This is a genomic window from Humidesulfovibrio idahonensis (assembly GCF_054657715.1).
This window is the reverse complement of the sequence record NZ_BAAHYE010000003.1, coordinates 748227-805897: the sequence shown is the minus strand read 5'-3', so window position 1 is coordinate 805897 and position 57671 is coordinate 748227. Positions and strand designations below refer to the sequence as shown.

Sequence of the window (57671 nt, the reverse complement as noted above, 5' to 3'; positions counted from 1 at the left end):
GATGTGAGCCGCGTGCTGCGGCGCGACGCGGACGGCAAGACCACCGGCGGGGTCTCCTTCACCACCAAGAAGATCAACAACTTTCTGGAAGGCGAGCGGCTCAAGGCCAGCAGCTACGACCTGAGCATCCTTAAATCATCCCTGGACCACAACCAGCGGCTCTTGGGCGGGGTCTTCAACATCGGCGTCGAGTACAACCTGGGCTTGCCCGTGCTGGACGCGCCAAAGGACAAGACGAGCCAGCTCACCACGCCCAAGCACGAGTTTTACAAGCTCATCTTCTCCGGAGGCTATACGCGCCCCTTCGATGTGCTGGAGCATGAGTTCACCTTCAGCACGCGCGCGCAGGCGCAGTGGACGCCGGACACCCTGTACAACTCCGAGCGCCTGAACCTTGGCAGCCGCTATACGGTGCGGGGCTTCCAGCAGGACAGCCTCTCCGGCGATTCCGGCGGCTATGTGCGCAACGAGCTGTCCTCCTCCATCCTGCCCAAAGACAAGCGGCCGGAGTGGCTGACCAAGACCATCGGCGATCCGCAGGCCTACCTGGGCTACGACGCGGGCTTCATCCACCGGGACGAGACCGACGCCTACGAACGCGGCACCTTGCAGGGGTTGGCCCTGGGCCTGCGGGCTTCCGCCGAGCACTTCGGCACGGATCTCTGCCTGTCGCGCCCGTTGGATGCGCCCTCATTCATGAAGAAAAGAAATTGGCAAATCGACTGGATGTTCAGTTTTAAAATTTAATCGCACCCTTGCAAATGAGACGTTGAAATGAATGCGACCTTGAAGCACGCGCTGATCAATCTGCTTGTCGTCCTGCTGGTTCTTGAGCCTTTCTCCTTCGCCGCCGCCGGCGGCATCGTCGTGGCGCCCGGGGCGCCGGCCTCGAAGCAGCCGACAATGGATGCCGCGCCCAACGGCGTTCCGGTGGTCAACATCGTCAAGCCCTCGGCTTCCGGCATTTCGCACAACCTGTTCGATGCGTTCAACGTCTCGCCCAAGGGCGTCATCATCAACAACAGCAACCGCCCGGGCGTGTCGCAGCTCGGCGGCGCAATCACGGGCAATGCGAATTTCGGCGGCGGACCAGAGGCGCGCCTGATCCTGAATGAGGTCACGGGCAGCAGCCGGTCCAACATCGAGGGCTACACCGAAATCTTCGGCTATGCCGCCCAGTACATCCTGGCCAACCCCAACGGCGTCAGCGTCAACGGCGGCGGGTTCATCAACACGCCCAAGGCCACCCTGACCACGGGCGTGCCGCGCCTCGACGGCTCCGGGGCGCTGCTCGGCCTCGACGTGCGCCGCGGCGACGTGCTCATCGACGGCCAGGGCATCAACGCCGACAACCTCGACGCCTTTGAGATCGTCACCCGCAGCGCGAAGATCAACGCCGAGATCCACGCCAAGCAGCTGAACATCATCGGCGGGCAGGGCAGCTACAACCCGGCCACAGGGCAGACGACTCCCCTCGCGCCTGACGGCTCCGTCGCGCCGACCGTGTTCCTCGACTCCACGGCCCTTGGCGGCATGTACGCCCAGCGCATCCGGTTCGTGGGCACGGAGGCGGGCGTGGGCGTCAATCTGGCGGGGCCTGTCCGGGCCACGGACCAGTTGACGCTGACGGCGGACGGCAAGATCAAGATCGTGGGCGCGGTGTCCGCGGACAAAGACGCCAGCGTGGCGTCCAAAAGCGATGGCGTCGACATTGCCGGAAAGCTGGGGGCCGGCGGCGCCATGCGCGTCGAGGCGGCCCAGGACCTGAGCCTGACCGCACAGCCCGGAGGGGACGCGCCGCTGATCTACGGGGCGACCGTCAACGTCTCCGCCCAGAAGCTGACCAACACCGGCGGCAAGATGCTCGCGGAGTCCGCCCTGACCGCCGCAACCGCCGGGGATTTGAGCAACACCGGCACCATCTACGCCGGTTCGGACGCCTCGCTCATCGCCAAGGGCGCGCTGAGCAACTCCGGCCAGATTCAGGCCAAGGGTGCGCTCACGGCCGAAGGCCAGGGCGTGGGGAACACCGGCACCATCTACGCCGGTTCGGACGCCTCGCTCACCGCCACGGGCGCGTTGAACAACTCGGGTCAGATCCTGGCCAAGGGCGCGCTCACGGCCGAAGGCCTGGGCGTGGAGAACTCCGGCACGTTGCAGGCTGAAGGCGTGCTCACGGCGCGCTCCGGCGCCGGTTTCACCAACACCGGAACCGTCACCACCCAGAAGGGGCTCTCCGTGACGGCCACGGGGATGCTGGACAACAGCGGCACCCTGTACACGGAGGACTCGGCCGCCTTTCAGGCGGCAAGCCTTTATAACCGTGCAGGCGGCCAGATCGTGGCCAAGGGCGACGCGCTTTTCGGGGTGGACGCCGAGCTGAGCAACTCCGGGTCCATCAACGCAGGCAGGCAGGCCACCCTGCGGACCAAGGGCTCCCTCCGCAACGAGACGGCGGGCCAGGTGCTGGCCCAGACGAGCATCCTCCTTGAATCCCTCACGGACTTCTACAACCTGGGCGCGTTCAAGTCCGGCGGGACCGGCTCCTACAGCGTAACCGGGCAGTTCCACAATTCGGGCACGCTCTCCCACTCCGGCTCCGCCTCCCTCACCGTGCCCAGCCTCGTGAACGACGCCACCGGCCAGATCCTGTTCGGCGGCGATTCCCAGGTCAACGTCAGCGGCGACCTGACCAACGCCGGTCTGCTCTTCTCCGGCGGCAAGGCGACGTACCGCGTGGGCGGAACCCTGCTCAACAATCGGGGGCAGTTGCTGTCCCAGGGCGACATGGTGCTGGAGGGAGCGGCGGCAGGCCAGCGGATGCTCACGCTGCAGAACGACTCCGGCTCCATCGAGTCCCTGCAGGGGGGCGTCGGCATCAAGGCCGGCAGCGTGCTGAACAACAACCTGGACTTCAGCCTGGTGGAAGGGGCCATTGCCGGGGCGAGCCTGGAAGGCGGAATGCACTCCTATGGCAATGACGCTTGGGGCGTCGGCTCCATCTTTAATGCGGCCACAGGGCACGGCACCACGGCTCTTTTCAAGTGGGACGCCAAGCGGATCTATCCCGCATACGTCACCGCGCTTGGCCTCAGCTCCACGCGCAACGTCTTCTCCCTTGCGGAGCTGACAGCCGCCGTGAGCAAGGCCGAGCAGGAGATGTTGACCACGCCGGACGCCACCCGCAAGACCAACGTCGATTGGGTCAAGAACAACATCATCGCCGCGCAGGCCCCGTACGCCGTTTTGATTCCAGGAGGCCGTGGCGAGATTGCGGTGTACGAGGCCAAGACCACCACGGACCAGGTCGCCGGAGCGGACAAGGGCGCGAGCATTGCAGCCAGCACCAGCATTTCCGTCGATGCGGACCAGATCAAGAACAACATCAGCAAAATCTCCACCGCCTCAGGCGACATCACCTTCAACGCCGGGGCTTTTGAGAACGTCGGCAAAGAGGTTTACGAGCGCTCCACTGTCAACTGGGGGCGCGGTTTCACGAACAACTCCAAGCACAAGGGCGTGTACACCGAGGGCACTGGGCAGGAACTGGTGCTGACGCCCGTGAGCTACGCCTACGGAACCATCAATGCGGGCAGCAAGGTGGCCATCACCGCGGCGCATGTGAGCAACGGCATCACCGAGAACTCGGGCGCAGCAGGCACGGCCAGCGCCATGGGCATCGTGGCCCCGGTCAAACCAAGTTCCCTGGGGCAAAGCCTGCCCAGCATGACCGATCTCATCGGCACCCAACTGAAGAACGGCCTGTTCAGCGCCAACACCACCCCGGGCCACCACTATCTGATGGAGACGAACCCGGCGCTGACCAACATGAGCACGCTGTACGGCTCGGACTACTTCCTGAAGCGCAGCGGCATCGACCTGGACAAGACGCATAGGCAGCTGCTGGGCGATGCGTTCTATGAAACCAACCTGGTGCGCGAGCAGATTTTCGCCCTCACGGGCAAGCGGCTTCTCAGCTCCTCCGCCACCAGCGATGCCGAGCAGATGCAGGCCCTGATGGACAGCGCACTGAGCGCCAAGGAGTCCCTCGACCTCACCGTGGGCGTCGCCCTGTCCAACGATCAGATCGCCAAGCTCACCAAGGACATCGTCTGGCTGGAGAAAGCCACGGTGGATGGGCACGAGGTGCTTGTGCCCAAGGTGTACCTGGCCAGCAAGAGCCTGACGAACATCGCCCAGGGCGGCTCGGTCATCGTGGGCAAGGACGTCGCCATCACCACCACCGGCGACACCAAGAGCAGCGGCGTCCTGCTGGCCGAAAACACGCTGACCATCAACGCCGCGAACATCTTCAACACCTCCGGCACGATCAAAGGCCAGACCGTGGCCCTGGCCGCCACCGACTCCATCACCAACACCAGCGGCAGCATCAGCGGCGGCGACGTGAGCCTCAGCGCGGGCAAGAACATCACGGTGAACACCGCGACGACCACCTTCACCTCCAGCACCACCACCAGCGAAGTGGCGGAGGCGCGCGGCAAGGTGGCCGCCACGGGCGCGCTGACCATGACGGCGGGCGAAAACATCGCCGTCACCGGGGCCGATGTGGCCGCCGGGGGCGATGCGAAGCTCACCGCGGGCAAGACCGTGGCCATCGCGGCGCAGACGCTGAGCAACAAGTCCAGTTCGTCCGGCGCGCACAACTATCGCGGCAGCAGCGCCATCGAAGCCAACTCGGGTTCCACCGTGACCGCAGGCGGCGCCCTTGCCGTCAGCGCGGGAGAGGACGCGCTCGTCACCGGCAGCAAGCTGCAGGCTGGCGGCGATGTCGCCCTGGCGGCGGGCAGGAACCTCTCCATCGCCTCGGCCACGGACAAGCAGGAGTCCTCCAGCTTCATCTCGGGCAAGAGCGGCGGGCTGTTTGGCGGCAAAAGCTCGGAGTCCTACTCCGGCAGCTCCACCACCAACGTGGCCTCGCAGGTCGTGGCCGGCGGCAAGCTCACCGCCGAGGCGGGCAAGGCCGGCACCGGCGATCTTGTGGTGGCGGGCAGCAAGTTGAGTGCTTCAACAAGTGTCTCGCTTACGTCTGAGGGGAATATCCAGATTGCCGCAGCGCAGATGACAAGCTCGAGTCATTCTGAGTCCAAAAGTTCCGGTGCCATGGGGCTGCTGTCTGACTCCGCCCTAAAGGATAACCAAAAGGTTACCACTGTGCGCAGCGAAGTCGAAGCTGGAACAGACATTGCCGTTGAAGCAAAGCAGGACATCACGCTCACGGCTGCAAAAGTCACCTCGGGTGGTGAAACAAAGCTTACTTCGGTCGAAGGGCAAGTCTCAATTCTGACCAGCAAGGATAGCGAATACAACCGTAGCGTGTCCTCGAACGTCGGCCTGCTGACTTGGTCGTCCCAGGACAAGGGAAAAAATGCCGAGACCGTCGTCAATACACTAATTCAGACGGGCAAGGGCCTCACCATCACCAGCCGCAACGGTGTGACGGTTGAGTACAAGCAGACCGGCGACCTGCGACAGGACATCCAGCAGCTCTCCCAGGCCCAGGGCCTTGAGTGGATGGGGGAGCTGCTGAAGCGTGATGATGTCAACTGGAAGGCTGTTCAAGAGAAGTACGAAACCTGGAACAAAAAGAATGGCGGACTTTCTCCCGCCGCCACCATCGTGTTGGCCATTGCTGCATCGGCTGCGACGGCGGCGTGGGCCTCGGGATTTGCTGGGTCGCTTGTGGAATCAATCGGCAATGTCGGCCTGAGGCTTGCGTTGCAAAGCGCCATCGCGGCTGGGATAACCGCGACGGCATCAAATGTCGCCGTTGCCACTGCGAATACCGCTGCCGGTGGGGACTTTGGAAAAAACATGGAGGCATTGGCTTCAGAGCAGGGAGTGCGTTCTCTGCTGGCCAGCATGGTGCTTGCCAGCGCGATGAGCAACTTCAATACAGCACTTGATGGTAAGGAACTCTTGGAGAAGACCAAACGGGCTCTCGTGACATCTGTGGTGAAGACGCTCACCAGCAATGTTGTGGGCGGGAAAGATCTTGAAAAGTCATTCCTTACTGCCCTAGGCTCGTCCTTCGATAGCTATGTGATGGGAGAAGTCGGGTCCGAAAACAGCCTTGAGAGAACGGAGCGAGTTGTCCTTGCCGGGGCGTTGGGTGCCGCCGGCGCCAAGCTTACCGGTGGCGATCCGTACCAGGCCGCATTGAGCGCGATGACCGTGGAAGCCGCGGACTGGGTACAGGCAAAGGAGCTAACCCCCGCACAGAAGGCTCAGAAGGAAAAATATTCCGCATTTGGCGATTGCTCATACAAAGAGACATGCAAGTCGGTTGAGGTCGCGGGGGAGAAGTACGTTAAAATTGAACCGGGGACACCCACGGAAACGACACAAGACCAAACAACAACGGCTGCCCCAATGACACAGGAGGAGGCGAAGCAGGCCGATATCATCAAAAAAGCGTCGGCGCAGCTTGCAGAGGCAGGTGTTACCCAAGACATGCTGTTCAATGGAGACACAAACCTCAAAATTTCCATCTATTATAAAGAGGCAGCAACTGGAAAGGGAATGGGCGAGGTTGTGGTCGCCGTGAAAGGAACAGATCCGCTGAGTGGCAAGGACTGGCTCACAAACATCAAACAGGCCTTCGGATTTGGCGGTACGCAGTATGATGTCACAACAAATGAAAAAGCCCTAATTGGTTTACAAAATTTTGCAAACAGCAACAATTGCATGCTTACTGCTACTGGTCATTCTCTTGGGGGAGGCGTTGCCATGGCATTAGCCTCAACGGGTTATTTTGATGAGGCGATCGTCTTCAACCCCGCTTCGGTGAATGCGAATACGATCGAAAGGGCGAAGGGAAATGCCCAAAACGCTAACGACAAAACGACAGCGTATGTGAGCCGCGCAGACCTGTTGAATGCTTTTCAGACAATGTTTCTTAATCCGCTTACCGGCGACAAGGTCTATGGTACCGTCATTGTGACAGAGGGTGCCGGGTTCCATGGAATCGATCCATTTATGACCTCAAAAAACAAGAAGTAATCATGTGTGAGGAGAATATGCGAATGTGTCGTTTGGGAATGTTCTTCGTCGCTTTGCCCTTTCTGGTATCCGCATGCACATTCTATAGCTCAGACCCTGACATCGCCAGACTTGAGCGCGCGGCGGAGCAGGCACCCAAGGGCCCGACTCCGGCGATTTATATGAGCCCTGCGGAGATGTACCCGGACAACCCCCAGGCGCAGGCGTTGGTCAAGGCGGCCAGCAAAGGCGACCTGAAGGAGATTGACCGACTGATCGACGCAGGGGCGGACCCGAACGCCACCGGCACATATGGCAAGACTGTGCCCGGTTGGCTGCTCTACCACCCGAACAAGGCCGGGTTCCGGCGCTTGCTTGAGCGCGGGGCCGACCCGAACAAAATCTGGTATGATAAGAACAGAGCACAGTCGTCGCTGTTGCATTGGGCAGTTGAGCGATCAGACGCGATCGGGACAGATTACCTCAAAATGTGCCTGGAGATAGGGAAAGGGAACCCAAATCTTGAACCGCCGGATCATAGAGAAAGACCGATCATGATAGCTGTTCAAAAAAACAATACTCAAGCCTTTTTTATGCTCTATAACTATGGAGCAGAAATAGACTATAAGATAAGAGATCCATATAGCACAGACTCTCTTGCAGACTATACGGCATCATATGCTAATTTTCAGATTTTGATTTTCTTGTTACAAAGTGGAGTACATTACACGTCAGACATAACAAAACTTCAAGGAATACATCGCAGCATAGACGCACGTATGGGATTCAATTATGCGAGAGACAAAGATGAGCAACGATACATGTGGTTCTGGCGCTGTGTTGATTTCCTTGAAAAACGTGGGATGACATTTAAGTACGGGATCGCCGTACGCCCGGCTGTGCTGGATACCACCCCGCCGGAATCGCTGAATACCGCGGCGGGGCAAGCTGCCGCACTGCCGAAGAACATCAACATGCTGATGCAGCAGGTGGACCTGACCTATCCGCTGCCCGTCTGGGCGGACACGCCGGAGACCCGCGAGAACGTGCAGATTCGGCAGCAGCAAAAGGCCGGGACGATCATCCTTGACTACCTGCCGCAGAACCAGACCGAGAGCGACTGGAAATCCGTCTACACCGTCATGACGACCTACACGCCGGGCACGAGCCTCGACCAAGCCGCGCGCATGGCGCTGGAGACGATGCGCAAGGGCCTCGGCAAAAGCGCGACCATCGTCACCGAAGAGAGCACGCAAGACCACCAGATCCTGCACTTTGCCAGCGCGGACGCCTCTGGCCCGGAAGGCGTCGTGTACATCGGCCGGTTCCTGGACACCATCGTGACGGTCCGCGAGACATGGCGCTCCGTCGACGCCGTCACGGCCAGCTCCTACCGCGCCAAGGCCCTTGCCGGAATGCGCCAGGTCGTCATGAAGAAGGGGCTGACCGTCCTGCCGGCCAACTAATACAACGCAACACCATCAGGAGTTTAAGATGATTAACCTCACCACGCGCCTCAAGCGGGGCATCGTGATCATGACATTGGGTATTCTGGTCAGCATCGCAACCCCGGCCTTTGCGCAAGACCAGCAGAACGCCACACAACCCCCAAATCAGCCTGTCGGGGCGATGCCTAACTTGGTTTTGACCCTGAATCTCTACGATGGAATCATCAAGTGCCCGTTCCCCCTGTGGGTGAAGGAGCCAAAGCAAATCGGCGAGTCGAAGATGTATCGTCATCAAAAAGGGAATCTATTTTCTGTTGAAATGATCCCAAAGGCACAAGCGTTTTCCCATTGGACACGATTGTATGGCATCTATGGATTTTATCTGCCCGAACATGACATGAAGCGTTTCTTTGACGAATCAATGAACGCCTTGGCGTTGGGCTGCAAGGCGCAAGGGCAGGCGCATATTCTCAGTACCGGGGATAACGCGATCACGCTTGAGTATTACTGCCCGGAACTGCGGCCGGAAGTGGCGACAGATGGCAACACCGTCGAGCGCGGCTTCATGTTCATTTCGCACACGGGCAAGACCTACGCCAAGGTTTATCAGGCCTGGCGCGGCGGTTCCAATGCAACCGAATCAGAGGACTGGCCGACTCATCCGAATGTGGAGCAAGAGGCCGTCGAAAAGATGAAGTCGATTCGTTTTTTCAAGGCAGAAGGTAAATAGCTACCCTACGGCAGCCATGCCTTTGGGCGATGCATCTGAACGCCACCAGCTTATTCGGAGTTGATGTGCTCTGCACTCCCAGGGTGAAATCGTCGCTCCGTGGTTTTGCGCCAGGCGACGTGGCCTGTGGCCCGGATAGCGGTGTCTTGACGCCTGAACTCACTGAATTTTAATTTGGAAGTTGCCATCGTACACCTTCAGAGAAGTGTCCATTCCGGGGAAGAACGGCGAGTTCTGTCGTCAGATGTCTTTGGTCAAAAACTATCATTCTGCATCATGCTTGTCACTCGGCTATGCGCCTTTTGCTTAAATAGTAAGCGAAATCTTTTTGAAGCCATTGCCTTCTATGCGGCCTAGTCAACACCACAGACGTGTGGTGTTGACTAGGCCGCATCGCGCTGCTCAACAACGGTGCGCATCCGGTCGAAGTTCTCCAAGAGGTCGCCCGGGACGACATTCCCACCTTGCGCGCGCTTGGCCTTCATGCTGTCTGCATGGCTCTTCTGGTAGGCGTGCCACCACCGGCTCTGCTCTTCACGGTCATTGCTCGGGCAGACCATGCAGCCCGCAGCCCGCATCGTTTGTCGTGTTCCGCTGTACTGCCCATGCGGGTAGCAATGCGCGCAAGTGCATGCCCAGATCTCGATCTTTCCGTTCTTGGGGTTCTTGCGGTAGCCTGTGATGGTCCCGTCACCGTCGCAGTTCACACAGCCCTTTGCGTCGTCGTTCGCAGCGGCGGACTTGTCGATCGTGCGCCAGGAGGCCAGGATGGCGTTGGCGAGGTTCCCCGGGTGGCTGTCCATGCTTTCAATGCGCTCAGTGATGGCCTCGACAAACTTGCCAGGAACGGCCTGGACGCGCTGAAACACGCGCTCCTTCGTCTCTGTGCTGTACCGCTTCCCAAACGTTGCCTGAAAGGCGTCCAACATGATTTCACATTCGGTCCTGTTCACTGTGCTGCCCTCGCTCGTTCAAGTTTCTCTGCTAGCGTCAACCCGGCCATGGGATCCGTGGTTGAGCCAGGCGGTTTCACGTCGTCATCCCATCGGCCAGCATTCAGCCATGTCGCGGGGTGCGGGATGTAGAGCTGCCCGTCATGCGGGCTGCGGAATGTGTCGGCTTTGACTTGGGTCTTTACGGCTCCGATGATCTGAAGCGCCTTCAAGCCGGGGTGCTTCTTCTCGACGGACTTCCAGGCGCGGTAGGCAGCGGCCTTGCCCTTGCGGAGCGGGTATGCATTCCAGAACTCCTCGAAAGAAGCTGAGTAGGCACATTCCCCCCGGCGGGGGGTAAGGGGGGTATTCTTCTCTTCTGTGCTATTGTGCATTTGTCTTTGTATGTGGTCGCCAGTTGGTCGCTTGCTGGTCGTTTTGCTGGTCGCCAGCTGGACGGTAGACTGATAATCTTCCCACTTTTCAATGGTTAAGATGGAAAACTTGTTGGTCGATGTGATGACCAAATTTCCGAGTTTCGACAAAGTGCTGATGCACGTGCGCACGGTGCGCTCGGACAGGCCCGTTTCCTTCGCCGCGACCTTGCGGCCGAAGACGAATTCACCCGGCTTGAGGGGCACGCACTGGAAGCCGACAAGTTCCGCAAATTCAGTGTGGGTGGCTTTCATTATGCACCAACCCCAAAAGCGCCAAAGATCGGCGTTCTTCCAGACTGGCGAGTCCAGGGACTTACGCCAGAGTTTCACATATCCGCGATGCACAGTAGCTACCAACGACGCTTCAGGACGCTGCGTCGCAATGTACGCGACAACCTTCGGCGAAGCTTTGCAGATCCTCAAGATTGTATCGAACGGATTTCCCGAATTTCGCATAGAGTGGGAGCTTACCCTTGAAGCGGCGTTGCTGTAATGTTGAGATCGATAACCCAAGGAATTGAGCGGCTTCACGCTCGTTCAGATAATGCACGGAGATTTTCATTATTGCTCCTCACGATGGCTGACTGTTTAGCTGCAATTTGTACTGAGCTGCGCAATCTTATGCAATAAGGACGCGCAAGGAGTCAATAATGCTACTATTTCGACTTTTGCTAACTATGATATAAGAATTTGCTACAAACACTCAACACAGGACTTAGATTAGTACCGAAAAGTCAATTGCTATATGGATTTTCACAGCTTTTATTCTTAAAAATGAGAAAAATTTTTGAAAAATATGCTTATTAACTTCACTGTAACGGGAAACGTAAAATATGAAACGAATATTGCCAAGAATTTCTGGCAATGAATTACAACTCATTTAGCGTTGATATATAATCTGATTTCTATGTTGCTACGTGCTATATAAATAACAACGCACACAGTACAGTTTTCAATATGAAAGATGCTTTGATCTGCGCGAAACTATACATTAAATGGTGCAAATTTTATGAACTAACTTTACATATGGCAGCTTGCAGATACTACATAAAATAAATAAAGCCACCCGGAGCGAATCCGAGTGGCTTTAGCATTTGTCTAGGAATATATAGTAGAGCTATTTGGCTAAGCTAATCTTGAGCACCTTTGGCTTCTGCTCGCTCTGGGCGTCTTCCATGATCTGCCCGGCCACACTGGCACCCCGCTGCAACACCTCGTCACGCAGATGGGCGTACCGCGCCGTCATTGCCGCGCTCTTGTGCGTCAGAAGCCGTTGCAGGGTGTAGAGGTCAACTTGCCCTGAGCTTGCCAGCATGGAGGCGTAGGCGTGACGCAGCCCGTGCATGGGCCGGAAGTCGCGCGAGAGTCCGGCCGTATCGCATATCTTCCTTGCGGCTCTGCGCACCTCCACCCGTTGCTTGTCGTCGCGGCCAGGAAACACAAAGTCGCTTTCTCGTGGCAGTGAAAAGAGCATATCTCGCGCCTGGGGGCTCATGGGAATCTTTGCAGATTGCCCGCCCTTGGGGTCGCGTATGCCGATGAACCCACGTTCGAAGTCCAGATCTTCCCAGCGGAGTTTGAGGATTTCCCCGCGCCTCATGCCAGTGAAGAGCGCCATGCGCATAATGCGGGCCACTGCCTGATTTTCGGCGGTGTCCAGTGCTTCCAGGAGCCGCGTAAGTTGTTCAGGGCTCAAATCCTCAGTTTGTAGGTTGTCCACCTTGGGGAGCCGAATTTTGATCTTTGATTCGCAAAGCCCACGGTTGACGCCGAAGTTGATGATGCGCCGCAGAAGTTCCAACACGTTTGCCGTGGTCTTCGGGGTCAGTTGCTTGCCCAACCTCACGCGAAAGCGGTCTATGCTCAGGGGGTCGATTTCCAGCGGGGTCTTGTTGGCAAAGCTGGGGCCGATATGGAGCTTGAAGCGGTTTTCGTCAGTGACGAGGCCCTTGATGCTGGGCCGGGCCTCTTTGTAGAGCGTCCAGAGGCGAAAGATAGTGGGGCGGTTCTCTACGGCTTCCTTTTCCTGTTTTACGCGTTCGCGGCGTACCTGCGCCAACTCGCGGTTGCCTTCAATGAGTGATGCGCGGATGCGGGCGGCCTTGGCTGCGGTCATATTGTCGCGGAATTGCCTGCCCGCAGGCTCTTCGTAGACCTTACCGTCTCGCTTGAACACTGCGTAGAATACCTTCTCGGTGCCGGTGCCTCCCACGCGAGGCTGAACATAGTAATAAACGCCCGTGTAGTCGGTTTTGATCCTGGCAGCCATTTTCCCCCCTACATCTGGATGCAGATTCCTGTCCCAACCTCTATCCCAACCTGTTCCAACCAAATCATACAAATGAGTGCGGAGTCAAGATGTGCATAATATAAGTAATTCAGGTATGATAATAAAGTAATGATAAGTCGTAAAAGATGGTGTTAATCGCTACTCTTGGGCTCATAACCCGAAGGTTGTAGGTTCAAATCCTGCCCCCGCTACCAAAAAAGAAGACAGGGACTTGGAAGTGATTCCAGGTCCCTTTTTCGTTGTTTGGCGAGCGTGGCACAGGCATGCCGCTCGGCATGCGCTCGTTCCTGAACCTCTGATGCGTTCAGCCCATGTCGCAATGATTGCCGCCCGGCTTTGACCGGGCCGGGAGCATGCCCGGAGGAGAGACGGTTTCTGCTGGCCTCGCCGCTTCGCAGGGGGCGTGCAGCCCGCCGTCTGCATCGCCACGGAGATGCGTTTGCCAGGGCGTGCTTGTGCCTCTCGCGGCCGCCGTTCAAGAAGCGTCTCATGGGGCGGATGGCGAAGGCGATCGCGGACAAGCCTTGGCGAGCGGCGCGATAAAAGCGTCTGCCTTGTGCGCAGCGGCCCGGCGCGGCCCAGTCCGGCGCCGGCTACTCCTGCGGCGGCGTTGCCGGCGCCGGGGCGAGGTTGATTTGCCGCATGGCGTTGAGCACATATGCGTCGTCGGCCGCATCCACCTCGGCGCGCCCGGATTTCTGGATGACCTGCGTGAGCGTGACAGCGGTATTGTTGCGCATGCCGACGTAGAAATAGCCGCCGATCTTGCTCGAACGGGCGCTGAGGCGGTATATCTCGTGGTCTCCGGCCTTCTCCACCAGGGTGGCCACGTGTTTGGGCGCGGACTGCCATGTTTTGACGGCTTCGGCCGTGAATTCCGCCAGGGCTTTCCCCGGCGCACGCTGCACGCAGAGCTGCATGGCGTTGCGGTCAGTCATGTCGCCACCGGGGTAATAGAGATAAACGTTCTTCGCACCCATTTCATCGCTTCGGCAGGCGATGACCGCACCGCTGCCGGGCGTTCTGTCCCAGTAGGGGCGCGGCAGGGTCAGGGCCACGCCAAGGACGGAAACCCTGCGCGACACGGCAAAGGGCTCCTGCGCCGGGGCCAGCAGGTTGACGGGAGTGCTCTCCAGCGCCACCGGCTTGAGCACGGGCCCTCTGTTGCGTGAGGGGTATTCGAAGACCATGCCGCGCCGCTCCAAGAAATCGACGCAGCGCCAAAACCACATGCTGCCGGCGTCAAAGGGCTGCCTGGCGCAATTCCCATTGTCCAAGGTCCGCTGCACGGCCCCTTGCAGACCGCCGAAGTCCGGCACGGCGGCCGCGTACGAGAAGCTGACCCCGTGCGTCAGCATGAAGTACACGAGGCGGTAGTTTTCGTCGCGCACCCACGCCGCGGTCTCGATGGGCGTTTTCCCGTCGGCGGTCAGGAACTCCAGCTCCGCGCCGTGGTTGTAGAGCAGGCAAAAGGCCTCGCCGTTGTCTCTGCCCAGGGCCTTCATGATGGGACGCGCCTTTCTGTCGGGCAGCTCCAGGTTGGGATCGCCCTTGCCGATTTCGAGGACCATGCGCAAATAGTCCGGCCCGAGCTGCGGGGTTCTGTAGACCGCCCAGTGCACGAGGGACGACTGCTGCTCCGTGAACTCATGCATGAACAGCATCTGGGGGCCCGTCCATACAGTCATCCTGTTGGGGTCGGCCCCGCGCTCGAGCAAACGGCGGAAGCCGTCCTTGTTCGGGTGGAATAGCAGCCACTCACAGATGCTCAGGCCGTGCAGGCCCACGGCGTTCACATCCGCGCCCGCGTCCACCAGGCTGTCGATGGCCTGCACGTCGCCCTTTTCCGCGGCGGCGGCCAGGGCCTGGGCTTGGGCGTTGCCCGCAAAGGTCTTGTCGGCGCTCAGCTTCGCCAGCGGGGTTGGGTCCAGGGCCGCATGGAGCACGAAGCCGACGCCGGTGACCTGCGCCACGCCGGCCACGGCCAGGGCCGAGACCATCGCCGCGCCGCTCAAGTCCTGAGAGGAGCACCCGGCAAGCAGCGACGCGGTAAGCAGTGATCCGGCAAGCAGCGGGGCAATGCGTTTGCGCAGGGCATTCATTGCGCCGCCTCCTGCGCCTTGGCGCAGCCCGGACCGCACTGGGCTGCCGCGTCCGGACATGGCGCAATGTACTCGTACCCCTTTTGCATCTTCACCATGTGCATGCTCCGCAGCGCTTTCGCTTGGTATGCCGCAGCGGTTTCTGCGTCGGCGCATTTCCATACCTGGCGCACGGCAACCGCCGTGTCCCTGTACTTTCCTACATACAGATAGCCGTCCGCGCCGCTTTGGGCCACCACGCGCAGGATGCGGTGGTCGGGGGCGTCCTCGACCGTCGTGTAGGCGCAGGCCTGGCCAAAGGCGGTGGCGAAGCGCTTCACCGCGAAATCGACTGCCCCGGCCAAAGCCGTGCCCGGCGCATGCAGCAGGGCGACGTGCATCGCCGCGTCTTCCCCCTTGGGCCTTTCACCCTGCGGGAGGTAGGCGTACTCGATGAGATTCCCGCTGCGCTTCAGCCTCACGCCGGCGTCGCGGTCCGTTCTGCTCAGCTCCGTCCATACGGGCGCGGTGAAGGTCAGGTTTATGTCGAAGTGGGCCGCGCGCATGAGGTTGGGATCGGTCATGGCGACTTCGGCCGGAGTGGTTTCGAGCTCCTTGGGGCGTTGGATCAAGCGGCCAGAGGCGGTTGCGTACGAGAACTTCTCGCCGCGCTTTTCCAAAAAGTCGACACAGCGCCAAAACCACATGTATTGCGGATGTTCCGGCCTGCCCGCAATCCAGCCGCTTTTGAACTCGTACTGGATGTTGTCGCGAAGATTCCGCGCCGCATTTCCTGCGCCGGGAGCGCTTTCCGGGCCGGAGATGGTGTAGTCGACGCCGTGCTCAAGGCAGAACAGGACGGTCAGATAGTTCTGGCCCATGGTGTAGGAAGCCTTTTGAACGACGGAATATCCATAGCTGTCGCTTGGAGTGCGATAGTTGATCTTCGCCCCGGCCTTGTAGAGCAGCAGGAAGGCGGCTCTGTCGTTGAACGAAAGCGCGCATTCGATGGGCCGGACCTTGACGCCGCCGGACTCCAGGTTCGGGTCGCCCTTGCCGATGCGCAGCACCATCCGCAGGTAGTCCAGCCCGTGGAGGCCGGAATACGCCGCGGCCCAGTGCACCAGCGAGCGTCCGCTTTTCTCGTCCACGGCCCACAGTTTGTTGGGGTCCGCGCCGAGTTCCAAAAGCCGCCGCAGCCCGGCCTTGTTCGGATGCCCGGCAACCCAGGCGGAAACGGTGAGCCCATACGCGCCAACGGTGTTCACGTTGGCCCCTGCCGTCACAAGCCGGTCTATCTCGGCCACGTCGCCGCGCGCCGCCGCCAGGGCCAGGGCTTGCGTTTTGGCGTCCTTGGGGAAGGCATCCTCCAGCGTCATCTTGCTGAGCGAAGCGAGCGATGCGGACTGCTTGGCCGCCGCAGCTGCGCAGAGAACCATCGCGAGGACCAGAATTGCCGTGAGTGACAGTTTTTTTATCACATTTTCCTCAATAGGCGTATAGACAGCGATTCAAAATATTCGTATGTGGAAGCCGGTTGTATAAGAAATAACAATATTCATGAAAAGCTTTTTTTGCATGCTTCCAGGTGCGGCTGTGAGGGGCCTCGTGCCCGCCGTGTTTCAGGCAGCCTGCACGGTGGTGAAAGGGCAGGGCGCTTCCTCCTTTGTGTGTCTTGTACCCGCAGCCATGGAGTGGGCGCACTGCCGTTTCGGCGCTGCGGCCGTGTGGAGCAGAAATGTTATATGCCTTTCTTGGCATACTTCGTTGACCCTCTCCTGAATCACTGCGTATTCCGGAGCCCTGTTTGCTTGTGGGGCAATGTTTTGTGAAATTGCACAGTTCAGTTCTTGACCATGTATTGCCATTTCACAAAACTGCGTATATATCTCATGCATGAGGTGTAATCCTTCCCGCTCAATATGCACCAGTGGCGAGGAGTAAGCTCCACATGTGGAGAAATGGAAAACACCAGGTGGGAGAGCTATGACATCTGACCGGAAGACATGTGCGCAGGGCTTCGTGGTGACGCGCCAGCCGGTGTTCGACAGAAGGCTTGAGCCCTGGGGCACTTCCATGTGCTTCGCGCAGTCCGACCTGGACGAGTCGCTTTTTGGCGACGAGACTTCCGCAAGCATATTGCTTGAGGCCTATCTGCCCCAGCGCGGCTTCGCCAACGAGAAGACCATCGTCTTCTTCCCGGCCCAGGCGGTTTTGGAAGGCGCGCCCCGCCTTCTGTGGCCGCAGAACATGCTGGTCGAGGTGGACGAGGCCGCGGGCACGGTTCCCGGCCTGCCGGGCGCCATTGCCGAAATAAAGAAGGCCGGCTACGGCATCGCCGTCAGCGGCTACACCAACAACGCGGCCTGCGGCGCCCTGACCCGCCTGGCGGACGTCGTCGTCATCGACGCCACCGCCCCGGCCCTGGGCGAACTGGTGGCCGCTGCGCGCGGCACGGGCGTCAAGACCATGGTCAGCGGCCTTTCCAACTGGGAGATCATGCTCCACGCGCGCAACACCCAGGCCGACATGCTGCAGGGCTTCTTCTTCAACCAGATGAGTCTGCGGCCAAGCGCCAAAAGCATCACCGCCACACAACTTTCCCGCCTGCGCCTGCTGGAGTGCCTGGGCAAGCCGGACGCCGACTTCAAGGCCCTGGCCCGCCTGGTGGAGGCCGACGCGGCCCTGACCTACCGGCTGCTCCTGTTCCTCAATTCCGCCGGGTTCGGCCTGGGGCGCAAGGTGGAGTCCATCCAGCAGGCCATTGTGCTGGCCGGGTGGCAGCCCCTGCACAAGTGGCTGGAGATCCTTCTGCTGACGGACCTCGCCCCCTCGCCGCGGCACCAGGAGCTGTGCTACTACGCCGCGCAGCGTGCGGGCTTCCTCAAGCGCGTGGCCAAGGCCGCCGGGCGCGAGGCGCTCATGCCCGTGCTCTCGCTTTTGGGGCTGCTTTCGTACGTGGAGCCCATTTTGGAGATGCCTCCGGCCCAGGCCCTGGCCAACATCCCCGTGGCCGACGGCATCCGCCTGGCCCTGTGCGGGCGCAAGAGCCCCTATTCACCCTGGCTGGCCCTGGTGCACGCCATGGAACGCGCGGACTGGGACGAGGCCGAGCGCGTGGGCGGCAGCGCCGGGTTGTGCATGGCCGAGCTGTCGCGCTGCTACCGCGAATCCTTTGTCGAGGCGGACACCTTGTTCCGCGCCCTTTCCTCGCCAACGCCCGGCATGGTCTAGCTTCCCGCCGGCAGCACTTCCCCGCGCCGTCTACCGCGCGCCGTCTACTGCGCGCCGTCTACTGCGCGCCGTTTTGGCCGCGCCCGCGCGCCGCGGGCAGCATGGCATCGAACCAAGCGCCAGCGCCGCACCCGCCCGAAGCGCTTGCCCGGCGCTTGCAGTCTTTCGCCTGCGCGGCTAGCATCCGCTTTGCCGTGGGCGATACTCCGGCCCGCTTTCCGACCGTGCCGCCTGTTCCCCGTGCATCGCCCCGGCATCGCTTTCTGGCACCGTTTCGCGGCACCGCCCGCAAGCCACCGTCAGTCGCCACCGTCAGCCGAAAAGGAGCGCCCCCCATGTCCCCACTCATTTCCGTGACCAAAGACACCCGCATCGGCTGGATAGGCACCGGCGTCATGGGCCTGTCCATGTGCGGCCACCTCATGGACGCGGGCCACCCGGCCACCGTGTTCAACCGCACCCGCGCCAAGGCCGAGCCGCTGCTGGCCAAGGGCGCCGCCTGGGCCGAAAGCCCGCGCGCCGTGGCCGAGGCCTCGGATGTGGTCTTCACCATCGTGGGCTACCCGGACGACGTGCGCCGCGTGTACCTGGAGGCGGACGGCGTGCTGGCTGGCCTTGCGCCGGGCAAAATCGCCGTGGACATGACCACCACGAGCCCAAGCCTGGCCGTGGAGATTTTCGCCGCTGCGCAGGCGAAGGGCGCGCACACCCTGGACGCGCCCGTTTCCGGCGGCGACGTGGGCGCCAAGAACGCCGCCCTGTCCATCATGGTCGGGGGCGAGGCGAATATTTTCGAGGCCGTGCGGCCGCTGTTCGAGCGCATGGGCCGCATCATCGCGCACCAGGGCGCGGCCGGGGCCGGGCAGCACACCAAGATGTGCAATCAGATCGTCATCGCCGGGAGCATGATCGGCATGTGCGAGAGCCTGCTCTACGCCACGCGCGCCGGGCTGGACCCCCAGGCCATGCTCGGGTCCATCACCAAGGGCGCGGCGGGTTGCTGGAGCCTGGACAATCTGGCCCCGCGCATTCTGAAGGGCGACTTCGCGCCCGGCTTCATGATCGACCATTTCGTGAAGGACATGGGCATCGCCCTGGACGAGGCCGGGCGCATGGGCCTTGAGCTTCCGGGCCTGGCGCTGGTGCATTCCCTGTACGCGGGCGCGGCCAGGCACGGCCACGGCCGCGACGGCACCCAGGCCCTGTTCCTGGCCCTGAAGGAACTGGCCGCGGCGTAGACTGCGCGCCCTTGAGCGGCATGCGGGCCGCGCCCGGACGGCGGATTCGTCCTGTGGCGGTGGGCCCTGGCGACCAACCCTGGCGCACTGGGGGGGCAGCCCTCCCGGCGTCGCCGCTCCGGTCTATGAACCTGGCCGCAGCCTGCGCCAAGGCGTGGAGCCAAAGCGCAACGCCACGCGGCTGTCGTCGGCGCCCGCATAAAAAAACGCCCGTTTTCGGGCGTTTTTGCGTTGCGGCGGGGAGTGGGGAAGGGCGCTACTTGCCCTTTGTCTCGCAGCGGGCCACCAGGGGCTCGAAGGTGCCGGTCTCCGGCAGGTAGCTCAGCAGTTCGCCCTTCTGCATGTCGAAGTACCAGCCGTGCAGATACACGTGGCCTTGCATCACCCGTTCCCACAGCCAGGGGAAGGTCAGCAGGTTTTCGAGTGAGACCAGCACCGAAGCCTGCTCGCAGGCGCGCTGGCGCAGGGGCTCGTCCTTGTTCGGCAGCTTGGTGGCGACTTCGTTGAGCGCGGACTCGGCAATGGTCACCCACGGGGCGATGAACTCGCCCAAGGCGTCGCGGTCCGGGGCCATGAGGGCCTGGATGCCGCCGCAGCAGGAGTGCCCCAGCACGATGACGTGCTCCACCTGCAGCACCTTGACCGCGTATTCCAGCGCGGCGGAAACGCCGTGGCGGCCGGGAGCGGTTTCGTACGGGGGCACCAGGTTGGCCACGTTGCGCACCACGAAGATGTCGCCGGGCTCCACGCCCAGCAAAAGAGCCGGGTCCACGCGCGAGTCGGAGCAGGCGATGACCAGCACCTTGGGGTTCTGGGCCTGGCTCAGGTCGGAGAAGAGCTGGTTGTCCTCGCAAAAATACGTGCGCTGGAAGATCTTGAAGCCGGAAAGGAAGCGGGCGATGTCCTTCATGAACGGGAGACTCCATGCGGATGCTGACGGTGTGCTGCCAAGGCCCGCATGATAGGGCAGACCCGGCTGGACCACAAGGCCGTCCCAAAAGGGATGAAAATGACGCCGGTGCCGACAGGGCCAAGGGCGCGAAAAAGGCGGCCCCCCCGCGTGAGGGACCGCCTGTCGTGTTCCGTTCTGCCGCGGGGCTAGCCCATGCCGCCGCCGCGCAGCTCGACGATGAGGTTCTGCAGCACGTTGGCCTGGCGGGCCAGCTCCTCCACGGCCTTGGCCGCCTCGCCCATGGCTCCGGAGGTCTCGTTGGCGATGTCGCTCACCTGCTCGATGGAGTGGTTGATCTCCTCGCTGGCGGCGGACTGCTCCTCGCTGGCGGTGGCGATGCTGCGCACCTGGTCCGAGGCGGACTCGACGAGGCGGACGATCTCCGCCAGGGCCTGGCCGGACTCTCCGGCAAGCTCCGTGGTCTCGGTGATGAGCCGGACGGACTTGTCCACGCCCTCCACGTTGGACCTGGCGCTGTGCTGGATGACGGTGATGGCGTCGCCGACCTCCTTGGTGGCGGTCATGGTCTTTTCCGCCAGCTTGCGCACTTCGTCGGCCACCACGGCGAAGCCGCGTCCGGCGTCGCCCGCGCGGGCGGCCTCGATGGCGGCATTGAGCGCCAGCAGGTTGGTCTGGTCGGCGATGTCTGAAATGACCGTGAGGATGCGGCCGATGTCCTCGGCCTGCTTGCCCAGGGTGTTCATGTCGGCCTTGAGCCGGCCGGTCTGGTCCTCCACGCCGGTCATGCCGGTCATGACGCGGTTGACGATCTCCGAGCCGTGCTGGGCGCGCTTGCGGGCGGTCTCCGCCGTTTCCGCCGCCTGAGAGGCGTTCTTGGCCACCTCAAGCACCGTGGCGTTCATCTGCTCCATGGCCGTGGCCGTCTCGGTGACGCGCATGGCTTGCCGGTCCGCGCCCTTGCTGGATTCGCCTATCTGGGCGGAAAGCTCGGCCGAGGCGGAGGACACGACCCCCACGATGGACTGAAGCTTGCCCGCCGCGGCCAGCATGCCCTCGCTCTTGGCGCGCTCCGCGTTCTTGCGCGCCTCGTCCGCCTCGGCCGTGGCGCGCTCCGCGTGCTGGGCCTTTTCCTCGGCCTCGCGGGTCTTGGCGTTGATGTCCTTGATGTTCTGCTCCAGCACGCCGGCTGTGGCGTTCAGCGCATTGTAGATGCCGCCGATCTCGTCCTCGCGCAGGTGCTCTATGCGCTGGTGGTACACGCCGCCCGCGATGCCCTCGACAAAGCGCGAAACGGCCGCCAGCGGCTTGAGGATGGAATTGCTGGCCACAAGCCAGATCGCCAGGGCCATGATGATGAGGCTGACCACGCCCACGGCGCTGAGCAGGTACAGGGTGCCGACAACCGGGGCCTCGATCTCGGCCTTTTCGATGAAGCCCATGAGCTTCCACTTGGTCTTGGGCGAGGTGAAGACGATGCCCATGTACTTCTTGCCGTCGATGACCACGTCTTCGCTGCCGGAGTCCTTGGCGAAGAGCGTCGCCAGGTACTTGGGCTCCACCTCGCCCACCTTCTTGAAGTTCAGGGCCTCGTGCCGCGACTCGGCCAGGATGACGCCGTCGTCCTGCACCAGGGCCATGTAGCCGGTTTGGCCCAGCTTCACCGACTTGATGAGCTCGGTGAGCTTCTTGAGGGAGATGTCCAGGCCCACCACGCCGACCACCTTGCCCTCGCGGCTTATGACGCGGGCGGCGCTGGTCACGGCCTCGCCCGTGGTGGACATGTAGGCCTTGCCCAGCACCGGCTTGTCGGCCACGGGCTTGGTGTCGGTATACCAGGGGCGCTTGCGCGGGTCGTAGCCGCCCGGCATGGCGGAGTCCTCAAGGCAGCTTACGAAGCCGCCCTGCTCGTTGCCGGCGTAAACCTCCACATAGGCCGGATGGGTGCTTTGCACCGTGGCCAGAAAGTCCACCAGCCTGCGCCCGGCGGCATCGCCCTGGTGCACCTGGGCCTTGGTCTTTTCCGTGGTGGTCAGGTGATTGGTGCTCACCTCGTCCACATGCTGCGCAGCGCCGTTCTTGGCCATCATGTCGGCGTTCATCAGGCATTCGTCGAGAAACAGCGAGATGGCGTAGTCGATCTGCTTGATCTCGCCCGTGGCGCTGCGCTGATAGGACAGGCGCGACTGCTGGCTGAAGTCGTAGGCGACGATGGCCAGAATGCCCGCGAGGATGACGGCGATGACCGAGACCAGGCCGAGGATGAGGCGTGTCTTGATGGAGCGGGGCATGGGACCTCCTGGCTGGAGTTGCGGGCTTGTCCGCTGCGGTGCGGAGTCCAGGTTTTACGGCGGAAAGCTTGGAATTTCGCGGCGTCGAAACGCCACGCTGCAGCCTTAGCCCTGCTTCGTGAGGTAAATCAAGCTGATCGCGGTTATGTTGCGTTTTTGTGAAGATGAGGCGTGGCGGATGAGTGAATGTCTGCGATTATAAATCGTTAGGGCGCGGAAAAGAACCGCGCACGAAGATCGTTCTGCACCGGGGAGGGGCGGCAAGACATGTGAATCATTCAGAATGCCTTTGCGCCACGCGAAAGCGGAATGCGAAATAATTAAGTAGCGGCGGCAGGATGTGTTAACACGATTGTCAAACAAGCCTGCATGACGTCACCGGGCGGCCACGCGGACGGCCAGGGCCTACTGCACCTTTTCCGCCGCGGCGCGGCCAATGCGCCCCGGAACCTCCAGCACGCTGGCAGCGGCGTCCAGCACAAAGGCTCCGGCCTTGCGCAGGGGATTCTGGCTTATCTTCGGCGACATCAGCTTTTGCAGGCTGGCCGCCGCGCCCACAAAGCGGTCGTGGTTCAGGCTGTCCGTGCCGGACATGCTGGAGATGTCGATGATCTGAAACTTCTCGGCCTGGGCCATGGCCGCAATGCGCGGATCGCGGGCGTCCAGGTTGCCCATGCGCGCACGGTCGCCGCCCAGGCGGTTGGAAAGGGACAGGGCGCGGTCGTCCGGCGAGGCCAGCACGGTGAGGGGCGGATCCAGCGGACCAAGGGCCTCCACCTGGCTCTGGAACACGTCCAGGTCGATGTCCGGCGCGGCCAGAATCACCGAGCCCAGCCGGGACAAGGTCTTGTCCTTGCCTGTCAGGCGCAGCTGCCGCAGCGACTCCATGGTGAGCCAGCAGCCCATGCTGTGGGCGGCCACGTTGATGTCGCCCAGGCGGCGGTCGGCCGCGAGCTTTTCCAGCAGGGCGGCCAGTTGGTCGCGCGAGAAGGTTGCGCCGTCCTTGTCGGCCACGTAGCCGGAGAGCTCCCCGTCGGACGGCCAGGAGAACAGCAGGGCGCGGCTGATGGGATCGGGGTTGTCCACCACCAGCTGGGCCATGCGGAACAGGGCCTCTGGGAAGTTGGTGTTGTAGCCGTGCACGAAAATATCCACATTGTTGCGGCCGTTGGCGCTGTCCGCCCCGGCCTTGGCCGCGTCGTTGGCTCCGGTCAGCTTTGCCGCCAACGCCGGCGCCTGTTCCGTCGTCGGCGTCTGTTTTGCCGCCAGGGCCGCGGTTTTGCCCATCGGCTTGTCGCCGCTGCCGACCGCGCCAGGCGCGGGCATCCCGTCATCGGCAGAGTCGGCCGAGGAGCCGTCGTTTTTGGCCAGGGCGTCCAGCAGTTCCTGCTCCGAAAGGGCCGTGTACGAGGCGATGGCGAAGTCCGTGGCCGGGTCCGGCGTTTTGCCCGCCTTGGGCCACTCGATGTTCGCGGGCTTGTGCGTGGGCGGAATGGCGATGACGTAGCGCGCCAGCTGCATCACCCGCGAGCGTTTGGAGCAGTACGAGCCCTCGTGTCCGTCCTCCGGCGCGCGCGTGGTGGCCACAAAGACGGTTATCTGCCGGGGCGCGGCGGCCGCGGCGGGCACCGGCACAAGGGTCATGGCGCCGGGGCGCGGGGCGCAGCCGGAGAGGGCCAGCGCAAGGGCGAACACGGCGAGCAGAACGGGGATTTGAAGCGTGGTGGCGACCGCGTTGCGGTGCAGTGGCTGGCGCGTCATGTCTTGTGTCTCCATTGGCGGGGGGGCCGCACGGAGCCTTCATGTCCCCAAAGCGAAACGAAGGCAAGAGGGACGGCTTTGTTTCAATCGCTGCGCGGGCTGCGAGGATTTTCACCGGCGCGGCGGGCGGCGCGGGCGGGAGGAATCGCCAGATGGAATGCTTGCGGCCCGCGTTGCGGCGGCTGACTTTGCCCCACGGATCCACATGGTGAATCCACAAGGCGGGCTTACAGGGCGGATTCCTGCTGCGCGTGCTTGCCCCGGCGCTTCATCCACAGGCGCGCGCGCTCCATGTACAGGTAGACCACGGGCGTGGTGTACAGCGTCATGGCCTGGCTGAACAACAGCCCGCCGATGATGGTGATGCCCAGCGGCCGCCTGAGCTCCGAGCCGACGCCCTGGCCCAGGGCCAAGGGCAGCGCGCCCAAGAGCGCGGCCATGGTGGTCATCATGATGGGCCGGAAGCGCAGCAGGCAGGCCTTGCTGATGGCGTCCTCGGGCGAGAGCCCGCCGCGGCGTTCGGCGTCGATGGCGAAGTCGACCATCATGATGCCGTTCTTTTTGACGATGCCGATGAGCAGGATGATGCCGATGATGGCGATGACCGAAAGGTCCGTGCCGGTGGCCAGCAGGGCCAGCACCGCGCCCACGCCCGCGCTGGGCAGGGTGGAGAGGATGGTCACCGGATGCACCAGGCTCTCGTACAGCACGCCCAGCACGATATACACGCTGATGAGCGCGGCCAGAATGAGCAGGGGCTGGTTGGCCAGGGCGGCCTGGAAGGCCTGCGCCGTGCCCTGGAAGCTGCCCCGGATGCTGCCGGGCAGGCCCAGGTCGCGCGCGGCCTCGTCGATGACCTTCACCGCGTCGCCCAGGGCCGTGCCCGGCGCCAGGTTGAAGGAGAGCGTCACCGAGGGGAACTGGCTTTGATGGTTCACCGCGAGGGAGGTGGAGTTGGTGGTGTGCCGCGTGAACACGGAAAGGGGCACCTGCGAGCCGTCGGAAAGGGGCACGTAGATGTCCTTCAGGCCGTCCGGTCCCAGCAGGTGGCCGGGTTCGGCCTCCATGACCACATGGTACTGGTTGAGCGGCGCATAGGTGATGGAGACCTGCCGCTGGCCGAAGGCGTCGTACAGGATGTTGTCGATGAGCTGCGGGGTGACGCCCAGGCGCGAGGCCGTGGCCCGGTCGATGCTCAGGGTGGACATGAGGCCCCGGTCCAGCTGGTCGCTGTTCACGTCGACCAGTTGCGGCAGCGAGCGCAGCTTGGCCAACAACCGGGGCGACCAGTAGTTCAGGTCGTTCACGCTCTCGGCCTGCAGGGTGTACTGGTACAGCGCGCTCGAACCGCGCCCGCCCACGCGCAGGTCCTGCACCAGCTGCAGATACGTGGGCGCACCCGGCACGCCGGCAAGCTTCTTGCGCAGCCTGCCCATGACCTGCTCGGCGTTGATGCCGCGCTTCTCGAAGGGGGCCAGGGTGGCGAAGATGCGCGCGCTGTTCGGGCTGCCGCTGGAGCCGCCGCCCGTGCCGCCGATGAACCCGGTGACGTATTCCACGTCCGGGTCCTCCTTCATGATCTCCATGACGCGCTTGAGCTTTCTTTCCATGGTCTGGAACGAGACGTCCTGCGCGGCCTGGATGTTGCCGGAAAGCCGCCCGGTGTCCTGCTGGGGAAAGAAGCCCTTGGGGATGAGCACGTAGAGGTAGCCGTTCAGCAGCAGGGTGCCGATGGCGATGCACAGGGTGATGCGCTTGTGGCGCAGGGCCGTGCGCAGGGTTTCGGCGTAGAGCGCGGCGAGGTTGTTGAACACGCGCTCGCTGCCGCGGCTGAACCAGCCCTTGCGCTCCTGTCCGGGCGGGCGCAAAAGCGCCGCGCACATCATGGGCGTGGTGGTGAGCGAGAGCAGCATGGATACGAAAATGGCGGAGGAGAGCACCACCGCGAACTCGCGGAACAGGCGTCCCACCATGCCGCCCATGAGCAGAATGGGCAAAAACACCGCCACCAGCGAAATGCTCATGGAGACGACGGTGAAGGAGATCTCCTTGGCGCCGGCAAAGGCGGCCTCGCGCGGCTGCATGCCGCCCTCGATGTGCCGGGTTATGTTCTCCAGCACCACGATGGCGTCGTCGACCACGAAGCCCGTGGCGATGGTGAGCGCCATGAGCGAGAGGTTGTCCAGCGAATAGCCGCACAGAAACATGATGGCGAAGGTGCCCACCAGCGAAACCACCGTGGCCACGGCGGGAATGACCGTGGCGCGGAAGGTGCGCAGAAACACGAACACCACCAGGATGACCAGGGCGCAGGAGAGCAGCAGGCTCAGCTCGACATCCTTGAGCGAGCCCCTGATCGGCGGCGAGCGGTCCACCACGGGATTCAGGGTCATGCCGCCGGGCAGTCCGGCCTCAAGCCGGGGCAGCAGCCCGCGCACGCTGTTCACGGTCTCGATGATGTTTGCGCCGGGCTGGCGGAAGATGACCAGCAGCACGGCGGGCTTGCCGTTGACGAAGCCCGCGGCGCGCGTGTCCTCCACGCTTTCGGTGACGGTGGCCACATCGGCCAGGCGCACCGCCGCGCCGGAGCGGTAGGTGAGCACCAGCGGCTCGTACTCCGAGGCCTTGGGTTTCAACTGATCGTTGGTCATCACCTCCCAGGCGCGGTCTCCCTGGGACACCTGGCCCTTGGGCCGGTTGACGTTGGTCTTGGCGAGAACGCCGCGCACGTCCTCCAGGCTCAGGCCGTAGCGGCTCACGGCGGCGGGGTTGAGCTCCACGCGCACGGCGGGCAGCGAGCCACCGCCCACGAACACCTGCCCCACGCCCTCCACCTGGGCCAGCTTTTGCTGCAAAACTGTGGCGGCGGTGTCGTACAGCTGGGCGCGGGTGTGCTTTTCGGAGGTCAGGGCCAGGATGAGAATGGGCGCGTCGGCCGGGTTGATCTTGCGGTAGTTGGGGTTGGACGGCATGTTCGAGGGCAGAAAGCCCCGCGCGGCGTTGATGGCCGCCTGCACGTCGCGCGCGGCGCCGTTGATGTCGCGGTCCAGGTCGAACTGCAGGGTGATGCTGGTGCTGCCGCGTGAGCTGGTGCTCGTCATCTCGGTCACGCCGGCAATGCGGCCGAACTGCCGCTCCAGCGGCGCGGCCACGCTGGTGGCCATGGTTTCCGGGTCCGCGCCGGGCAGCGCGGCGGAAACGGAAATGGTCGGAAAGTCCACCTGCGGCAGCGGCGAAACCGGCAGCAGGCGAAAGGCTATGGCCCCGGCCAGGGCTATGGCCAGGGTCAGCAGCGTGGTGGCCACGGGCCGCCGGATGAAGGGCGCGGAGAGGCTCATGGCTTGTCCGTGGGCCCGCTTTGGGTAGCGTCGCGCTTCGTGCCGTCCGCTGCGTCCGCCGCCGTGTCTTTTGTCATGTTTTCCGGCGCGTCTTTCCTCGTTTCTTCCGGCTCGGGCGGGGCGATTTTGCCCGCGGCTCCATGGCCCAGCACGCGCCGGGCCAACCGGTCGAAGGCCAGGTAGATGACCGGCGTGGTGTAGAGCGTGAGCACCTGGCTGATGACCAGGCCGCCGATGATGGACACGCCGAGGGGACGCCTGAGCTCCGAGCCCACGCCGGTGCCCAGCGCCATGGGCAAAGCGCCCAGAAGCGCGGCCATGGTGGTCATCATGATGGGCCGGAAGCGCAGCAGGCTGGCCTGGTAGATGGCCTCGCGCGGGGGCAGGCCGTGCTCGCGCTCGGCCTCCAGGGCGAAGTCGACCATCATGATGCCGTTCTTTTTGACGATGCCGATGAGCAGGATGATGCCGATGACCGCGATGACCGTGAGCTCCATGCGGCAGGCCATGAGGGCCAGCACCGCGCCCACGCCCGCGCTGGGCAGGGTGGAGAGGATGGTCACCGGGTGGATGTAGCTTTCGTACATGACGCCGAGCACGATGTAGACCGTGATGAGCGCGGCCAGAATGAGCAGGGGCTGGTTGCCCAGCGAGGCCATGAAGGCCTGCGCCGTGCCCTGGAAGCTGCCCGCGGTGCTGTCCGGCAGGCCCACGTCGCGCGCGGTCTCGTGCACGGCGTCCACCGCGTGGCCCAGGGCCACGCCCGGGGCGAGGTTGAAGGAGGCCGTCACCGAGGGGAACTGCCCCTGGCGCGAGATGACGAGCTGGGTGCTGGTCTCGCGCACGGTCACCAGCGAGGAGAGGGGCACGCTGCCGCCGTCCGCGCTCTTGATGTAGATGGCGTTCAGGGCCTGCGGGCCTTCCTGCATGCCCAGGGGGGCCACCAGCACCACGCGGTACTGGTTCAGCTCCGTAAAGATGGTGGACACGAAGCGCTGGCCGAAGGCGTCGTACAGGGCGTCGTCTATGGCCTGGGGCGTTATGCCCAGGCGCGAGGCCGTGGCCCGGTCGATGTCCAGCTGGATGCGCAGGCCGTTGTTCAGCTGGTCGCTGCTCACGTCGATGAGCTCCGGCCGGGCGCGCAGGGCGTCGATGAAGCGCGGGGCCCACAGGGCCAGGGTGGCCGGGTTGGCGTCCTCAAGGGTGTACTGGTACTGGGTGCGGCTGCTGCGCGCGTCAACCGTCAGGTCCTGGGCGGGCTGCATGAACAGGGCGTTGCCGCCCAGGGCGGAAAGGCGCGGCGAAAGCCTGCGGATGACCTCCTGCGCGGTCTCGTCGCGGTCGGCCAGGGGCTTGAGGACGATCTGGATGCGCCCGGTGTTCAACGACACGTTCTGGCCGTCGATGCCGATGAAGGACGAGAGGCTCTCCACCGCCGGGTCCTTCAGAATCTCCTTCACGAGCTCCTGCTGGCGCTCGCTCATGGCCTGGAAGGACGAGGACTGCGGCGCCTCGGAAACGCCCAGGATGATGCCCGTGTCCTGCACGGGGAAAAAGCCCTTGGGCACGATGACATACAGCACCACGGTGAGCACGAGGGTGCCCACGGCCACGGCCAGCGTGGCGTTCTGGTGCTCCAGCACGTACTCCAGGCTTGTGGCGTAGCCCTGCACCATGCGGTCGAACTGGCGCTGCATCCAGGCGGCCGGGCCGCGCGTGGGCAGCTTTTCCTTGGGCACATGCTTGAGCAGGCGCGCGCACATCATGGGCGTGAGCGTGAGCGAAACCACGGCGGAAATAAGAATGGTGACGCCGAGGGTGATGGCGAACTCGCGGAAGAGCCGGCCCACCACGTCGCCCATGAACAGCAGGGGAATGAGCACCGCGATGAGCGACACCGTGAGTGAGAGGATGGTGAAGCCTATCTGCTTGGAGCCCTTGAGCGCGGCAAGGAAGGGCGGATCGCCCTCCTCCACGTAGCGGCTGACGTTTTCGATCATGACGATGGCGTCGTCGACCACGAAGCCCGTGGAGATGGTGAGCGCCATGAGCGAGAGGTTGTTGAGGCTGAAGCCCGCCAGATACATGACGCCGAAGGTGCCCACCAAAGACACGGGCACGGCCACGCTGGGAATGGTGGTGGCGGGCAGGTTGCGCAAGAACAGGTAGATGACGAGCACCACCAGGGCCACGGCCAGCATGAGTTCGTGCTGCACGTCGCGCACGCTGGCGCGGATGGTCATGGTGCGGTCGGAAAGCACGGTGACCTGGACCGAGGCGGGCAGGGCGCTCTTGAGTTGCGGCAAGAGCCGCTTCACGCGGTCCACCACCTCGATGACGTTGGCCCCGGGCTGGCGCTGGATGTTCACGATGATCGCCGGGTCGTTGTTCATCCAGGCGGCCTGGCGCACGTCCTCGGGACCGTCCACCACCTCGGCCACGTCGGTCAGGAACACGGGCGCACCGTTCTTCCAGGCCACGATGAGCTGGCGGTAGTCCTTGCTGGAATAAAGCTGGTCGTTGGCGCCGATGATGGCGGCCTGGCGCGGGCCGTCGAAGCCGCCCTTGGCCTGGTTCACGTTGGCCGCGGCTATGGACGTGCGCAGGTCCTCCAGCGAAAGGCCCAGGGCGGAAAGGGCGCGCGGGTTGGCGTGCACGCGCACGGCCGGGCGCTGCCCGCCGCTTATGCTCACCAAGCCCACGCCCGGCAGCTGCGAAATTTTCTGCGCCAGGCGCGTGTCGGCCAGGTCCTCAACCTTGTAGAGCGGCAGCTCCTTGGAGGTCAGGGCCAGGGTGAGAATGGGCGCGTCGGCCGGGTTGACCTTGCTGTACACGGGCGGATTGGGCAGGTCCTTTGGCAGATAGGAGTAGCCGGCGTTGATGGCCGCCTGGACCTGCTGCTCGGCCACGTCGAGGCTGATTTCAAGGGAGAACTGGAGCAGGATGACCGAGCAGCCGCCGGAGCTGGTGGAGGTCATCTGCGAGAGGCCGGGCATTTGCCCGAACTGGCGCTCCAGCGGCGCGGTGACGCTGGTGGCCATGACATCCGGGCTGGCGCCGGGATAAAAGGTGCGCACCTGGATGGTGGGATAGTCCACCTGGGGCAGGGCGGCCACGGGCAGCTGCTTGTAGGCCACCAAGCCGGCCAGCACGATGGCCACCATCAACAGCGAGGTGGCGACCGGCCGCCGGATGAACGGCTCGCAGATGTTCATGGCCGGGCCTGGGGCTGGCTCCCCGCCTGGACATCCTGCTTCGGCGCGGCGTCGGGCTGCTTGTCCGGCTTATGGTCCGGCTTTTGTCCCGGCTTCTGCTCGGCCTTGGCCTTGTGCTCCGCCGTGACGTTTGTTGTGGCGTTGGTGTGGGCGCTGGTCGTCGCGTCCGTCTTGGCGGCAGTGCCTGCGGCTGGCGTCTGTGCTTTGCGCGCGGCCTTGGCGTCCGTTTTTGCATCGGCCTTGGCGTCGGCCTTGGCATCGGGCTTGGCGTCGGATTTGGCCACAGGAGCGGCCTTGCGGTCCTCCGGCTTGGCGACCGGGCCTCTGGTTGCGCCGGAGGCCGCGCCGGGCTGAGCTGTGGCGTTCTGGTGCGCCGCCGGTTGCCCTGCCATTTGGCCGGTCGACTGCCCCTTCGCCTTGTCCGCGGGCTGGTCAGGAGCCTGGGCGGTGGCGTTCTGGCTGGTGGCGTTCTGGGTGCCGGCCTCGGGCTTCTTGCCGCCGGGAAGTTTGATTTCCACCGGGGAGCCGTCGCGCAGGCGGTCCGCGCCGTCCACAACGACCTTTTCGCCAAGGGCCAGGCCCTTCAAGATGACGCTCTGGCCGTCGCCGCTTTCGCCCACGCTCACATTCCGAGCATTGGCCACGCCCTCCGGCGAGACGACATACAGATACGTGCCCTGCTGGCCGCGCTGCACGGCGGCGGCGGGCACCACGATGGCGTCCTTGAGCACTTCGAGCAGCAGCTTGGCGTTGACGAACTGGTTGGGGTACAGTTCGCCCTTGGTGTTGGCGAAGGTGGCCTTGAGCTTCACCGTGCCGGTGCTGGTGTCTATCTGGTTGTCCAGGCTGAAGAGTTCGCCCTGGGCGAGCTTTTTGGTCTGCTCGCGGTCGTAGGCGTCCACGCGCAGCTTCTCGCCCGTGCGCAATTTATCCATAACTTTAGGCAGCTGGTCCTCGGGCAGGGTGAACACCACGTTGATCGGTGCAATCTGGTTCACAACGAGCAGGCCGTTTGCATCACTGGCGTGCACCATATTGCCCGGATCCACCTGACGCAGACCCACCTGGCCGGAAACCGGCGCGGTGATGCGGCTGTAGGTGATTTGCAGCCTGGCGCTGTCCGCCGTGGCCTTGTCCGCGGCCACGGTGCCCTCGTACTGGTGCACCAGGGACTGCTGCGTGTCATACTGCTGACGGGCGATGGCGCCCTGCGCCATGAGCTCGGCGTAGCGCTTGAGGTCCATGCGGGCGTTTTCCAAAAGCGCCCTGTCGCGCCGGAGCTGGCCGTCGGCCTGGGCGAGCTGCACCTGGAAAGGTCTTGAATCGATGACTAAAAGAAGGTCGCCGGCCTTCACCATCTGCCCCTCGCGGAAGAGCACCTGCATGAGCTGGCCGTCCACGCGGCTGCGCACGGTCACGGTGCTTTGCGGGGTCACCGTGCCCAGGCTGGAGAGAAACACCTCCACATCCTGGGTCTTGGCCTCGGCCACCACAACGGGCAGGGGGCGGTTCTTGCCGTTGGCGGCCTGCTTGGCCGCGTTGGCCGCGGCCTTGTACCAGTAGGCCCCGCCGCCCGCAGCCAGGCAGAGGGCCACCAGGGCGAGCAGCAGCCATTTGGTTTTTCGGGAGGCGACCGGAAGCGGAGCGGTTTCACTCATTGCTGTATCCTGTGGCGGCTGGCAGCGCGCCTGCGGGCTTGGCCCGCCGGAAATTTCCTGACGTATCGGACAAAACGTTGCAGCACATGAGACATTGCAATAACCATACCTGCTATACCGAAGGGTTGCGGACCGTTGCGTGTCTGTATCCGTCCGCTTTTACGCCCTGGCGGAAAGTTATTCCGTGAAACTAATATCAGCGTGAAATTTCCTATGCAAGCGGAAAAAAACACCAGATCGCGGAGCTGGTATGAATATAAACACTCATTTTCTGCGCATGGTTATGGTGAACATATTGCGTTTGCACGTGTTTTCGGTTTGGGCCTTGACTGGACGAACACTGCGGGATAAAAGGTTCACGAAGGAAATCATTTCCCGGGAGGAGCATGGCGCCCCAAACAGCACAGAAATGCGCCGAGCGCTTGTTGAGCTTGGCCCCGCGACTGATGCAGACCCTGCGCGTGGAAATGCGCGCCGGGCGTCCGCGTGAGCTCACCGTGCCGCAGTTCCGCACCTTGGTGTTCTACATGAATCATAAGGATGCGGCGCTTTCCGAGGCGGCGGAGCACTTGGGGCTCGGCATGCCTTCCGCCTCCAAGGTGGTGGAGGGGCTTGTGGGACGCGGACTGCTTGTGCGCGCGGCCAATGCCCAGGACCGTCGGCGCGTGGACATCGCCCTGACTCCCGCGGGCATGCGCGTGCTGGCCGAGGCCCGCACCGAGGCCACGGCCGTCTTTGTGCGGCGGCTGGCGAACCTTTCCAACCTTGAGCTTGATGTGCTCTACGCCGTGCTGGGCACCCTGGAGACGGTCATCGGCACCGATTCCGCCGAAGGCAGCGCTCCGCCCATCGGCGCGCCCGAGCTTTGCCCCGCCAACGCGCCGGACGTGAAGTAAGCCGCTCCGTCGCTTTGTCCGTCGGCCTTGTTCGTGGCCTGGTCCTCCGACCTTGCCCGCCGACCTTGTTCATCGGTCTCGCGCATTGCTTTGACGCGGAAGCCGTTCCGACTGCCCCGCATGGCTCGCGCCCTGGCCGCAGAGCATGCACGCCCGCGCTTCCGGCAAGCCTTTTCCCTATTCAGGGCACGGCGCAGGCCTTCCAGGCCGCCCTGGCCAACCAGCCCCTGCTCATTCTGGCCGCGCTCATCAGCGTGTATATCGTGCTGGGCGTGCTGTACGAGAGCCTGGTGCATCCGGTGACCATCCTCTCCACCCTGCCCAGCGCGCACACGCCCGCCCGCGCCTCCGGCCGCTTGGCGCGGCGGTTGTGCTGGCGCAAAAGACTGCCGATACCTGCCGGCATAATGCGCATTGCCACATGCCGGGCGCAATTTCCTTGCCTGTTCCAGTCATGTTTGCGAGTATGCGCCCAACGGCTGCGTTTCGTCATGGCATCGGCCAAGAAGGCCAAGCACCGGCGCGCGGCCTGGGCAGGAGCGTATGGCGCGGCGTGATTGCGCCGAGCAGCGAGGAGGCATCATGGACGAGATTGCGGAGTTGATGAACCGCCTGGCCAAGACCGAAGGGCTCACCGAAACGGCGCTGCCCGGCGTGCGTCTGCACCGGCGCTCGCAGAGCATTGAGCCGTGCCCGCTGCTGTATCAGCAAGGGGTCATCATCCTTGGCCAGGGAGCCAAGCGCGTGCGCCTGGGCGGCGAGGTGTACGAGTACGACCGCGACCACTATCTGGTGCTCTCCGTGCCCTTGCCCGCAGAGTGCGAGGCCACGGCCAGCGTGGAGCAGCCGCTGCTGTCCATGGCCGTGGACATCGACATGGGCATGCTTTTAAGCGTCATCGGGCAAATGGAGGACGAGGCCGAGGAGGCGGGCGCGCGCTGCCGGTGCAAACACCAGGGCCTGGCTCTGGCCTACGCGGACAAGCCCTTCAAGGAGACCGTGCTGCGGCTTCTGCGCGCGCTGGAATCGCCTGTGGAGGGCCGCGTGCTTGGCCCCGGGCTCCAGCGCGAGCTGCTCTTCCGCATCATGTGCGGCGAGAACGCGGCCTCGCTCTACGCCCTGGCCATGAAGAACACCGGGCTTGCGCGCATCGACAAGGCCCTCAAGCAGATCCACAGCAATTTCAGCCAGCCCTTCAACGTGGACAAGCTGGCCGGCTGCGTGAACATGAGCGCGTCGTCCTTCCACCGGACCTTCAAGCAGGTCACGTCGCTCTCGCCCATCCAATATCTCAAGAAGGTGCGGCTCAACCAGGCCAAGAACATGCTGGTGGACCAGGGGGTGCGCGCCAGCGAAGCCGCGCGGCTGGTGGGCTATGAAAGCGTTTCGCAGTTCAGCCGCGAGTTCAAGCGCTACTTCGGCGCGAGCCCGGGCCGCCTGCCCGCGTCGCAACGGGGCTGAGGCCCGCCTTCGCGACGCACACCTGGACGCCCGACGCCCAAAAGGCGCATGCGGTTCATGTGCTGGCGCATCACCCGCCTTCTCGTCGCCGCGGCCATCGACAACCTGTGCCGGGTCGCTTCGGACCAGGCCGCGCCGGACGCCAGCCTCCTGCTTGCCTAAGGCCAGGGCCTGCCCTGCATGTTATCGGGCCAGCGATTGGTCAGAGATCGCCTGCAAGGCCCAGCAATTGGCGGGCCGCGCGTCTCGGACATCGATTGGGCCAGCGCCCCGGGCTCCAATGGCCGGGCAGGCCGGTCGGGTCAGTCCGCCGCCACGGTTTTTGCTTCCGTCCTGTTGGCTTCGTCCGTGGACAAGGCTTCCAAGGCGCAGGCGGCCAGGCCGGAAACCGCGCCCATGACGCACACGCCCTCCCACCCGAAGCGGGCGAAGGCCCAGGCCCCGATGGCCGTGCCCACGGAGCCGCTGGCGAACATGATGGTCATGAACACCGTGTTCAGCCTGCTGCGCGCCGAGGCGTTCAGGCCGTACACCCGCGACTGGTTCGAGATCATGGCCGCCTGCATGCCGATGTCCATGAGGATGATGGCCAGGACAAGCGCGGTCCACGAACCCTGGAAGAATCCCAAAAGCGCGAAGGACGCAGCCAGCGCCGCCGCGCCCCAGGCGATGAGCTTGCCGCGCCCGCCCTTGCCCTTGTCGGCCAGGCGTCCGGCCAGCGGAGCCGCCAGCACTCCGGCCACGCCCAGCACGCCCAGCAGGCCTGCCACGGCGCTGCCCTGGGAAAAGGGCGGTCGTTCCAGATACAGCGCCAGATTGGCCCAGAAGGCCACAAAGGCGCTGAACAGCAGACCCTGGACCATTCCGGCCCTGCGCAGGCGCGCATGCTTGCGCAAGAGTTGGAGCATGGAGGACAGCACGCGCGGATAGGTCAGCCCGGCCGCGGGCTCCGCGCGGGGCAGGCGCAGGGCCAGCACCGCGCCCATGCCCAGGGTGGCTATGGCCGCCAGACCGAACATTTCGCGCCAGCTGAAGTATTGCGACACCGCGCCGCTGACCGTGCGCGCCAGCAGAATGCCCGCCAAGAGTCCGGCCATGACCGAGCCCACCACGCGGCCGCGCTGGCTGTCCGGCGCAAGGTGCGCGGCCATGGGCACAACCTGCTGGGCCACGGTGGCCAGGGCGCCGATGCACAGGCTGGCCGCGCACAGCACGGCGAAGCTTGGGGCCAGGGCCGCGCAGGCCAGGGCCAGAGCAAGCGCCGTGGAGGTGAGGCCGATGAGCCTGCGCCGCTCCACGCAGTCGCCCAGCGAAGCCAGAAACACCAGTCCCAGCGCGTAGCCCACCTGCGTCAGCACGGCGATGTGCGCCACCTCGCCCGGGCCGACGCCGAATTCACGGGCCAGAATGCCGAGCATGGGCTGATTGTAATAGATGCTCGCCACATACAGCCCGGAGGCCGCGGCCATGAGGGGCACTATGCCCTTGCCGAGGCCCCCCGCCTGCGCCGAAGCCGCGCTTTCCCGTGTCGTTCCGCTCATGCCGCTCCCTGTGCCTGTCCGTGGCGTTCTGTGCCCGCTGCCTGGCTGTTCGTGTCGTGCTGGTGTCGCGCCCGTACCGCGCCCGTGATGCGCCGTCGGATATTCTGTTTGCTGCCACGCCGGATGTCCCGGCTCATGCCCCCGACCAGGCAATTCGGCCAGGCAATTCGGCCGGGCAATTCGGCGGATGCTCCGGCGAATGTCCCTTAGTCGAATACCCCGACCGTCCATCCCGCCGGGGGCCGTGTGTTTTGCGGACGCCCGGCCTGATGTCAATCTGATGCCGTGCTTCCCGGTGGACGCCAGGGTGGGGCAAAGCCTGATGCCTGGCCTGATGTCTGGCTTGCTGCCCGGCAGGCGGTTGCGCCCGCGGCCCCGGCTACTTGGCTTCCTGCAAAAACGCCTGCCGGGCCATGGCCGCCCGCTCGCGCAGATCATCGCCTTCCATTTCCTCGACCACGCGCTCCAGCATGTCCGGTATCTGGATCTGCTGCGGGCACTTCTCCAGGCACTGGCCGCACTTGACGCACTCGGAGGCCAGCCCGGACTTTTCGTGGATGAGCCCGCCGTCCACGCTCAGCAAATAGAACATGCGCATGGCCTCGCGCTCGCCGGAGAGATACATGCTGTTGAAGAAGCTGAAGCTCTTGGGGATGTCGACCCCGGCCGGACAGGGCATGCAGTAGCCGCAGCCCGTGCAGCCCACCTGCATCAGCTCATGATAGGTGCGCGCGGCGCGATCCACAAGGGCCAGTTCCCCGTCGCTCAGGGAGCCCGCGTGGGCCTCGCCCGCCATGGCGAGGTTCTGCTCCACATGGGCTTCCTCGTTCATGCCGGAGAGCACCACCGTCACCTCCGGGTGGTTCCACACCCAACGCAGCGCCCATTCGACCGGACTGCGCCGCGGGGACGCCTGGTCCCAAATGGCGGCCACGGCCGGCGGCGGGGTGGGTCTGGCCAGCAGGCCGCCGCGCAGGGGCTCCATGATGACGACGCCCAGGCCCTTGGACGCGGCGTATTTCAGTCCGGCCGTGCCCGCCTGGAAGCTTTGGTCCAGGTAGTTGTACTGGATTTGGCAGAACTCCCAGGGATAGGCGTCCACAATGCGCGTGAAGTCCGTGGCCAGCCCGTGGAACGAGAACCCGGCGTTGACGATGCGCCCGTCTTGCTTCGCGGTGTCGAGAAACTCGAGGATGCCGAGGGCCATGAGCTTGTCCCACAGCTCGCCGTCGAGGGAGTGGACGAGATAGTAGTCGATGCGCCCGGTCTCAAGCCGGGTGAGCTGCGCGTTCAGGTAGCGGTCCATGTCCGCGCGCGTCTTGATCATCCACGAGGGCAGCTTGGTGGCCAGCCGGACGCGGTCGCGGTAGCCGTCGCGCAGGGCGCGGCCCACAAAGGGCTCGCTTTCGCCGCCATGGTAGGGCCAGGCCGTGTCGATGTAGTTGACGCCCTGGTCTATGGCGCTGCGCACCTGGGCGATGGCCCGGGCGTCGTCGATGATGCCGCCCGCCATGGGCAGGCGCATGCAGCCGAAGCCGAGGATGGAGAGTTTGTCGCCGGTTTTGGGCATGGTTCTGTAGAGCATCACGTCTCTCCTTCTTTTCTGCTTGTGTCTGCTTTGGGGCGTCGCAACGCGGCGTGCGGCCGGATGCAGGAGGAGATACCCGATAGGCCTTGCTGGAAGAATGCCGGTTTCTGCTTTAGATTTGCCTGATTCTGCCGAGCTGCGCGGACAGAGCCTCCGACGGACAGGGTCTCCGACGGGCAGGGTCTCCGACGGGCTGCTCGGGATCAGCGCGGTGGCGGGCCGGGGCATGCGCCGCGTGGCCACGCGGAAAGCTTGCGCCGTGGCGGGCGCTGCGGCCACCTTCGCCCTGCGCCGGCGCGAGGCTGCATGCGTCGAGCGCGGGACGAAGCGCCGGGCCGGTTACCGGATGAAGCGCCGGGGGCGAGACGTCTTTGCCTGAAAATATCACAGGGGCGGCTGTCCGGTTGTCGTACGGACAAGCGCGGGGCAGTGCCGCGGCTTACGCCAAGGCCACGCGCACCAGGTTGGCGCCAAGCAGCAGCAGCATGAGGTGCAGCCAGACATGGAAGGCCGCGTCGCTGCAGCGCGCCGCCAGCCTCAGGCCCGCCCACCCCCCGATGACGGCCGCGGGCAGGGCCGTGGCGAAAAGCATGGCCGCCTGGGGCGTGTACAGGCCCAAAACCGCTTGCCCGGCGATCATGAGCAGGCCGCTGACGATGAAGAACACGCCCAGGGCCGACTTGGTCTCGCTCTGGGTGCCGCCCCGCAGGGCAAGATACATGGCCAGCGGCGGACCGTTGATGCCGTATGCCGTGCCCAGGCTGGTGGAGCAGAAGCCCGCTAGCGCGGCCCAGGCGGGTCCGGGCTGGCCGCGGCGCAGGCGCCGCAGCCAGGGGCCGGCCAGGCCGTAGGCGATCAAAAACAGGCCCAACCCCAGGCGCAGGGCGGAGTCGGAGGCGCAGCGCAGGAGCAGCATTCCGGCCCCGACGCCGGGCACGGCTCCGGCCAGCACGGGGCCGAGGCCCGCTGGCGCAAGGGTGCGGCGGCAGCTCCAGGCCATTTGCACGCTCAGCGCCAGCACCATCAAGGTGCAGCTGGGCACGGCCAGGGCCATGTCGTTGCCGGCGGCCACGAAGGGCAGGGCCACAAGCGCCCCCCCGAACCCGGCCAGCCCGTTGAGGAAGCCGCCCAGGCCCCAGCCCAGTATAGCGTAGAGATATCCGTCCATGGCGTCCTTGTGCGGAAAGGAAAAGGCGGGTTCCATCATGCCTGAGGGAACCCGCCGGTCGAACGTTCGCAGGCGAGGCAAGCCCCGCGCGCGTGTCTAGCGCTCGTTCACCCTTACAGCGGCGGGCTGCAAAGCGGGGTCCATGTCCTCGTCCTCGTGCTCCACGCTCTCCTGGGCTGGGTGGCGCAGAATCCACCAGGCGGAAAGCAGGCTGATGACGCCCGCGAACATGACGTAGGCCGCCACATAGTAGGGGCCGTTGTCGTCCAGCTTCAGCAGGGCGGTGGCGACCATGGGCGTGATGCCCGCGGCGTAGATGCCGGACATCTGGTACACGAAGGAGATGCCCGTGTAGCGCACCTCGGCCTTGAACAGGTCGGCGAAGAGCGCGGCGATGGAGCCGTACACGAAGGAGTGGAACACGCCCAGGGGAATGACCAGCGCGGCGCAGATGAGCAGCGGGTTGTCCGCGCAGTTGGTCCACACCCAGAAGGCCGGATAGGCGGAGGCGGCGGTGAGGAAGCAGCCGGTCATGAAGATGCGCGGGCGGCCGAATTTGTCGGAGAGATGGCCGGCCACGGGCAGGCAGAACATGAGCACGATGGAGGCGGCCATGACGCCCATGAGGGCGATGGACTTTTCAACGTGCATGATCTGCGTGAGGTAGGTGATGGAGAACACGGCGAAGGCGTTGAAGAACACGCCGTCGATGAAGCGCGCGCCAAGACCGGCGATGACGTTGCCCTTGTAGTTCTTCCACATGGTGGCGATGGGCAGCGCGGGCGCGGCCTGCTTCTGCTTGGCCTTCACCTTGGCGAAGTCGGGCGTCTCGGAAACGTTCTTGCGAATCCAGGAGCCGACGAAGAGCAGCACAACGCTGAGAATGAAGCCGATGCGCCAGCCCCAGGCCATGAACTGCTCATCGGTGAGGGTGCGCGAAAGCAGCGCCACAACGCCGGTGGCCAGGCACAGGCCGATGGACAGGCCCACCTGCGGCAGGCTGGCGTAGTAGCCGCGTTCGTTCGGCTTGGCGTATTCATAGGTCATGAGGATGGCTCCGCCCCATTCGCCGCCAAGACCGATGCCCTGCAGCACGCGCAGCAGCAAAATGAGCAGCGGCGCGGCCACGCCGATTTGGGCGTAGGTGGGCACCAGGCCTATGAGCACGGTGGAGACGCCCATGATGATGATGGTGAGCAGAAGCATTTGCTTGCGGCCAAGCTTGTCGCCGAAGTGGCCGAAGATGACGCCGCCCACAGGCCGGGCCAAAAAGCCCACGGCGAAGGTGGCGTAAGAAAGCAGTGTGGATACAACAGGGTCGTGCGTGGGGAAATAAAGCTTGTTCAGAACAATACCGGCAAGCACGCCATAGAGAAAGAAGTCATACCATTCTATCGTTGCTCCAACAACGCTTGATATGACCACCCGTCGCAACATCTTTTTTTCTTCATTTTGCATCGTCACTGCCCCTTTGTAGTTGTCTATTTGCTGGAACCGTAAAGGGCAGAGCAAGGACAATGCCACAAGTTCGGCTAATGATAACCGCTATTATGAAGTCGGAGTTTTTCGGCCAAAAGCTGCGCTTGGGACAAAAATAACAAGCATAGCCAAGGGGCAAAAGCAAGCCCTGGGAGGTGCGCCGGGCATCCGGAACAGGAGGCCGACGTCCTTGCGGCTTGAAAAGCATGGAAAACCCCAGCGTATCGTCCGCCGGACATTGCACGGATGCAACAGAGGAAATGCCGCTTTCTTCAGCATGCTGAAAATATTGATGAATAGCGCGGACTCTAGGGAGCGGACAGGCGTTGCCGGTTTGTGCAGTGCTGCAACAAAGACGGGGTGTGACTTTTTGCAACAGTAGAAGCATTGGGAATACCGCTAGTTAGCCAGACAGCCCAGGGCCACGCAACCGGTGCCTGGGTAGTGTGCGTCTGCAATGGAGCTGCGCGTGGGGCCGGCGGCGCATTCAAAACAGGCGGCGGCACAAGGCCAAGAGAGCCAGGCGAAAGGAGCCGGGCCGCAAGCGGCTGACGGAAGATGGCCGATGGGAATGGGGAGCGTCTGGGGGGGCAAGCGTTTGCGGCGGCAGCCGGCTGTGGCCGCGGCCCCGGGTGGAGCCGCGGCCGGCAAAGGAAGGCTAGACGGAGAGTCCGAGCAGCCGCGCGGCGTTCTTGTACAGCACGTTTTCCCGCACCTCGGGGGTGAAGGGCAGGCTGTTGGAGACGGCCAGGCGGTCGCGGAAATCGAAGAACGGGTGGGCGCTGGCGAACATCAGCTTGTCGCCGATGAGCGTGTTGGCGGCCTCGACATAGCCGTTGGCAAAGGGCGCGGCCTCGTATTCGGCGCACTCCATGTAGACGTTCTTGTGCCGGTGCACGACCATGATCGCCTCGTTGACCCAGGGGTAGCAGCCGTGGCTGATGACGATCTTGAGCTCGGGGAAGTCCGTGGCCACGGCGTCGATGTAGCGGGGCGCGGCGTGCTCCATGACGGCGTCGGCCACCAGGGTTGCGGGGCCGGTGGTGATGACCACGGGCACGTTCAGCTCGCAGCATTTGGCGTAGATGGGATAGAATTTCGCGTGGTTCGCCGGTATCTTGGCCAGGTAAGGGTCTGTGGCCGCGCCTTTGAAGCCGTGCTCCGTGACCATGCGGGTCAGCTCGTCCAGGGCCTTCATGCCCTTGTGCGGGTCCAGCCCGGCGATGCCGGAAAAGCGCGTGGGGTGCTGCTTCACAAAGGCCGCTATGCCCATGTTGCCGTTGGGCAGACCGTAGGTGGTCTCCGCGTCGCGGCCGGTAATGACGCCATGCACAACATTATGGGCGTCCATGTTGGCGATGATCTGCTCCAAAGACTCGCCCCGCAGGTGCTTGGCGACGTTGAAGAGCTTGCCCATATCGCCGAACACTTTGCTTTTCAGCACGCCCTCCACTGCATCCGGAGTGTTGGGACGAAAACGGAAATCAATGACCTTCATGAATCCTCCTGCCCGGCACTGCAATCAATAGCGCCGCGCTTTGTTTGGTTTGTGCCCCAGCCCTTACAAGAAGCGTACCCGATGTGCGTTGCCGGGGACCTGAAATGCACGGCGCAGGGGCCGCAGAGGCGGCAGGAAGCGGGAATGTTCTGTGCGGTTGTTCTGGCTCTCGGCGGGGATGACTGGCGGCGGCGCTCTGCCGTGGATTTTGAATATGCGCCTGTCCGGGCGGCTGTGCCGGATTTCACATGAAGGCTTGCCCGCTGGCCGGTTCTGCCTTAGTCTTGAACGGCTTCAGCACGCAGGTTCAGGCTCTGCTTTTGCATTACGCACGAAAGGGGACGACAGCATACGTTCCCGATGAATGGCGCACCGGCTGGCGGCTCTGTTTGTATTACGCAGAGACGTGCCCAAATTGTATCGCTATTATGATCGAATGACACGACATTTACCTCTTTTTGCGCATGGTCTTGCCTGGACGGCGTGCTTGAAGCACGCATGCTCAGCCGTGTTGCAGTCGGCGTAGAGACGCACCCGATTTTTGCATCGGCCCTGGCCGCTGCCAGCCCGGTGCACAGACGCGGGCCAGCGGGCCCGCCATGCAATCGCCCCGCGTCAGGGGCGGCAGCGCACCGATGCCCAGCTTTGCGCCATCGTGATATTTTATGGGAGCCACAAGGGGACACACTGAATGGAATCCGCATATTTTGAGCAGTTCCTCGATGCCTTCCGCGAGGCCGTGTGCATCACCGACAAGGACGGCATCGTCCTTTTCATCAACGCCAAGCATTCCGAGCTCACGGGCATTCCCAAGGCCGAGATCATCGGCAAGCACGTGAGCGAATTCGTCGAGCGCGGGCACTTCGACCTGGTGCTCAACCCGATCATCGTCAGCGAAAAGCGTGCGGCCACCAGGATTCAGAAGGTCGTGACCGGCAAGAAGCTGGTGCTCAACGGGCATCCCATCTTCGATGAACAGGGCAATGTGGCCCGCGTGGTCACGTTCATCTACGACATCACCACCCTGGAGGAATTGAAGGAGCAGGTCGTCGCCCAAAAGGAGCTGCTGGAGACCTTCAAGAATCTGCAGAACACGGACCAGGAGAAGATCTGCACCTGCCCGCGGGTCATCCACAGCCCGGCCATGCGCAAGGCCTTCGGCCAGGTGAGCCTGCTGGCCCCCACCGGCGCCACGGTGCTGCTTTTGGGCGAAACCGGAGTGGGCAAGGATGTTTTCGCCCGGCGGCTGCACACCGCCAGCGACCGCGCGGACAAGCCCTTCATCAAGGCCGATTGCGGCAGCATCCCCGAAAATCTCATCGAGACCGAGCTGTTCGGCTACGCTCCGGGCACCTTTTCCGGCGGGAACAAGCAGGGCAAGGCCGGGCTCATCGAGGCCGCGGCCTCCGGCACCCTGTTCCTCGACGAGATCGGCGAGCTGCCGCTGAACATGCAGTCGCGCCTGCTGCGCCTGCTGCAGGACTGGGAAGTGCTGCGCGTGGGCTCCACCAATCCGGTCAAGGTCGACATCCGCGTCATCGCCGCCACCAACAAGGACCTGGAGCTGGAAATGGCGGCCGGGCGTTTTCGCAGCGACCTCTACTACCGGCTCAAGGTGGCGGTCATCAACGTGCCGCCCCTGCGTAAGCGCAAGGCCGACATTTTGCCGCTGGTGCAGTGCTTTTTGGAATATTACGGCGCCAAGTACCGGCGCAGCATCAAGCTGTCGCCCGAGGCAGGAGTGGTGCTGACCGAGTACAACTGGCCCGGCAACATCCGCGAGCTGGAGAATCTCATCCACGGCCTGGTGGTCACCTGCGACAAGGACACCCTTGGCGTGCGCGACCTGCCCATAAAGCGCAAGGCCCCGCACAACCTCGACCTCGGCCCCGCGGTGCTGGCCGATCTGGACATCGAGGGCAAGCCCTTCAAGGACATCATGCGCGACGTGGAGAACAGCATTCTGCTCATGGGCCTGCAGAAGTACGGCTCCCTCACCGAAGTGGCCAAGCATTTCCAGATCGACCGGACCACGGTGTTCCGCAAGGTCAAGGCGCTTTCCAAGGAGCAGAAGCAGCTGGTGCCGGGCCTCAAGACCCGTTCGCCCAGAACCGTCGGCTGAAGCCACTGGCTGAAATGCTCGGCTGAGGCGCATGCTTGCGGCCAAAGGCCGCACAGCCCGCGCGTCCCGTCCACCGGTCCGCGCGGGCCATGCCTGCTTGTTCCTTGTCTGTCTGTCCCTTGCCTGTCTGTTCCTCGCCTGTCTGCTCCTTGCCGGGCGAGCCGTGTTCCCGTTGACTCACCAGCGCCTTGCCGGCCGCCCGCAAAATGCTTGTTCCCAGGACCGTGCGCCGCGCGCTAGCCGTTCCCGGCGTTCCAGGCGTGGGCCATGGAGGTGAGGCGTTTGAAGAGCGTTTCGTCCAGAACCCTGTCGCCCATGGGGAACTCGCGTCCCAGGTAGCCGTACTTGGGCTTGCCCATGCGGTGGTAGGCCATGAGCTCATAGCGCAGGCCCTTGCGCCGGGGCAAAAAGTCGATGATGGCCTGGATGTCGGCCTCGTTGTCGTTGACGCCGGGCACCACGGGCGTGCGCACCAGCAGCGGCAGGTCCGGCAAGGCCTTGAGGACCTGGCCGAAGTTGCGCAGGATGAGCGCGTTGTCCACGCCGGTGGCGGCCTTGTGCCGGACCGGGTCCAACAGCTTGATGTCGAAGATGAGGCTGTTCAGCAGGGCGCAGATGGAAAGCAGATTCTCGGTGTCGCACTGGCCGCAGGTCTCCATGACGCGGTCGATGTGGCGCGCGCGCGCCTCGCGCAGCAGCGCCAGGGCGAAGTCGGGCTGGCTTGTGGCCTCGCCGCCGGAAAGGGTGAGCCCACCGCCGGAGCGGGAGTAGAACACGCCGTCCTGCTCCACGCGGTCCAGCACCTGGGCCACGCTCTGCTTTTCGCCGTACACGTTCATGGCCTGGGCCGGGCAGGCCTCCACGCACTTGAGGCAGCCCTTGCAGCGCGTCCCATCGATGAGAGGAAATCCTTCCAGTTCGGAAATGGCCTGATTGGGGCAGGCCGCGATGCAGCGGCCGCATTCCTCGACGCTCAGGCATTTGCCCACATTGAACACGCGCTCCGGCGCGAAGGACTGGGATTCCGGGTTGCAGCACCACTGGCAGCGCAGGGGGCAGCCTTTGAGAAAGATCAGGGTGCGGATGCCTTTGCCGTCATGCACGGTGAACTTTTGCACATTGAACACGGTGCCCAAAACGTCTTTGTCCAGCATGTCTCCATCCTTTCCGGTGTGTTGCGCGTCATTGCCGCGGGCGGTGCCGCGCGTGCGGCGAACATCCAGGCGAAAAATCCAAGGGTGTTGGGCGACCCCGGAGAGGAGGCCTGCGGCCACAGGCCCCTCTCCGGAGTCGTCACGCTTCAGCTAGAACTGGGAGTGTTCCGTGCGGTTGATGATGTCGTCCTGAAGGTCGCGGGACAGGTCGCAGAAGTATGCGCTGTAGCCCGCAATGCGCACCAGCAGGCTGCGGTAGCTGGCCGGGTCCTTCTGCGCGGCCAGCAGGGTCTGCCGGTTCACGATGTTGAACTGGAGGTGCCACAGCTTGAGGTCGCACCAGGTGCGGATCATGTTGACGATCTTCTCGGTGCCTTCATCGCCGGCCACGCACTTGGGCGAGAGCTTGATGTTCACCAGGCGCGAGGCGCGGTTGGTCATGCCGTAGTTCTTGGTGTGGTAGTTGGACAAAAGCACGGCGGTGGGGCCGTTCTTGTCCGCCCCGTGGGAGGCGGAGGAGCCGTCGGAAAGGGCGGTCCAGGCATGGCGTCCGTTGGGCGTGGCGGAAACCACCTTGCCGAAGGGCACGTGCGAGGTGATGGGCACGTAGCGCACGTCCACATGCACGCCGCGCTCCTGGGAGCTCTTCTTGGCGGCGATCTGCGTGATGCCGTCGATGTCCTTGGCGATGCTGTCGGCATAGGGATCGTTGTTGCCGTAGCAGGGGGCGTTGCGCAGCATCTCGCGCTCGGGCGCGTGGCCCTTGAAGTCGGTGTCGATGGCTTCGAGCACCTGCTTCATGGTCAGCTTCTTGTCGTCGAACACGCATTTCTTGATGGCCGCCAGGGAGTCCACCACGGTGCCGTAGCCCAGGAACTCGAAGTAGGAGTAGTCGACGCCGCCCTTGATGAACTGGGTGTGCAGGTCGACCATGTTCTCCATGCACAGGTCGTGCATGACCGAGGAGAACGGCGCGGCGAAGTGCTGCGGGCGCAGGCGGTCGACGATGTGCTGCTGCTGGAAGGCCTTCTGCAACAGGTTCATGTGCTGGGCCTTGTACGCGGCGTAGAACTCGTCCCAGGTCTTGAAGCTGGTGACGTCGCCGGTCTTGAGGCCGATGACCTCGTCGCCGTAGAACTTCATCTTGCCGTTGTGCATCAGCATCTCCAGGGCGGAGGCGAAGTTGATGTACACGCAGCCGGAGGTGTAGGTGTCGCGGTTGGGCATGCGCGCCTCGGTGCAGCCGGAAACCGCGTAATCGAACGCCTCGTTGATGGGCGCGCCCTTGATGGCATAAAGCGGCACCACTTCCTCGTCATTGATGAGCTTGGGGAAGCCGGAGCCGTCCTTGATGGTCAGGGCCACTTCGCGCAGGAAACGCTCGGGCGAGCGGCTGTGGATGCGCGCGGCCAGGTCGGGGTAGTTCAGCGGGAAGTCGCGCTTGGACTCCAGGAACAGGTAGGACAGGTCGTTGGTGGCGTCCTCGCCGTCCGGGGTCTGGCCGCCGATGGTCACGGCCTCCCAGTGGGCGTAGCCTTCCTGGAACTCGTTGCCCGTGGGGTTGATGTACAGGTCGATGAACTGGGCCATGTCGACCCACATGCATTCCAGAAGCTCGCGGGCTTCGTCGCGGGTGAGGGTGCCGTCGGCCAGGTCCTTTTCAAAGTAGGGGAACAGGTACTGGTCCATGCGGCCGTTGGAGATGATGGCGCTGGCCTTCTGCTCCAGGCGCGAGAACATCTGCACGAACCACTGGCTCTGCATGGCCTCGCGGAAGTTGCGGGCCGGGTGTGCGGGCACGTGTTCGCAGATGTCGGCGATCTGCAGCAGCTCCTGCTTGCGCTTGGCGTCCTTCTCCGCGGCGGCCAGGTCGCGGGCCAGGTCCGCGTGGCGCTTGGCCCAAATCATCACCGCGTCGCACACGATGATCATGGCCTCGAGGAAGGGCTTCTTCTCCCACAGGTCGGTGGAGTTGGTCAGGTCGAGGGCGGCCAGCTTGGCCTTGGCTTCTTCCTGCAGGCCCAGGTAGCCGCGCTTGAGCACCTTTTCATAGTCCGGCACCCACTGCAGGGCGGAGCGGTAGGAGGAGGTCTCGCTGACGACGAACTTGGACTTCAGCCCGCGCTCGTCGTGGTAGGTCACGCCGCGCAGCTCCTGGGGCAGCAGCTTGTTCAGGTTCTCGTGGTAGGTCTTGCCTTCCCAGTAGGGGGCGATCTCCTCCACCAGGGTCTTCATGTTGGCGGGAGAAATGTTGAAGGGGCTCTTGGTGCGGTTGGGCAGGTCCTTCATGACCTCGATGTAGAAGTCGCCGTCGATTTCCGGGTACAGGATGCCGTAGCGGCCAAACTGTCCGGCGCGGCCGGCAAGCAGCTGGTTCGGCGTGATGTAGACGGTGATCTTCTCGGCGATGTTCTTCATGGCCTTGGCCCAGCGCAGGGTCAAGAGCTCGCCCTCGGTCTCCTTCATGGACTGGGTGAAATAGAGGGCGCGCTCGATGTCGACCACGGGGACGGTGAACTGGCTGCTTTCGAGGATGCTGTAGACGCGCTCGCGGCCTTTGCGGTCGACCACTTTATCAACGATGCGCTCTTCTTGCGGGGACAGGCAGCATTCGATGAATGACATGGGGTACTCCGGATTTATAGGTTGCTTGGCTGTTGTCTCAACCCGAAACGGGCGTTTGCAAACCTGCAAAGCACTTCCCATGCCATAGGACCAACATGCTTGAATTAAAGGGTAAAAGTATGAAATGGCCCGTTGGGGCGGCTGCCGTTTCAAGGCCCCGGTCTGTGCAGAAATGCACTGCATATATCACATCAAGCTGATATTGCTGTTGATAATTTTACGTTGCCGTTTCGCACACACAGAAAAAGCGCAACAACGGCCGTGGCAAACCGGGCTTGAGCCGCTGCCCTGCCGGGGCCGATTGTGCATTCGCGGCGCGCGTTCCGTGCTGCGGGGTTGCGTTGCGGCTGCGGCTGCCGCGGGCCCTTCATCCCAGCACCGCCCAGGGGCCGCTCTCGTCCGGGAACCGTGGTGTGTTGTGCAAAATAGGATGGTTGCCCGGCCTCACGGGTTCTGCTAAGCCATTTGCCTGGAGCACACCGCCAGCGGAACCCCGCCGGTGCACCACTATCCTGCGAGGATGCCGTGTCCCCTTTCTCACCTTCCCGCCTTGTTCTGGAGCTGGAGCCCGAGCAGGCTTTTTTGCCCACAGCGGCCGCCGCGACGGAAAACGCCGCCCAGGTCTACGGCCTGGATTCCCAGGCCTCCCTGCGCCTGGCCCTGGCCGTTGAGGAATATTTCACCTACCTTTGCCGCTTCGCCGGACGCGAGGAGCCCATCCGCCTGACCCTGACCCAGGGCGGCACCTTTGTGCGCGCCAGCTTCCGGTTCCGCGCCGGCGAGGTCAGCCTGCGCGCGCTCAACTTCGCCGCCAGCGTGGACCTGGAGGGAGGCGAAGGGGCGGAGGCCGAGCTTGGGCTCTTGGTGGCCTCGCGCACCACGGACCGCTCCAGCCTGGAGCTTTCCGGCGCGGACGTGTACCAGCTCTGCGCCGAGGTGGACCGCGGCTATCCCCCCGGCGAGCCCGTGACCGCCCCGCAGCACCTGAGCGGCCCCCTGCGCCTGGACGAGGCGCCGGGCGCGGGCGCATTGCAGCACAGCGCGCTGCTGGCGGCCGGGCGCTACCCCACGCGGCTCTGTCCCAGGTGCTTTCTGCGGCCGGGCCGCTTTGCGGACATGGTGGCCGCGGGCCAGTACCGCGCCCTGGTGGCGCTGGACAGCGCGGACCGCCCGGCGGGACTGCTGTGCTGGCGCGCCTCCGGCCGCAAGGGCGTGGTGTTCTCCGGCCCGTATGTCTTTGCCGACGCCGCCGATCTGGCCGCCGAGACCGCGCGCCTGCTCACGGAGCGCTTCCTCTCCCTGGTGGCCCGCACCGAGGCTGTCTGCGCCTTCAGCGAGCGCCCGACCCAGGACCTGCCCAAGGGCTGGTTCGAGGGCCTGGGCGTTCTGCATCTGCCGGAGCGCGACGACGCGGGCCACCTGGCCTTCACGGACCAGCCGGCGTTCTTCCGCCACCTGCGCGAGGACGTGGGCGGCGCGGTCTGGGCCCACCCTGAGCTGTTTCCTTTTTTGCAGGCCCAGTACGACCGTCTGGCCTTCTCGCGCGATCTGCTGGCGGCCGCACCCCCGTCGCAGTCCCTGCTGCCCGCCCACTCGCTTTTGGCCACCTCCTGGGACCGCATGCGCGGCCTGGTGGTGCTGAAGCCTCTGCTCGACGGGCGGGACTTCTCCGCCAACCTCGGCGCGCACGTCCGCGCCCTGAACGAGTCCGAGGGCGACGACGCCCCGGCCATTTTGGTGCATCTGGACCTCTCCGAGCCCTGGCAGGGCGCGCTGTACCCGGCCCTGGCCGAAAACGGCTTCGCGCCCAGGCTTATCCTTCCCCACGGGGGCAACTCCGACATCCTGGTCTGCCAACATGTCCATGCCGCTCGCTGAACTCGTGCCGGACTACATCCGGTCCTTCGAGGCCTACGTGCCCAGTTGCCCGGACCCGGAGCTCATGCGGCTCTACGGGGTCAACCACCTGCACCGGCTGAACAACAACGAGAACGCCCTGGGGCCCCCGCCCGCCGCGCGCAAGGTCATTCAGGATTTCGAGGCGCAACGCTCGGCCATCTATCCGAGCGGCGACTCCTTCTTTTTGCGCAAGACCCTGGCCGAACGCTTCGGCAAGGACCCGAACCGCTTTCTGGTGGGCAACGGCTCCTGCGAGGTCATCGCCAGCGTCATCAAGGCCTTTTGCGAAAAGGGCGACAACATCATCACCGCCGACAAGACCTTTGCGGTGTACGAGTGGGTGGCCGAGTTCTCCGGCTTCCAGGCGCGGCTCATTCCGCTGCGGAACTACGGCTACGATCCCGACGCCATGCTCGCGGCCATGGACCGGCGCACCAAGATTCTGTTCGTGTGCAACCCGAACAACCCCACCGGCACCTGGTGGGACCGGGACACCATGGAGCGCTTTCTGCGCCAGGTGGACGGCCGGGCCATCGTGGTGGTCGACGAGGCCTACCGCGAGTATGTGGACGACGAGCGCTTCCCCGACGGCATGGAGCTCATGGAGCGCCATCCCAACGTGGTGGTGTTCCGCACCTTCTCCAAAATGTACGCCCTGGCGGGCCTGCGCGTGGGGTACGTGTGCGGTCAGCGCGAGGTGGTGGAGTACATCCGCCGCACGCACATCGTGTACTCGGTGAACGGCGTGGGCCAGCCCGCGGCGGCCGCCGCCCTGCTGGACGACGCGGAGCACATCGTGGCCACGCGGCGCATGGTGGCCGAGGCCAAGGATCTGCTGCTCCCGGCCTTCGACGCCCTGGGGCTCAAGCATGTTTCGGGCGCGGGCAATTTCGTCATGGTGGAAACGCCCATGTCCGACTCCCTCGTCTACCGCCAGCTCATGCGGCGGGGCGTCATGGTGCGCACCATGACGGGCTTCCGCTTTCCCAACTGGGTGCGTGTGAGCCTGGTGCAGTTGCCCGTGATGCAGGACTTCCTCACGGCCTTCCGCGAGGTCATCGAGACCGGGCGGCAAGGGACATGAGCGAGGCGGCGGAGCAGGGGCCGCAATCGCTTGTGACCTATGAGTTCTCCGCCCTGTGCGCAGTCAGCCTGCTGTGCTTCTGCAATCTGGCTATTTTTTACGGATTCTACAACTACCTGCAGCAGCTGGGCGTGCCCGCCGGCTGGCGCGGGCCGCTGCTGGCGCTGGAGCCGTTGACCGCCCTGGCCCTGCGGCCCTGGCTCAGCACCGCCCTGAACCTGGGGAACAGCGTCCGGGCCATGCGCGTGGGCGTGGGGCTGGCCATATCGGCCCTGGTCAGCTATCCCTTCGCCACCGACATTTGGGCCATTGCCGCCGTGCGCGTGGTGCACGGCGCGGGCTACGTGCTCCTGGCCTCCGGGCTCATCGCCGCCTTCACGCATTTTCTGCCGCGCGGCCAGGTGGCTCAGGGCTTCGGCCTGCTCTCCCTCACTTCGCTCTTGCCCAGCGCGCTCATGCCGCCCTTTGTGGAGGCCGTGACGCCGCTTCTGCCCGGTCCCGGCTACGCCTACGCCATGGCCGCGCCGCTGATGCTTCCGGCCCTGTTGTTGCTGGCGCCGCTTGGGCGTAAGACCCGCGCCATGGCCGCGGCCCTGCCGCCGGCGCACACCACGCGCCCCACCTGGGCCGAGCTGCGCGCCAACCTGCGCGCGCCCGGCGTTGCGCCGCTGCTTTTTGGGCAGCTGGGTCTGCTGGCCGGGCACACCATCGTGTATTTCTTCATCAAGGGCTGGAGCCTGAGCCTGGGCGCGGGCAACCCCGGCCTGTTCTTCACCTGCGCCAACGTCGCCACCATCGGTCTGCGCGTGCTGGGCATGCGCCTGCTGGACCGGCTGAACCCCGGCCGCGCCACGGGGCTGGCCCTGTTCTTTCTGGCCGTGCTGGTGCCGTGCTTCGCCCTTGCGGGCGACCCCTTGAGCCTGAACGGCATGGCGGTCTTCTACGGGCTGGCCCTGGGCCTGGGCATGCCGTTGTTCAACGCGGCCATGTACCGCGTGAGCCCGGCGCACCTGCGGGGGCTGAACACGAATCTGCTTCTGGTGGCGCTGGACGCCGGGTTCATCCTGGGACCGGTGATGGGGGGAGCGGTGCTGGCGGGCGGCGTGCCTGTGCAGGATCTTTTCGTGCTCTGCGGCGGGCTGTTTCTGCTCTCCGGCCTGGCCTTGCTGCCCGTGGCCCGGCTGACGCCCGCGAGGGGCGCCGCTCCCAAGGGCTAGCGGGACGACAGGCTCGCGTCAGACGAAAGGCTCTGTCAGACGGCAGGCTCTGTCAGACGGGCGGCTCGCGTTCAGCGGGGCTGAAGCATGGCCAGGCGCAGCAGCAGGTTGCCCGCCACTTCGCGGCGGTAGTCCGCGCTGGCGCGCACATCGCCAATGGGCCGCACCTGCTCGCGGACCACGGCGGCGGCTTGCTTGAGCGCGGCCAGGCCGAGCTTGCGCCCCGTCAGCGCGGCCTCGGCCTCCGGGCAGCGCCAAACCACGGGAGCCACGCTGCCCCAGGCCAGACGCGCCTCCCCGACCACGCCGTTCTTGTCCACGCGCAGCAGCGCGGCCAGGCTGACCACGGCCACGGCCAGCGCGCTCCGGCGGCCCACCTTCTCGAAATGCTGGATCATCCGTGCACCGGTGTTCGCGCGTATCCAACGGCCGTGATTCGCTATTCTCGTCTCGCCAGGGGCCGCATCGAACGTTGCATCGGGTCCCGTGCTCGGCCCCGCGCCTGGCCTTGCATTGCGGCCAGTATCCAGATCGGCACCCAGGCCAGCATCCTGATCGGCATCCCGGCCAATATCCGCCGGCAAGGCGTGCACCGCCGCCAGCACCTCGCCCGGCGCAAGCAGCGTGCGGCCCGGGCCGGTGATGAAATCCGCCAGGGGCAGCCGCCGCGCGCCCGAGGCGGAAACAAGCTCCACCTCCGCGTCCAGCGCCAGCAGCGGCGGCAGGCAGTCGCCCGCGGGCGAGGCCGTGCACAGGTTGCCGCCCAGGGTGCCCATGTTGCGGATGGGCGGCGAGCCCAGGTCCGCCAGGGCGGCGGCGAGGATTGGCAGCCGCGCCAGCACCAGCGGGTGGGCAAGCAGCTCCGCGTGGGTCATGCCCGCGCCCAGGCGCAGGGAGCCGCCGACCCCTTGGGACACGCCGCGCAGGGCGTCCAGGCCGTCCAGGCGCACCAAGGTTTGCGCGGTGTCCCGGCCGGAGCGCAGGCGCACCAGCAGGTCCGTGCCGCCGGCCAGGGCGCGCGCGCTCGGCTCCGCAAGGGCGGCGAAAAGCTCCGGCAGGTCGCGCGGGCTCAGAACATTCATTTGGCGGCCTCCGCTTTGACCGGGGCGCTGCCGCCGTGCGGCTCTGGTCCGGCCGGGGCGCCTCGGCCGGGGCTCGCCAGATCCTCGCGCGTTTCTCCGTGCAGTTCGTGGCGCATCGCCTTGGCCGCGGCTTCCACGGCGTCCACGATCTTCACATACCCGGTGCAGCGGCACAGGTTGCCGGACAAGGCCCGGCGGATGTCCTCGCGCCCCGGGGCCGGGTTGGCGGCCAGCAGGCTTGCGGCGGCCACCACCATGCCCGGCGTGCAAAAGCCGCACTGCACCGCGCCGTGCTCGGCAAAGGCCCGCTGTATGGGATGCGGGGCCTCCGGCGTGCCCAGGCCGGCGGCGGTGACGACCTTGCGGCCGTGCAATTGCGCGGCGAGCATAAGGCAGGAGAGCTTCTGCACGCCGTCCACCAGGATGGAGCAGGCCCCGCACTCGCCGGTGCCGCAGCCTTCCTTCACATCCAGGGCGCGCTCCTCCATGCAGGACTCTTCCAGGCAGGACGCATCCATGCAGGACGCATCCATGCAGGACGCATCCATGCCGGACGCATCCATGTCGGACGCATCCAGGCCGCCTTGGCCGGGTGTGGAGGCCTCCGGCGTTTGGGCGCACGGCGCTGCGTGGGGGGGCGCGGCTGCTGCGCCGCGCAGGTCCTCGCGCAGCACGTCGATGGCCCGGCGGTCCGGGGCCACGTCCAGGCGCACGGCCCGGCCGTTCAAGGTGAACGAAAGCTTCATGCACGCCTCCGGCGCGGATTTTTCCGCAGAGCCGCCAGCACGCGCTCCGGGGTGTAGGGCAGGTCATGCGGGCGCGCACCCACGGCGTCGGCGATGGCGGCGGCGATGGCCGGAGCCGGTCCGTTCAGACCCACCTCGCCCACGCCCTTCAGGCCGCGCGGGCCGGTCTCCTCCACGGCGTCCACGGCCAGGGAGGCGATGTCCGGCAGGTCCAGGGCCGTGGGGATCAGGTACGTTGAAAGGTCGCGGGTCTCGATCTGCCCCTGGCGCAGGCGGAACTCCTCGGTAAGGGAGTAGCCGATGCCCTGGGCCACGCCGCCCTGGGCCTGCTGGTCGAAGCAGGAGCGGTCGAGCACGCGGCCGCCGTCGGTGACGGCGGCGTAGTCGCACACGCGCACCCGGCCGGTCAGCTCGTCCGCCTCTATGCGCGCCAAGTGCGCGGCATGGGCGAAGAACAGGTGCGGAAAGCCGATGGGAAAGGCCTTGCCCGTGTCCGGCGGATGCTGCGCCACGGGCATGAGGAACTCGGCCACGCAGATGCGGTCGTCGCGGCTCATGAAGCCCGCCAAAACGGCCAGCGGCAGGGCGCGGCCCGTGATTTTGCTGCGCACCGCGCCGGGAATCAGCTCCAGGGCGTCCAGCTCGTCGGTCAAAAGGGCCATGGCCGCGCGGGCCAGCAGCTTGCGGCGCATGGCCGCGCAGGCGCGCAGCAGGGCGTTGCCGTAGGTGTAGGTGGTGCGCCCGGCCGAGGACGACCCCGAGGGGTGGCACAGCTCCGTATCGGGCTGCAAAAGGCTAATGGCCGCGGGCTCCTGGCCCAGCTCCTGCGCGGTCATGAGGGCGAAGGCCGAGGCGTTGCCCTGGCCCATGTCGGCCACGCCGTTGTACACGAGAAAACCGCCCGCCCGGGTCAGCTCCACCTTGGCGATGGCCATGTCGGCCAGGCCACGGCCGTAGCCCATGCCGTTGTACACGCAGGCCAGGCCCACGCCCCGGCGGGTGAGGGGCGGCGCGGCCTTGCGCCAGGCCTCGCGCCCGGTCCACAGGGGATGCCGGGCCAGGGTGTCCAGGCACTCCGCAAGGTGCACGGAGCTGGTCAGGGCGACGCCGCACGGGTTCACGTCGCCCGTGTGCAGCACGTTCTTGCGCCGCAGGGCCACCGGGTCCATGCCCAGCTTGGCCGCCAGGGCATCCATGAGCCCCTCGAAGGCCGGGCTCACCTGGGCCACGCCAAAGCCCCGGAAGGCCCCGGCGATGGGGTTGTTGGTGTAGACGCAGCGGCCCTCTATGCGCACATGGGGTATGCGGTAAGGCCCGGCCGCGTGCTCCATGCCCAGCTCCATGACTTCGCCGCCGAGATGGGCGTAAGCGCCGGTGTCGTAGACAAGCTTGCAGGACAGGGCCACGAGGGTGCCGTCGGGCTCGGCCCCCAGCGTGTAGCGCAGGCGCACGGCGTGGCGCTTGTACCCGGCCAGCAGGCTTTCTTCGCGGTCCCAGGCCAGGCGCACCGGGTGGCCTTCGGCGTTCAGGGCCGCAAGCCCCAACAGACACTGCACCGTGGCGCCGTCCTTGCCGCCGAAGCCGCCGCCCAGGTACGGCGCGCGCACGCGGATGGAAAGGGGCGGCAGGCCCAGGGCGTGGCCGATTTCGAAACGGTCGCGGAACGGGGCCTGGGTGCTCACGGTCATGTCCAGGGTGCCGTCGGGCAGCACCTGGGCGAAGCCGCACTGGGGTTCGAGGAAGGCGTGCTCCTGCACCGGGGTGGAAAATTCGCCGCGCACGACCACCGGCGCGCGTTTGAGCGCCGCCGGGGCGTCGCCCTTTTCGATGACCGCGCCGAGGAGCAGGTTGCCCCCCTTGCGGCCCGCATGCACCAGGGGCGCGCCTTTTTGCAGCGCCTCCTCCGGGTCGAACACGCCGGGCAGGGGCTCCACGTCCGCGCGCAGGGCGGCCAGCCCCAGCCGCAACGCCAGGGCCGAGCGCGCCAGCACCAGGGCCACGGGGTCGCCCGCGTGGCGGATGACCTCGCCGCAGAGCACGGGCTGGTCCTTGTGCACGATGCCTTGCCGGTTGGTTCCCGGCACGTCGGCCGAGGTGAGCACGCGCACCACGCCGGGCACGGCCAGGGCGGCGGACGCGTCCACCCCGCGCACGCGGCCGTGGGCGATGCCGAGCGCCGCGCCGGGGCGGAAGGCTCCGGCCCACAGGCAGTCTGCCGGGGCCAGGTCCTGCACGTAGCGCTCCGCGCCCGTGGCCTTGGAAAGGGCGTCGGCGCGCGGGGGAGCGGCGGGTGTGGCGGCACGGGACACGGCGGCTACTCCGCGGGCTTGGCTGGCTCTGGTGTGACGGGCTCCCGTTCCACCGGTTTCGCGGGCGTGGCCTGGGGCGAGCCGAATTCCCGGCCAGCGCGGGCCATGTCCGCCAGCACCATGGCGACCACCGCCGCGCCTTCTGCGCTCTGGGTCTTGATGTCTGCAAGAACCTGCGGCGAGAGGAAGCGTTGCACCAGCAGCGCGTCCGGTCCTGCTCCGTGCGGGCCGAACCACAGCGGCGCAAAGCCCGCGAAGAAGAACCCGGCCTGGCGCAGGGTCTCGGCTGCGTGGCTGGTCCAGGGCGCGCCGAGGTCCAAATAGGCCTGCACCAGCGCGTGGCCCCTGGCCTTGGCCCCGGCAAGCTCCGCTTCCAGGCGGGCTGCGAAGTCCGCGCCGGCAGAGGCGATATTCAGGCGCGTCACCCCGGCGAAGGTGAAAGACTGCATCTCAAGCTCCGTGGCGCTGCCGTCCGGCGGACAAAGCGCCGGATCGCTCACGCGTTCATCGCGCTTGAGCTTCCAGGTGGGCAGGATGGCCTGCACCTGTTCGCGCCAGCAGGCGGGAAAGAAGAGCGTGCCCGCGCCCGGCTCGTTGACGCGGATGTGCATCAGGCAGCTCACGCGGCCGGTGACGCCCTCGCCCGCGTAGGCGGCCTGAGGCATGAGGCCCACCTCGAGCCCGCACTCGATATACTCCACCCCGCGCGACATTTTCTGCGACACCAGATGGTGGCACACGGCCTCGCCGAATTCCGCGTCCACGCCTTCCAGCTTGCCGAACATGTTCTTGGCCGCGAACTGGTGCATGCGCGCGGCGGCGAAGCTGCCCCGGTAGGCCTTGTCCACCAGCATCTGCCCATACTCGTAAAAGCGCTTGTTGGGCGGAGAGCTTTGATAGAAGGCGGCCTGACCCATGATGGAGCCGTCTGCCGCGGCGACGACGAAGGTGCGGATGCGCCCGGTGCGGTTGGCCTCGATGAGCAGCTCGGGAATGTAGGGTTCGTCCACGGGGTAGTCGTCGCCGTAGACCTGATAGAACAGCCGGGCCACGCCCAGGGCGTCCGCCGGTTCAAAGAGCCGGGCCGTCACTTTTTGGCCGGGCGCGAGTTCGGCGTAGCTTGCCTTGAGGCTGGCGATGGCCTCGGCGCGCGTCGTGGGGCTCATGCGTGGTCCTTCAGAAAGGCGGCGAAGTCGTTCAGGGTGCGCAGGGTGAGGGCCGTGGTTTCGTCCAAGGGCGT

At 64.7% G+C, this 57671-nt stretch carries 35 protein-coding genes and 2 pseudogenes (2 of these 37 cut by a window edge); 13 read left to right on the top strand and 24 right to left on the bottom strand.

Features of this window, described 5'->3' with window-relative positions:
- The 4 genes in view from ACYQ4W_RS09985 to ACYQ4W_RS09970 are tightly spaced (at most 28 nt apart) and all read left to right on the top strand, a layout consistent with a single transcriptional unit that may run on beyond the window.
- Window positions 1-747 carry the 3' end of a ShlB/FhaC/HecB family hemolysin secretion/activation protein gene (locus ACYQ4W_RS09985; RefSeq protein ID WP_459855941.1) on the top strand. It extends 1023 nt beyond the left edge of the window, so 747 of the gene's 1770 nt are visible here — the last part of the coding sequence; its start codon lies beyond the left edge, outside the window; the stop codon is at window positions 745-747.
- Between the two features lie 27 nt (window positions 748-774).
- Window positions 775-7020 carry a two-partner secretion domain-containing protein gene (locus ACYQ4W_RS09980; RefSeq protein WP_459855938.1) on the top strand — a complete coding sequence of 2082 codons (6246 nt, stop codon included), beginning with the start codon at window positions 775-777 and terminating at the stop codon, window positions 7018-7020.
- Between the two features lie 23 nt (window positions 7021-7043).
- Window positions 7044-8465, top strand: a complete 1422-nt coding sequence (locus tag ACYQ4W_RS09975) for an ankyrin repeat domain-containing protein (protein WP_459855936.1) — start codon at window positions 7044-7046, stop codon at window positions 8463-8465.
- A gap of 28 nt (window positions 8466-8493) precedes the next feature.
- A complete protein-coding gene (locus ACYQ4W_RS09970; RefSeq protein WP_459855933.1) occupies window positions 8494-9177 on the top strand; it encodes a hypothetical protein in 684 nt (227 codons plus the stop codon).
- A gap of 383 nt (window positions 9178-9560) precedes the next feature.
- Here the strand turns inward: ACYQ4W_RS09970 and ACYQ4W_RS09965 are convergent, their stop codons facing one another.
- The 6 genes from ACYQ4W_RS09965 to ACYQ4W_RS09940 all read right to left on the bottom strand — a co-directional run bounded on the left by ACYQ4W_RS09965 (window position 9561) and on the right by ACYQ4W_RS09940 (window position 16356).
- Window positions 9561-10046, bottom strand: coding sequence for a hypothetical protein (locus tag ACYQ4W_RS09965; protein ID WP_459855931.1), 486 nt, complete (start codon window positions 10044-10046; stop codon window positions 9561-9563).
- 80 nt (window positions 10047-10126) lie between these two features.
- Complete coding sequence (locus tag ACYQ4W_RS09960; protein WP_459855928.1) at window positions 10127-10798, bottom strand: hypothetical protein; 672 nt, start codon at window positions 10796-10798, stop codon at window positions 10127-10129.
- A gap of 112 nt (window positions 10799-10910) precedes the next feature.
- Window positions 10911-11108: a helix-turn-helix domain-containing protein gene (locus ACYQ4W_RS09955; protein ID WP_459855925.1), complete on the bottom strand. Its 198-nt coding sequence runs from the start codon at window positions 11106-11108 to the stop codon at window positions 10911-10913.
- A gap of 555 nt (window positions 11109-11663) precedes the next feature.
- The gene (locus ACYQ4W_RS09950) at window positions 11664-12815 is read right to left on the bottom strand and encodes a tyrosine-type recombinase/integrase (RefSeq protein WP_459855923.1); all 1152 of its coding nucleotides are present in this window, start codon (window positions 12813-12815) and stop codon (window positions 11664-11666) included.
- Window positions 12816-13429: 614 nt separating this feature from the next.
- The gene (locus tag ACYQ4W_RS09945) at window positions 13430-14938 is read right to left on the bottom strand and encodes an ankyrin repeat domain-containing protein (RefSeq protein ID WP_459855920.1); all 1509 of its coding nucleotides are present in this window, start codon (window positions 14936-14938) and stop codon (window positions 13430-13432) included.
- The gene (locus ACYQ4W_RS09940) at window positions 14935-16356 is read right to left on the bottom strand and encodes an ankyrin repeat domain-containing protein (RefSeq protein ID WP_459855918.1); all 1422 of its coding nucleotides are present in this window, start codon (window positions 16354-16356) and stop codon (window positions 14935-14937) included. Before ACYQ4W_RS09940 ends, ACYQ4W_RS09945 begins: the two co-directional genes overlap by 4 nt.
- A 547-nt stretch (window positions 16357-16903) precedes the next feature.
- On the opposite strand from ACYQ4W_RS09940, the gene ACYQ4W_RS09935 reads away from it, so the two are divergent.
- Window positions 16904-18151, top strand: a complete 1248-nt coding sequence (locus tag ACYQ4W_RS09935) for an EAL and HDOD domain-containing protein (RefSeq protein WP_459855915.1) — start codon at window positions 16904-16906, stop codon at window positions 18149-18151.
- A gap of 335 nt (window positions 18152-18486) precedes the next feature.
- Complete coding sequence (locus ACYQ4W_RS09930; protein WP_459855911.1) at window positions 18487-19389, top strand: NAD(P)-dependent oxidoreductase; 903 nt, start codon at window positions 18487-18489, stop codon at window positions 19387-19389.
- Window positions 19390-19645: 256 nt separating this feature from the next.
- On the opposite strand, the gene ACYQ4W_RS09925 is transcribed toward ACYQ4W_RS09930, so the two are convergent.
- The 6 genes from ACYQ4W_RS09925 to ACYQ4W_RS09900 form a co-directional block, all read right to left on the bottom strand.
- Entirely contained in the window at window positions 19646-20299 is a 654-nt protein-coding gene (locus ACYQ4W_RS09925) for a carbonic anhydrase (RefSeq protein ID WP_459855909.1), read from the bottom strand.
- 188 nt (window positions 20300-20487) lie between these two features.
- A complete protein-coding gene (locus ACYQ4W_RS09920) occupies window positions 20488-22590 on the bottom strand; it encodes a methyl-accepting chemotaxis protein (protein WP_459855907.1) in 2103 nt (700 codons plus the stop codon).
- Window positions 22591-22995: 405 nt separating this feature from the next.
- The gene (locus tag ACYQ4W_RS09915; RefSeq protein ID WP_459855904.1) at window positions 22996-24351 is read right to left on the bottom strand and encodes an alpha/beta hydrolase; all 1356 of its coding nucleotides are present in this window, start codon (window positions 24349-24351) and stop codon (window positions 22996-22998) included.
- Window positions 24352-24578: 227 nt separating this feature from the next.
- Window positions 24579-27689: a multidrug efflux RND transporter permease subunit gene (locus ACYQ4W_RS09910; RefSeq protein ID WP_459855901.1), complete on the bottom strand. Its 3111-nt coding sequence runs from the start codon at window positions 27687-27689 to the stop codon at window positions 24579-24581.
- The gene (locus ACYQ4W_RS09905) at window positions 27686-30904 is read right to left on the bottom strand and encodes a multidrug efflux RND transporter permease subunit (protein ID WP_459855898.1); all 3219 of its coding nucleotides are present in this window, start codon (window positions 30902-30904) and stop codon (window positions 27686-27688) included. The genes ACYQ4W_RS09910 and ACYQ4W_RS09905 overlap by 4 nt, the downstream gene beginning before the upstream one ends.
- Window positions 30901-32562: an MdtA/MuxA family multidrug efflux RND transporter periplasmic adaptor subunit gene (locus ACYQ4W_RS09900; RefSeq protein ID WP_459855895.1), complete on the bottom strand. Its 1662-nt coding sequence runs from the start codon at window positions 32560-32562 to the stop codon at window positions 30901-30903. Before ACYQ4W_RS09900 ends, ACYQ4W_RS09905 begins: the two co-directional genes overlap by 4 nt.
- 386 nt (window positions 32563-32948) lie before the next feature.
- Here ACYQ4W_RS09900 and ACYQ4W_RS09895 point away from each other — a divergent pair, with 386 nt between their 5' ends.
- The 3 genes and pseudogenes from ACYQ4W_RS09895 (at window position 32949) to ACYQ4W_RS09885 (ending at window position 34919) form a co-directional block, all read left to right on the top strand.
- Window positions 32949-33458, top strand: coding sequence for a MarR family winged helix-turn-helix transcriptional regulator (locus tag ACYQ4W_RS09895; RefSeq protein ID WP_459855892.1), 510 nt, complete (start codon window positions 32949-32951; stop codon window positions 33456-33458).
- Window positions 33459-33616: 158 nt separating this feature from the next.
- Window positions 33617-33787: pseudogene (locus ACYQ4W_RS09890) on the top strand (efflux RND transporter permease subunit); the annotation flags it as partial.
- A 253-nt stretch (window positions 33788-34040) separates the two neighbouring features.
- The gene (locus ACYQ4W_RS09885) at window positions 34041-34919 is read left to right on the top strand and encodes an AraC family transcriptional regulator (protein WP_459855889.1); all 879 of its coding nucleotides are present in this window, start codon (window positions 34041-34043) and stop codon (window positions 34917-34919) included.
- 302 nt (window positions 34920-35221) lie between these two features.
- On the opposite strand, the gene ACYQ4W_RS09880 is transcribed toward ACYQ4W_RS09885, so the two are convergent.
- The 5 genes from ACYQ4W_RS09880 to ACYQ4W_RS09860 form a co-directional block, all read right to left on the bottom strand.
- Window positions 35222-36460, bottom strand: a complete 1239-nt coding sequence (locus ACYQ4W_RS09880) for an MFS transporter (RefSeq protein WP_459855887.1) — start codon at window positions 36458-36460, stop codon at window positions 35222-35224.
- A gap of 379 nt (window positions 36461-36839) precedes the next feature.
- The gene (locus ACYQ4W_RS09875) at window positions 36840-38045 is read right to left on the bottom strand and encodes an aldo/keto reductase (RefSeq protein WP_459855884.1); all 1206 of its coding nucleotides are present in this window, start codon (window positions 38043-38045) and stop codon (window positions 36840-36842) included.
- 442 nt (window positions 38046-38487) lie between these two features.
- Window positions 38488-39255, bottom strand: coding sequence for a sulfite exporter TauE/SafE family protein (locus tag ACYQ4W_RS09870; protein WP_459855882.1), 768 nt, complete (start codon window positions 39253-39255; stop codon window positions 38488-38490).
- 57 nt (window positions 39256-39312) lie between these two features.
- A complete protein-coding gene (locus ACYQ4W_RS09865; RefSeq protein WP_459858526.1) occupies window positions 39313-40653 on the bottom strand; it encodes an MFS transporter in 1341 nt (446 codons plus the stop codon).
- A 700-nt stretch (window positions 40654-41353) separates the two neighbouring features.
- Window positions 41354-42193 (bottom strand): amidohydrolase family protein, encoded by an 840-nt coding sequence (locus ACYQ4W_RS09860; RefSeq protein ID WP_459855880.1) that lies wholly within the window; start codon window positions 42191-42193, stop codon window positions 41354-41356.
- 691 nt (window positions 42194-42884) lie between these two features.
- Between ACYQ4W_RS09860 and ACYQ4W_RS09855 the strand changes: the two genes are divergently transcribed.
- The gene (locus ACYQ4W_RS09855; protein ID WP_459855878.1) at window positions 42885-44315 is read left to right on the top strand and encodes a sigma-54 interaction domain-containing protein; all 1431 of its coding nucleotides are present in this window, start codon (window positions 42885-42887) and stop codon (window positions 44313-44315) included.
- Window positions 44316-44551: 236 nt separating this feature from the next.
- Here the strand turns inward: ACYQ4W_RS09855 and hpsH are convergent, their stop codons facing one another.
- Together hpsH and hpsG are read right to left on the bottom strand one after the other, a co-directional pair.
- The gene (gene hpsH, locus ACYQ4W_RS09850) at window positions 44552-45469 is read right to left on the bottom strand and encodes a (2S)-3-sulfopropanediol dehydratase activating enzyme (RefSeq protein ID WP_459855876.1); all 918 of its coding nucleotides are present in this window, start codon (window positions 45467-45469) and stop codon (window positions 44552-44554) included.
- Window positions 45470-45619: 150 nt separating this feature from the next.
- Complete coding sequence (gene hpsG / locus ACYQ4W_RS09845) at window positions 45620-48094, bottom strand: (2S)-3-sulfopropanediol dehydratase (protein WP_459855874.1); 2475 nt, start codon at window positions 48092-48094, stop codon at window positions 45620-45622.
- Window positions 48095-48619: 525 nt separating this feature from the next.
- Between hpsG and ACYQ4W_RS09840 the strand changes: the two genes are divergently transcribed.
- From ACYQ4W_RS09840 to ACYQ4W_RS09830, 3 genes are read left to right on the top strand one after another with little or no spacing between them, the layout of a single operon-like run.
- Complete coding sequence (locus ACYQ4W_RS09840) at window positions 48620-49972, top strand: hypothetical protein (RefSeq protein WP_459855872.1); 1353 nt, start codon at window positions 48620-48622, stop codon at window positions 49970-49972.
- Window positions 49953-51077: a pyridoxal phosphate-dependent aminotransferase gene (locus ACYQ4W_RS09835; RefSeq protein ID WP_459855870.1), complete on the top strand. Its 1125-nt coding sequence runs from the start codon at window positions 49953-49955 to the stop codon at window positions 51075-51077. The genes ACYQ4W_RS09840 and ACYQ4W_RS09835 overlap by 20 nt, the downstream gene beginning before the upstream one ends.
- Window positions 51074-52294: an MFS transporter gene (locus tag ACYQ4W_RS09830; protein ID WP_459855868.1), complete on the top strand. Its 1221-nt coding sequence runs from the start codon at window positions 51074-51076 to the stop codon at window positions 52292-52294. Before ACYQ4W_RS09835 ends, ACYQ4W_RS09830 begins: the two co-directional genes overlap by 4 nt.
- Window positions 52295-52365: 71 nt before the next feature.
- On the opposite strand, the gene ACYQ4W_RS09825 is transcribed toward ACYQ4W_RS09830, so the two are convergent.
- The 5 genes and pseudogenes from ACYQ4W_RS09825 to ACYQ4W_RS09805 all read right to left on the bottom strand — a co-directional run.
- The gene (locus ACYQ4W_RS09825; protein ID WP_459855866.1) at window positions 52366-53376 is read right to left on the bottom strand and encodes an FAD binding domain-containing protein; all 1011 of its coding nucleotides are present in this window, start codon (window positions 53374-53376) and stop codon (window positions 52366-52368) included.
- 104 nt (window positions 53377-53480) lie between these two features.
- A pseudogene (locus tag ACYQ4W_RS09820) lies at window positions 53481-53840 on the bottom strand ((2Fe-2S)-binding protein); the annotation flags it as partial.
- A 278-nt stretch (window positions 53841-54118) separates the two neighbouring features.
- Window positions 54119-56431 (bottom strand): xanthine dehydrogenase family protein molybdopterin-binding subunit, encoded by a 2313-nt coding sequence (locus ACYQ4W_RS09815; protein ID WP_459855864.1) that lies wholly within the window; start codon window positions 56429-56431, stop codon window positions 54119-54121.
- A 5-nt stretch (window positions 56432-56436) separates the two neighbouring features.
- Window positions 56437-57597 carry a hypothetical protein gene (locus tag ACYQ4W_RS09810; RefSeq protein WP_459855862.1) on the bottom strand — a complete coding sequence of 387 codons (1161 nt, stop codon included), beginning with the start codon at window positions 57595-57597 and terminating at the stop codon, window positions 56437-56439.
- Window positions 57594-57671, bottom strand: the 3' end of a protein-coding gene (locus ACYQ4W_RS09805) for an acyl carrier protein (protein WP_459855860.1). Its footprint extends 159 nt past the window's final position; 78 of the gene's 237 nt are visible here — the last part of the coding sequence; the start codon falls outside the window, past its right edge; the stop codon is at window positions 57594-57596. The genes ACYQ4W_RS09810 and ACYQ4W_RS09805 overlap by 4 nt, the downstream gene beginning before the upstream one ends.

Excerpts from the sequence above, each read along its gene's own strand:
- ACYQ4W_RS09970 (WP_459855933.1), top strand. The coding sequence starts at position 8,494 with ATGATTAACCTCACCACGCGCCTCAAGCGGGGCATCGTGATCATGACA.
- ACYQ4W_RS09885 (WP_459855889.1), top strand. The coding sequence starts at position 34,041 with ATGGACGAGATTGCGGAGTTGATGAACCGCCTGGCCAAGACCGAAGGG.
- ACYQ4W_RS09860 (WP_459855880.1), bottom strand. The coding sequence starts at position 42,193 with ATGAAGGTCATTGATTTCCGTTTTCGTCCCAACACTCCGGATGCAGTG.
- ACYQ4W_RS09895 (WP_459855892.1), top strand. The coding sequence starts at position 32,949 with ATGGCGCCCCAAACAGCACAGAAATGCGCCGAGCGCTTGTTGAGCTTG.
- ACYQ4W_RS09865 (WP_459858526.1), bottom strand. The coding sequence starts at position 40,653 with ATGTTGCGACGGGTGGTCATATCAAGCGTTGTTGGAGCAACGATAGAA.
- ACYQ4W_RS09900 (WP_459855895.1), bottom strand. The coding sequence starts at position 32,562 with ATGAGTGAAACCGCTCCGCTTCCGGTCGCCTCCCGAAAAACCAAATGG.
- ACYQ4W_RS09950 (WP_459855923.1), bottom strand. The coding sequence starts at position 12,815 with ATGGCTGCCAGGATCAAAACCGACTACACGGGCGTTTATTACTATGTT.
- ACYQ4W_RS09920 (WP_459855907.1), bottom strand. The coding sequence starts at position 22,590 with ATGCCCCGCTCCATCAAGACACGCCTCATCCTCGGCCTGGTCTCGGTC.
- ACYQ4W_RS09870 (WP_459855882.1), bottom strand. The coding sequence starts at position 39,255 with ATGATGGAACCCGCCTTTTCCTTTCCGCACAAGGACGCCATGGACGGA.
- ACYQ4W_RS09905 (WP_459855898.1), bottom strand. The coding sequence starts at position 30,904 with ATGAACATCTGCGAGCCGTTCATCCGGCGGCCGGTCGCCACCTCGCTG.
- ACYQ4W_RS09910 (WP_459855901.1), bottom strand. The coding sequence starts at position 27,689 with ATGAGCCTCTCCGCGCCCTTCATCCGGCGGCCCGTGGCCACCACGCTG.
- ACYQ4W_RS09960 (WP_459855928.1), bottom strand. The coding sequence starts at position 10,798 with ATGAAAGCCACCCACACTGAATTTGCGGAACTTGTCGGCTTCCAGTGC.
- ACYQ4W_RS09810 (WP_459855862.1), bottom strand. The coding sequence starts at position 57,597 with ATGAGCCCCACGACGCGCGCCGAGGCCATCGCCAGCCTCAAGGCAAGC.
- ACYQ4W_RS09980 (WP_459855938.1), top strand. The coding sequence starts at position 775 with ATGAATGCGACCTTGAAGCACGCGCTGATCAATCTGCTTGTCGTCCTG.
- ACYQ4W_RS09940 (WP_459855918.1), bottom strand. The coding sequence starts at position 16,356 with ATGGTTCTCTGCGCAGCTGCGGCGGCCAAGCAGTCCGCATCGCTCGCT.
- hpsG (WP_459855874.1), bottom strand. The coding sequence starts at position 48,094 with ATGTCATTCATCGAATGCTGCCTGTCCCCGCAAGAAGAGCGCATCGTT.
- ACYQ4W_RS09855 (WP_459855878.1), top strand. The coding sequence starts at position 42,885 with ATGGAATCCGCATATTTTGAGCAGTTCCTCGATGCCTTCCGCGAGGCC.
- ACYQ4W_RS09935 (WP_459855915.1), top strand. The coding sequence starts at position 16,904 with ATGACATCTGACCGGAAGACATGTGCGCAGGGCTTCGTGGTGACGCGC.
- hpsH (WP_459855876.1), bottom strand. The coding sequence starts at position 45,469 with ATGCTGGACAAAGACGTTTTGGGCACCGTGTTCAATGTGCAAAAGTTC.
- ACYQ4W_RS09830 (WP_459855868.1), top strand. The coding sequence starts at position 51,074 with ATGAGCGAGGCGGCGGAGCAGGGGCCGCAATCGCTTGTGACCTATGAG.
- ACYQ4W_RS09875 (WP_459855884.1), bottom strand. The coding sequence starts at position 38,045 with ATGCTCTACAGAACCATGCCCAAAACCGGCGACAAACTCTCCATCCTC.
- ACYQ4W_RS09925 (WP_459855909.1), bottom strand. The coding sequence starts at position 20,299 with ATGAAGGACATCGCCCGCTTCCTTTCCGGCTTCAAGATCTTCCAGCGC.
- ACYQ4W_RS09975 (WP_459855936.1), top strand. The coding sequence starts at position 7,044 with ATGTGTCGTTTGGGAATGTTCTTCGTCGCTTTGCCCTTTCTGGTATCC.
- ACYQ4W_RS09880 (WP_459855887.1), bottom strand. The coding sequence starts at position 36,460 with ATGAGCGGAACGACACGGGAAAGCGCGGCTTCGGCGCAGGCGGGGGGC.
- ACYQ4W_RS09835 (WP_459855870.1), top strand. The coding sequence starts at position 49,953 with ATGTCCATGCCGCTCGCTGAACTCGTGCCGGACTACATCCGGTCCTTC.
- ACYQ4W_RS09915 (WP_459855904.1), bottom strand. The coding sequence starts at position 24,351 with ATGACGCGCCAGCCACTGCACCGCAACGCGGTCGCCACCACGCTTCAA.
- ACYQ4W_RS09930 (WP_459855911.1), top strand. The coding sequence starts at position 18,487 with ATGTCCCCACTCATTTCCGTGACCAAAGACACCCGCATCGGCTGGATA.
- ACYQ4W_RS09825 (WP_459855866.1), bottom strand. The coding sequence starts at position 53,376 with ATGAATGTTCTGAGCCCGCGCGACCTGCCGGAGCTTTTCGCCGCCCTT.
- ACYQ4W_RS09955 (WP_459855925.1), bottom strand. The coding sequence starts at position 11,108 with ATGAAAATCTCCGTGCATTATCTGAACGAGCGTGAAGCCGCTCAATTC.
- ACYQ4W_RS09945 (WP_459855920.1), bottom strand. The coding sequence starts at position 14,938 with ATGAATGCCCTGCGCAAACGCATTGCCCCGCTGCTTGCCGGATCACTG.